The following is a 57,671-nucleotide window of genomic DNA, read 5'->3' as shown; positions in this document are numbered from 1 at the left end:
TTTTTGGTATTTTTGTTATATGATGTTCAATTGGTTATCCCTTGTGACGGGATTATTCTATATCGTTTTGGGAATTGTAGTTATTATTTACAAATTCTTTTTTACAATTCTGGAACCTGCGGTTGCCTATGCATTAGGTGCATTGCTTATTCTTTATGGAGTTTTCAGAATCTATAGAGCTGTTTCAAAAATTAAAAATTCAGGAAATGAGAAATAGTATTAAGCTGATAATGCTATTTTTCCTTAGTATTATTGTTATTAATTGTAAGCAGGAAGATAAATCTCCTTCTTATCATAAAGGGGAACTTACCATTCTTACCGATGAATCTTTTAAGAGTGTAACAGAAGCGTTAGCAGAAGGTTATATGATTAATTATCCTGAAACAAAGATTAAAGTTGTTACTAAAAAGGAAGATTTGGGCTTTTTAGATCTTTTAAATGATAAAGCTAGGATTGCAGTAATGTCAAAAGAGCTTACTCCGAAAGAAGTAAAAGCTTATGAAGAACAGGTAGATCTAAAAATTTTACCTGCGAGATTTGCAGCTGATGCTGTAGTTTTTGTAGTTCCAAAAAACTCTCCAAAAAATTCTATTACTATAGATGAAATCAAGGACGGATTATTGTCAGAAAACAAAGAATTTATTTTTGATGGCACAAATTCAAGCAATTTAAATTTCGTTGCTCAAAAATTTGGAAAAGAACCCAAAGATTTGAAGTTCTCTGTAATTCCCGGAAGTAAAAATATTATTGAAGAGCTTGGAAAATATCCTGATAAGATTGGTGTTATAGGGCTTAATACATTTAGCAGGCCGTATGATAAGGAATCTGAAAAGTTAAGAGAAATGGTAAAAATATTACCGGTCGAAAGTAACGGTAAACTATTTAATTCCGATTCTGAAAATTTACGTAAAATGACTTACCCGTTTACCAGGGTTCTTTATTTTTTAACTAACGAGGGAAATTTTAACATAGCAAACGGATTTATAAGATATTCCTGCACTCAGCTAGGGCAAATGATTGTACAAAAAGAGGGGCTACAACCCTATAATCTATATAAAAGAGAAGTACAAATGCGTTAAAAAATATTAAATTAACTCTTTACCCCAAATAAATACACTATTTTGGTCTAAAAATTGTGTATTGTATAAACTCAATTTAGAAAAATATAAAATGAAAGATATAATGAATATGAATGTAAAAAAGATTGCTTTTGGAGCAGCTGTGGTATTTTTTGCCAATTTTGCCTCTGCGCAGACACTACAAGATGGTATTAACAGTATTGATAGTGATAAATTTGCTCAGGCAAAAACTAATTTTACTAACATGATTTCTACGGCACCTACAGCTGAAAATTATTTCTATTTAGGAAACACATTTTTAAGACAAGGGGAGCCGGATTTTGCAAAAGCCACAGAAAGCTTCAATAAAGGTCTTGCTGCAGATGCTAAAAGTAACCTTAATAAAATTGGTCTAGCTGCTGTAAAGCTAGGAAAAGGAGATAAATCAGCTATCGCTGAAATTCAGAAAGTAGTAACTGATTCTAAAGAAAAAGATGCTGAAGTACTTTTTAGAGCTGCTGAAGCCTTAACTTTATTTGAAAAAAATAACTCTCCTGATCTTGCAATTCAATACTTGAATAAAGCTATTGAAAGAGCTGCTAAGAAAGAAGTTCCTGCATATTATTATTATACTCTGGGTGATGCTTACAGATTAAAAAGAGTTCCTGGGGATGCAATGTCTGCTTATGACAAAGCTTTGCCTTTAGCTAAAAATAAAGCTTCTGTTTATACAAGAATCGGGACTTTGTGGATGGCTGCACAACAATGGCAACAAGCTAAAACAAGCATAGATAAAGCAATTGCTACAGACCCAACTTATGCTCCTGCATATAAGGCTTTAGCTGCTTACGATATTAAATATCAGCAAAATGCTAAGGCAACTGAAGATTTGATCAACTATACAAAATACGCTGATGAAGATCCATATACACAATTAGAAATTGCCAAACTTTATTTCACCAATGAAGATTATGCAAACTCTAAAACTGTGTTAGATAAAATCTTTGATAAAGTAGATGATCCTATTAAGTTTAAATTAAGAGCATACCAATTATATGCAGACGGAAAGTATGCTGAAGCTAAACAAAATATGGATACTTTTGTTTCCCAGGCAGATAAATCGAGAGTACAGCCTGCTGATCAAGGTTTGCAGGGACTTATTGTTGCTGGTATTGCAAAAACCGAAACAGATGCGGCTAAAAAATCTGCTTTGATGGCAGAATCTCAGCAAAAGATTGCAATTGCAAAAGCTGCAAAAGATGAAACAATGAAGTGGGATATGGAATTGGCAAATATTGCAGGAGGCGGTGGTGCTTCTCAATCTGCTGCTGATTCAGGACCTACAAATCCTACTATCGAAGCATTGAAAAAGCAAGTTGCAGCAAATGCTCAGGATTCTGATGCTTTATATAAATTGGCGACTGCCTATCAGGATGCTAAAAACTGGAATGGAGCAATTCTTACTTGGCAGAAAATGATAAATGTTCTTCCTGACTGGGCTCCGGCTTATTACAGTCAAGGATACGCTTATCAACAAGCTGCCAATAATGATGCTGCAAAAGTTGCTTATGAAAAATATATCAGCACTGTAAAACCCGAAGAAGTTGAAGCTAACAAACAAACGTTGGCATATGCTTATTTTGCGGTAGCTTTTTTATCTAAAGATTCTGACCTTGCGAAAGCTAAAGATTATGTAGCTAAATCTTTACAGTTAGATCCTACTTATCAGGATGCTGTAAAATTAAATGCAGAAATCAACAAATAATTTGAAACTTAAATTACAGATATAAAAACTTCCCATTCGTATGTTTGGGAAGTTTTTGTTTTAATGATTATATTTGGGAGTATGAAAACAGATATACTTGCTTTTGGAGCTCATCCTGATGATGTAGAGCTGGGATGTGGAGGTACAATCGCCAAATTGGTTTCCGAAGGAAAAACGTGCGTAATCATTGACCTTACAAAAGGTGAATTGGGAACAAGAGGTACAGACGAAACAAGAAAGGTTGAAGCCGGAAATGCTGCAAAAATTCTAGGCGTTTCTGCAAGAGAGAATCTTGGGATGAAAGATGGCTTTTTGGAAAATTCTGAAGAATATCAAATGAGAATTGTAAAAATGATTCGCAAATACAGGCCGGAAATCATCTTAGCTAATGCGATTGATGATAGACATCCAGATCATGCAAAAGGAGCGAAATTAGTATCGGATGCGTGCTTTTTGTCCGGATTGAGAAAAATAGAAACAGTTCTGGAGGGTGAAAATCAAGAGGTCTGGAGACCGAAACAGATTTTCAATTATATTCAATGGAAAGATATAAAGCCGGAATTTGTAATTGATATATCAAAACATCTTGATAGGAAGATCGAAGCTTGCATGGCTTTTAAAACTCAGTTTTATGACCCTGCTTCCAAAGAGCCAGAAACGCCTATTACTTCAAAAGACTTTTATGAGAGTCTGACCTATCGCGCCCAAGATCTAGGCAGGCTATCGGGAGTGACTTATGCTGAGGGATTTACGTCTGAGAAGTTAATTGCGATGAAAAATTTTGACGGAATTGTTTGGTAATTAAAAAATCTTTCCTATATTTGCACTCACAAAACGGTGATTGTAGCTCAGTTGGTTAGAGCGTCGGATTGTGGTTCCGAAGGTCGGGGGTTCGAGACCCCTCATTCACCCTAACAGACACACTTTTCTCTTGGAAAGTGTGTTTTTATTTATTCACTTTCAAAAATAAATTTCATCTGAATTTTCGTTAATTTTTAGATATAAAAAAAGCATCATTTTTCAGATGCTTGTGTTTTTAGATATTTTTTGGCTTAAACTTCGTCGTCAGAATCTATTGTGAAAGATTTGCTTTTAAAGTCTTTGTCATGTTTTTCTGATATTACATCCTCACCCTTCTCGTTAATGATGAAATCTGTGGATTCATTAAACATCTCCTGAAAACTTTTAAAATCTTCTTTGTAAAGATAAATTTTGTGCTTCTCGAATGTAGCCTCTCCATTCTCTCCGAAGTTTTTCTTGCTCTCGGTAATTGTAAGATAATAATCTCCTGCTTTCGTCTCGCGCACATCAAAGAAATAAGTTCTTCTCCCTGCTTTTAACACCTTCGTGAAAATTTCATTTTCATGGCGTTCCTTGTATTCACTCATTGTTAGATATTTTTTAATCTTGTTAAGAACAAATATAAAAGTTTTCTTTTAATCACAAAATTTTTTTTATGATTTATTTAACAATTGAGAACGAAACGGCTAAGCAGTTACGGAATTGGTAATTTCGTTTAGGTTGATAATTTTATCAGCCCTTTGAGCGCTAGACTCTCTGTGTGTGATGATTATGGACGTTGCGTTACGTATTTTTTTGTCTATATTTTCAAGAATATTCTGTTCAGTTTCAGTGTCTAAGGCAGACAGTGAATCATCAAAAATAATGATATTCGGGTCTTTAATTAGGGCTCTTGCGATACAAATTCTTTGTTTTTGACCCCCTGAAAGCATCACGCCACGTTCGCCTACTAGTGTTTTATACTGCTCTTTAAACTCTATGATGTTTTTATCGACGTCGGCAATTTTAGAATATTCAACCACTTTTTCATGGGAAGGATTGTCAATAGCGAAACCGATATTATTTTCGATTGAATCTGAGAACAGATAACTTTCCTGAGGGATATACCCGATAAAATTTCTGTAATTATCCAAATTATGATCCTTGAGATTTTTGCCATCTATTAAAATTTCACCTTCGGTTGGATCAATTAATCGACACAAAAGCAGTGCGATTGTAGATTTTCCGCTTCCGGTTTTACCCATAATGGCTAAAGATTCTCCGGCATTGATTTTAAAGCTTAAGTTTTCTAATGCTTTGATTCCTGTATTGGGATATACGTAAGAAACGTTTTTAAACTCAATATCACCTTGAATAGGGTAATTTTCAAAGTTTTTATTAATGATTGCAGACTTTTTGTCCATAAATTCATTAATTCTTTGCATAGACGCCTCAGCTCTCTGGTTTACTGAAGTTACCCAGCCTACCATTGAGAAAGGGAAAATCAATGTGTTGATATACATGAAAAAATCGGCAATTTTACCGATGCTCAATTCTCCGTCAATATATTTTTGGCCGCCTATTAAAATGATAGCAACATTCAGTAACCCAATTACAAATAAAATAATAGTAAAGAAATAGGCTTCTGTTTTAGCTAAATCTAAAGCTTTATCCTGGTAATCGGTAACCTTTATACTGTAATTTTTTTTGATATAATTTTCTCGTGCGAAAAATTTTACTACTCTGATTCCGGAGAAACTGTCTTGTACGAAAGTTGAAATGGCAGACTGGCTCTTCTGCATCACTTTCGATTTTTTATTGATAACAGAGCTTACCTTAAATATTAAATATGATAAAATAGGAAGAGGCAGCAAAGTCCAAAGTGTCATTGAGGCGTCCGTTTTTATCATATAAATACTTGTAATAATGACAAGTACAATTAAGTTTACAACATACATCACCCCAGGTCCCAAATACATCCTTACAGCAACAACATCTTCACTCAATCGGTTCATTAAATCTCCGATCGTTGTTTTTTTATAGTCAGTAAGTGATAGTTCCTGGTAGTGTCTGTAGATTTTATTTTTTAATTCGTACTCAATTCTTCTGGAAGCTACTATGATTGTCTGTCTCATCATAAAGGTGAAAAATCCTGTAAGTAATGAACACCCCACAATGATCCCGACATAGAAGAGCACCTGCTTATTAAATCCCAATTGACCGCCTTTTGTGAGCTCGTCAACAGATTTTCCTACAAACTGAACTTTATATGTATTAAAAAAATTGCTGGCAATGATGAATAGTAACCCCCAAAATAATAATATTTTGTGTTTCCAAAAATAAGGGTTTAAGGTTTTTAGCGCTTTCATAAAGTTTTACAAAATTACAAAAATACCATAAGACTACGAATTTCATAAATTTTAATTTTTGTATCTTTGCACCCATAAAAAGCTCTTTGAATGTTAGGAAGACGACAAATCCGTGAAAAAGTGGTACAAAGTGTGTACTCATACTACCAAAATCCTGTAAAGTTTGATGTTTTAGAGAAAAACATGTTTGCCGGAATAGAGAAAATCTATTATCTCTATATCTATCAGCTTAATTTTTTGGTTTCTTTGAAAGAATTGGCAGAACACCAAATCGAAATCGGGAAAAATAAGTACATTAAAACTGACGCTAATGTTAACCCTAATCAAAAATTTATCAACAATCAAGTACTAATTAAACTTGAGGAAAATCCTGAAAGATTATTTTTTACCGGTCAACATAAACAGTTGAAGTGGGATTTGCATGATGATTTATTGGTGAAAACTTTCCAGAGAATGACGGCAGGAAAGCGTTATCAGGATTTCATGAAAGAAGAAGGATATTCTTTTGAAGATGATCAGAAATTTATTGGTAAATTATTTTTAAGATATATTGCTGAAAATGAAGATTTCCATGATTATCTGGGAGATAAGGAACTTTCTTGGTATGATGATATTCACATTGCGAACTCAATGGTTCAAAAAACTATTGGTTTCCTGAAAGAAGGTGAGGAAAGCAGAACTTTAATCAAAATGGTTAAAGATGAAGAAGACAAAACTTTTGCCATGAAACTGTTGAGAAATACACTAGACAGCTGGGAAAATAATGAAAAGAAATTATCGGAAAGACTGGAAAACTGGGATTTGGAAAGAGTTTCTTTAATGGATAAAGTGATTTTATCTACAGCAATTTCAGAGCTTGACAATTTTCCTTTTACACCTTCAAGAGTTATTATTAATGAATATATCGAGATTGCAAAAGTATTTGCGACAGACCGTTCGAATATTTTCATTAACGGAATTTTAGATAAATATTGTAAAGATCAAAATAGAATTTAACATGAAAAAGACGTTATCAATTATCGCTTTGTCTATTATAGGCTTTGGTTTAGTTTCTTGCAAAAAAGAAAACAAAGAAACTCAGAGTGCTGATGCTGTAGTAGCTGACTCTACTGCTGCAACTGTAACTCCTGCTGATTCTACTATAGCTCCAGCTGCGCCAATTTCAGGTGCTGAAACTGCGGCTCCGGCTCAGTCTAACCAGCCAACAACATCTATCGCTTTATCTGAAAGCAACTTTGATTTTGGGAAAATCAAAAAAGGGGAAAAAGTAGAACACGTGTATGAAGTTACAAATACAGGAAATAACCCATTAGTGATTTCTGAAGTAAAACCCGGATGTGGATGTACAGTTCCCGATTTTACAAAAGAACCAATTTTACCGGGTAAAAAAGGTAAAATCACGTTACACTTTGATTCCTCAAACTTCGATGGAAACGTAAGCAAATTTGCAGATGTTTTTGCTAATGTAGAGAAAACTCCTATTAAATTAACATTCACTGCAAATATTCAACCATAATTAAATGAACACGTTAACAATTTTTTTACAGGCACAGCCACAAGGTTCTTCATCAATGATGCTAATCATGATGGGTGTGATGTTCGTAGGTTTTTATTTCTTAATGATAAGACCTCAACAAAAAAAACAAAAGCAGGAGAAAAATTTTCAGGAAACGTTAAAAGTAGGAACTAGAGTAGTGCTTACTTCAGGACTTCACGGAAGAATTGCTCAGGTTCAGGATGATGGATTTGTAATCGAAACATTATCAGGAAAGTTAAAATTCGAGAAAGCAGCTGTTTCTAGAGAATTTACAGAAAACCGTTTTGGAGATAAAGCTAAAACTGCAGAAAAAACAGATAAAAAAGAGATTGAATCTGAAAGTAAATAGTTTTTAGGTTCTAAAATATTACGTTTCGGCGCGGTGAGCAAAGCTCACCGCGCCGAACTTTTTTATATATCGTCAGCACCAAAACTATGTATGACAATGCCACTCTAAACGAAGCAAAACAGAATAAAGATCTATTAGAGATTATATTTTCCTTCTTCGAAATGACTATACAATCGCAACACTATAAAATCCGTATAAAGATTTGTGTTCTTTAGGGTTTAATATATCTTTGCCTTATGAATCAAAACACAAACAAAACTGTTCTTATTTTAGGGGCTAATTCCGACGTTGCAAAACAATGTATTATTCAGTATATTGAAAAAGATTTCTCAGTTATTGCAGCTTCCAGAAACATAAAATCATTAGAAGAATTTGTTCAGAAAAATAATTTTAGCTCAAAAGTTATTGTTTTAAGTTTTGATGCTGTAAATTTTGATTCACACCAAAAGTTTTATGATGAGCTCCCTGTAAAGCCTAATATTGTTGTTTATGCGGCTGGTTTTTTAGTTGATAATGAAAAAGCGTTAAGAGATTTTAAAAGTACTCAGCAAATGATGCTGACTAATTATATGGGAGCAGTTTCTATTCTGAATATTATTGCGACAGATGAAAGCAATAAAAATTTAGAAAGGATAATCGGATTATCTTCTCTTTCAGGGGTGAGGGGGCGAAAAAGCAATTTCGTTTACGGAAGTACAAAAGCTGCTTTTACACAATATTTAGCCGGTTTACGACAGGAACTGGCTTCAAGAAATGTTAAAGTAAATGCCTTAATTATCGGTTATATCCGTACAAAAATAAATGAGGGATTACAATTGAATGAATCTTTAATTATGGAACCTGATTACGTCGCTAAATTCATCGTTAATGCCGGAAATTCTTTTACCATTGTCCCGAACTTTAAATGGAAAATTATTTATTTAATTCTGAAAGTATTGCCGGAAAGCTTGGTGGCGAAACTTCCATAATTTAAATTATTCATCTCCTTGCAACAATTCCAATGCCTTGATCATATCAATTCCCTTACCTAAAACCGGTTTAAACAAATCTCCTTTCTCTTTAATTCTTTCCAATGCATTATGAATATTAAAATCAGTCGGTTTCAGACCTGATTTTAATTCTTCCCATTCCAAAGGCATTGAAACAGAAGCACCTTCTTTTGGGCGTAAACTATAGGCACTTGCCAAAGTCTGTCCGGTTCTGTTTTGTAAATAATCCAGATAAATTTTCTTGTCATCGCGTTTCTGTAAGCTTCTTTCTAAAGTTGTTATTGTCGGAAGCTTTTCATTAACTTGTTTCATCAGAATATGAGCAAAATCTTTCACCTGGTCAAAATCATATTTTCCACTCATTGGTATATAAATGTGAATTCCCGTACTTCCGGAAGTTTTACAATAGCCTTTAATTTTAATTGAATTTATAACTTCATTTACCTGTAAAGCTGTTTCTATTACCTCATTAAATGTGTTTTTCTTTGAAGGATCGAGATCTAAAACCAAATAATCTGGATGTTCCAAATCAGGAAGCGAGCTGTTCCACGGATTCATATCGATACAGCCTAAATTGTTAAGGTACGCCAAAGTTGCCTTGTCGTTACAGTAAATATAATCAATGTATTTATCGTTTGATTCCGAATAAACCTGTGTCGTTTTTATCCAGTCAGGAATGTTGTCACTCGCATCTTTTTGATAAAAACTTTGTTCTTCAATCCCATTCGGAAAACGATTTAAAGAAAGAGGGCGGTTTTTTAAATAGGGTAAAATATATTCGGCAACAGACTGATAATATTCTATCACATCACCTTTTGTTACATCATCTTTAGGAAAATAAATTTTATCTTGATTGGTCAGTTTTACGGTATGTTTATTCAAAGTAATTTCCTTTTCTTTTTCAGAAGATTTTATATTCTTTTGTTGAGAAGTTTTAGCTTTCATTTCTTTAGGGTTTTCGTTAATATCTTGGGGATTTTTATCTTCACGGATTGCTACAAAAACAGGATGACGAAAGATTCCGTCTTTGGTAATTTCAGAATATTTAATTTCGCAGACAAGTTCAGGTTTTGTCCATGTTACAGGCATATTGGTTTTCGGAACGGTTTCAAACGGAGACGTTTTTATCACCAGTTTTTTCAGTCTTTCATGAAGCTGATTTATCGATTCTTTATTAAAGCCGGTTCCTGTATGTCCGGCATAAACCAGTTTCCCGTCAATATATTTTCCTAAAATCAATGCTCCGAAACCTTCTCTTGAGCCACGAGGTTCTGTAAAACCACAAATTATCACTTCTTCAGTATTTGTAAATTTTATTTTTAACCAGTCTGAACTTCTATGATTTTCAATATAAAGGCTGTCAGATTTTTTTGCAATCATTCCTTCCAGTTTCATTTTTTTCATCTGATTAAAAAATTCGATGCCATTTTCCGGAATGTGATCGCAATATTTAATCACATCAGTTTCAATTAAAGCTTCTTTCAAAAGTTCTTTTCTTTGAATTAAGGGAATTTCTTCAGTAGAATGGCCATTAAGCCAAAGTATATCAAAAACCTGATACACTAAAGCTAAATTGGGATTGTCTCCAATTTGCTGTAATAATTGAAAATTAGGTCGCCCATTTTCGTCATAAGCTACAATTTCACCATCCAGAATCATTTTATGTTTCTGATATTCGAAGTCTTGGGAAACTTTTTCAAATTTTGATAAAAAAGAAATTCCGTTTCGGGAATAGAAGAGAGGTTCGTCTTTGCTAAGATCTGCAACAGCGCGATAGCCGTCCCATTTTATTTCAAAAATCCAGTCTTCATCATCGAATGCTTTTTCAAATGGTTTTGCAAGCATTGGCTTAATGAAGTTTTTTAATTTTTTTTCGTCAACTAAGGAATTGAATCGTTGAAATTTAGGTGTTGTTTCCGAAGTTATGATTTCTTTTTGCTGCTTTTTAGGCTTTTTTTTTCCTCTAAAAATTTGGTGACTTGAGAGCTTTTAGAAGTATTTTCTTCGGCATCATAATGTTCTTCTGCGAATTTATCGTGGTGTTTAATAAGAAGCCAGGCATTATTTTCTGCATTTTTCATCTTAACTAATGCAAATTCACCTTTAAGCTTTTTGCCGTGCAGAATGAATTTTAATGAGCCTGCTTTTAGTTCTTTCAACAATTCTTTCTCATCCGAAAGCTTACTTGTTTCATCTAAAGGTTCATAAGTTCCGCTGTCCCACACTTCCACCTGTCCTGCTCCATAATTGCCCTCGGGAATATTGCCTTCAAAATCTTTGTAATCGTAAGGGTGGTCCTCTACCATCATTGCCAGGCGTTTGTCTTTCGGATCTAAGGACGGACCTTTCGGCACTGCCCAACTTTTCAAAACGCCTTCCATTTCTAGCCTGAAGTCATAATGGAGTCGTGACGCGGCATGCCGTTGAATTACAAAAATCAGTTTGTCTTTACTTTTTTTTGTTTTTCCTTTTGGTTCACTGGTTTCGTCGAATTTTCGTTTTTCGTTATAATCTTTAAGAGCCATTATGATGCGTTTTTAGATTTTGGACTTTGTAAACTGGCTTTTAATTGTGCCATCAAATCAATCACTTTGCCTTCTTTTGCAGGCTCGGCTTTTTTAGCTTTTATTCCTTTCCCTTTAGCTTTTTGTTTAATTATTTTCATTAAAGCTTCGGCATACGTATCTTTATAAACAGTTGGGTCAAATTCTTCTGAAAGTTGTTTAATAAGGCTGATCGCCATTTTGAGTTCGGCTGGTTTAGGAGGTTTTTTAGCAGGGATTTTTAGGTCTTTATAATCTCTGATTTCCTGAGCAAATCGTAACCTGTTTAAAACTAAAACTTCATCATTATATGGACGAATCATTCCGATGGCTTCACTTTCACGGAGTACAAAAGTCCCTACACCTACCATTTTGGTATCTGATAATGCTTTTAGTAACAGGCTGTAAGCGTTTTCTCCATTTTTTTGAGGTTCGAGAAAATAAGGATTTTCAAAGTAAACACTATCTACTTCCACTTCTTTCACAAAATGCTCAATAGAAAGTATCTTTGATTTTTCGGGACTTGCAGCTTCATAATCTTCCTCATCCAAAACGATATATTTATCATCCATGAGATAACCTTTCACGATGTTTTCCCATTTTACCTCTTTACCCGTTTTTTCGTTAACTCTTTTGAATTTAATATTTGAAAAATCGGATTTGTCAAGCATATCCAAATCTAATTTACTGGTTTCTGTAGCAGAATAAATCTTTACAGGGATATTGACCAAACCAAAGCCAATGGCACCGTTCCAAATTGCTTTCATTGTCTTATGTTTTATAGGTATGAACTTGCAATGATTGTGCCGAGCGAAAAATATTTATTAAATGTGGTATTTTAATTGATATTTAACAGTCAAGATTAACGAATTGACTAAATTATTTATCAAACAAAATGATAGCTAATAAGCTTATTATTTGTAATTTGTCCTCCAATAAATATAATTAAATGAAGACAATTTTTACTTTTTTGTTTATACTTGGAATAAACATTTTTCTTTCGGCACAGAAAGTTGATTATAAAAATAATATCATTGCTGTAGATGGTAATAAAATTGGCAAAGTCGAAGTACAGAAACAAAATTTCGGGCTTACTAAAAATTTTAACCTCTACTCTATGAATGGCGAAAAATTGGTAATTGCTGTTTTAAGTACAGAATTTGAAGGTGATAAAAATGACAATACAAGTATGTATTACCGGTTCACATTTTTACCGACGAATCAGGTTGGAATTTTTAAATTATCAACTTTGGGTATGGAAAAAGGTTTTGTTAACTTAATCGGTAAAGGTGGAGTCATTGATGGAAATAATCTGAATGCAGATAAAGTGACAGAATTGATCGCCTCAAAAGGAGTGTCGCCAAGAACTGCTGTAAATTATACATTGGTATCTCGCAACAAAAATTGGCCAATTGAGCTAAAAGAAAATAAATCTATCGAACAGGGAGCAGAAAAAATTGGTTTCTTTACTTCCACCGGAAATGTTGGAGGTCAAGATTCTTACGAGTTTTTTATTCCTGACGGTGTTATGGTTGCTAAAGTAAGTTTTGCAGGAGGAAATAATGCTCAGAATTTCGAATTATTTACGGCTAAGGATAAAGTTAGAAAAATTATTCAGATTCCGCAGAAAGATAAAGTAAGTTTTTCTTCTTCAGTAGTTGATCCTAACTCGCTTACTCTTAAAAGAATTACCGCATGGTTGGTAGAGAATAATTATTTGTAAAATTAATTTTAATTAAAAGTATAAAATAAAAAGCGGAGATTTTTCTCCGCTTTTTATTTTATACTTTTAAATTTAATTGTAATTCCAATTCATCAAGCTGGTCATCGGCAATTGCAGCAGGTGCATCAATCATTACATCACGCCCTGAATTATTTTTAGGGAATGCAATATAATCTCTGATCACTTCGTTTCCGTCAAGAATTGCCACCAAACGGTCAAACCCGAAAGCTAAGCCACCGTGAGGCGGAGCTCCGTACTTGAAGGCGTTCATAAGGAATCCAAACTGAGCTTCTGCTTCTTCTTTCGTGAATCCTAATAAATCAAACATTTTTGACTGTAATTCTTTATCAAAGATTCTGATAGAACCTCCACCGATTTCGTTTCCGTTCAAAACCATATCGTAAGCGTTTGCTCTTGCTTTTCCCGGATCGGTTTCCAATAAATGAATATCTTCCGGTTTTGGAGAAGTAAAGGGGTGGTGCATTGCATGATAACGTCCGCTTTCTTCATCAAATTCCAATAACGGAAAGTCGATTACCCAAAGCGGTGCAAATACGTCTCCTTTTCTTAATCCTAAACGGTTTCCAAGCTCCATTCTCAGTGCCGAAAGCTGAGTCCTTACCTTGTGCTCGTTTCCTGAAAGAATCAGCATTAAATCGCCTTCTTTTGCTCCGAATTTTCCGGTGATTTTCATTAAATCTTCTTCATTATAGAATTTATTTACAGAAGAAGTTTTCACACCGTCATGCTGGAATTTAATCCAAACCATTCCTGAAGCTCCGATTTGTGGTCTTTTTACCCAATCAACAAGCTCATCGATTTGTTTTCTTGTATATTCTGCGCAACCTTCAACATTGATTCCGACAACCAATTCAGCATCATCAAATATTTTAAAATCTTTTCCTTTAACTAAATCATTTAATTCTACAAACTCCATTCCGAAACGGATATCCGGCTTGTCGTTTCCGTATTTCTGCATCGCATCAGCAAAAGTCATTCTTGGGAAGGCTCCAAATTCCTGACCCGTAATATCCTTAATAAGAGTTTTTGTCATTCCTTCAAAAACATTCATCACGTCTTCCTGCTCTACGAAAGCCATCTCACAGTCGATTTGTGTAAATTCCGGTTGTCTGTCAGCCCTTAAATCCTCATCACGGAAACATTTTACAATCTGGAAATATTTATCCATTCCACCGACCATCAAGAGTTGTTTGAAAGTTTGCGGAGATTGCGGCAATGCATAAAACTGTCCCGGATTCATTCTGCTCGGTACAACGAAGTCTCTTGCTCCTTCCGGTGTAGATTTGATTAAAACAGGAGTTTCGACCTCAATAAATCCTTCATCTGAAAGATAATTTCTAACCTTTTGCGCCATTTTGTGACGGAAAATTAGTTTATCTTTCACAGGATTTCTTCTGATATCCAGATAACGGTATTTCATTCTTAATTCTTCACCACCATCTGTTTCATCTTCAATCGTGAAAGGAGGAAGCTGAGATTCATTAAGAACTGTCAGTCTTTCAACTAAAATTTCAATTTCTCCAGTTGGAATATTGGGGTTTTTGCTTACTCTTTCGATTACTTTTCCTGTAACCTGGATCACGAATTCGCGTCCCAGTTTTTTTGCTTCTTCCAGTAATTGAGCCGAAGAACGGTCTTGGTCGAAAACCAATTGAGTAATTCCGTAACGATCTCGTAAATCTATCCAAATCATAAATCCTTTATCACGGATAGTTTGTACCCATCCTGACAGTGTAACTTCTTCATTAAGATTTTTCAGAGATAATTCTCCGTTTGTGTGTGATCGAAACATAATTATTTGTTTAAAGTTCAATGTTTAAGGTCTTCTATTTAAAACCTTTAATTTTCGTGTGCAAAGATAAGATTTTTGAAGATTTAGACATAAAAAACTTCCTTAGTTATTACAAAGGAAGTTCTTATTATATATTTTAATCATACTATTGTTTTATAAATTTAGATTTTAAAATTGTTCCGTTATCGTTTAATGCTTCAAACATATAAGTACCAATTGCCAAACCTGATATATTATAATGGTTATTTCCGTTTTTATTAATTTTAATCATTCTTCCTGCAGTATTGTAAACCTTGATTTCTTTTACGCCTGTTTTTCCTACAAATACAAGGTTGTCTCCATTCACCGTAAAGCCAAGTTTGGAATTGTTTCTAGTATCATTTACAGCCAGGTTCGATATTCCATAAGTAATATTGTCAAGTCTGGTGGATGCATGGTTATTTAAGCCTACAAATTTAAATGCAATGTATTGTTGCGTAGATGCAGGAACATTATAAGTAAAAGTTTGTGGTGTTGTAGTTTGCAAAGTCACTGCTGCACCAAGCGAAGTGAAGGAATCCATATCCGTTGGGCTTGAAACCAAACCTGCTTCGATGGTTCCCATAAATCCTGACTGTGTAAATTTTGAAGCTTCGAAACTCAATGTTTTAGTTCCGTCCGGAGCTATGATTTGAGGAGATATTAGATAATGGGGTTTATTAACCTGAGTAAAAGCGTATCCCTGAACGAATTTATTCGTTCCTTCCTCGTTTACGACAACCATATAGTTTTCAAAACCCGCAGGTGTACTGCTGGTCCAGCTATTTTGGGGAAATGACGGTGTTATATTGGCAACAAAAGAATCAAAATTTTCATTAATTGTTGCTAATTGCGCATTTGACAAAGAAAAAAATCCTATCAATGCCATAAGGTGTAAAGTTCTTTTCATTTAGAATAATTTTAGAGTAACAAATGTAAGATTTTTATTTTTAATTATTCTAAATAATAATTATGTAATACGTGATAAAAGTCAGCTTTTCAGTAATATACCTGTGAACTATATTGTAATTCCGTGAAAATCTAATAGCGTTTGCATTTAAGGCATGTAAGAAATATTGTTTTAGAAAATTTGATTTTATAAAAATTTTAACGGCTAATGCTTGGGAATTAGGAACAACTTCGTTAAATTCGTACTAATCAACAAAATACTTTATTACTATGGGAAAAGGAGACAAAAAATCAAGAAGAGGAAAAATCAATAATGGAAGCTATGGCAAAAGAAGGCCTAGAAAAGCTTCGAAATCGCTTGTCACGTCAGAAGACAAAAAGAAATAACTGAAAATAAAAAAGACCGAAGATTTCTCCTCGGTCTTTTTTTATATACAAATTAAATTATTTTCCCCCTAAAAGGTTTCCAAGGATACTTCCTAATCCGCCACCGCTTTGCTGTTGTTGGTTTCCGCCGCCAAGAAAGCTTCCTAAGATATCATTCAAAGGATTTCCGGAAGATTGGGATTGCCCGCCGCCAAGAACACTTCCTAAAATATCATTTAAAGGATTTGATTGTTGGGCTTGAGCCTGATTCGAAGCATTTCCCAGGATTCCTCCTAACAAATCTCCTAGACCTCCTGCACCAACACTATTTTGTTGTTTTTCTTTTCCAATATATCCCATAACTACGGGAGCTAACATTGCCAAAATAGGACCGATTTTATCAATTGAAATTCCGGTATTTTGAGAAAGCTGATTTTCTACGTTTTGCTTTTCTCCCCCAAAAATATGGTTAAGAATTGATCCTCCTTCTGCCTGCCTTGCTTCCAGTTGGGAAGAATCGTTCAGGATGCTTCCGTCATGATCTTTGTCAAGAGCATTATTTAATGCTTCAGCTTCGCTGGAATCTTGTGATTTTTTTCTAAGATAGGAAATAATTAATGGTGCAGCTACGGCTAATAAAGCTAGAACTTGATTTCTGCTGATGCCGAATTTATTTTCAGCCTGCTGTGCAACTTCGTTACCAGTGTTTCCTGTAAGTAAGTCGATTAAACTCATTGTTTTGTGTTTATTTATTGTTAAGCAGATCTAAGTTATCAAAAAATATTCCTGAATGATTCTTTTTAATCAGAAATTAGTGTTAAAGTTTTCGAATTTATTTAAGTCGTTGATTTTTAAATATTAATTTTTCAAAATAGGAACATTCGAACAAGCTTCGCCAAACATTAGAGACTTTACAATAGGTTTTAATTGCTCCACCAGTTCTATGTATGCATTTTCAGGAATTTCTTTGTCGGAACAGCCTTTTACCAAAACCCTTTTTCCTCTCATCTCATCAAAATCATGACTTTGAATGGCATTATGCATGAGGATCACTTCCAGATCTTCACGGTTGCCAAAAACTATTTTTTTAGTTACATCGGTAAGCCTGGCCGTGATTAAAAAATAAGCCCAAAGAGGAACGATAGCATCTGCGGAATTGTAAATATAGACATAAGCGTCTTGATATTCTTCTACGTTGATTGCAGCAACTTTTTCACGAAAATCTTTCTCTTTTAGAATCATTTCCATGAAAAGGAAGTCTTTCAAGTCGATGCCTTTTCTAGCTCCTTTCGGAATCAGAGTGGCAAGATCAAAATTTATCAAACCGCTCTCTGCAACTTTATTTTTGATTTCAAATTCTTCTGACATTTTTATCATTATCTTTGAACAAATTTACAAATTAAGATTCAACAATGGCTTAATTTGTTCTCTATCCTTATCATAGAAATGAAGTATTACATTATCGCAGGTGAGGCTTCCGGAGATTTGCACGGGAGCAATTTGATGAAATCTTTAAAACAGAAAGATCCGGACGCAGAGTTTAGATTCTGGGGTGGTGACTTGATGAAAGCTCAGGGAGGAAAGTTGGTGAAACATTACCGGGATTTGGCTTTTATGGGGTTTTTAGAGGTAGCTATGAACCTGAAAACAATTCTGAATAATATTAAGTTTTGTAAGGAAGATATTAAAAATCATAAACCTGATGTTTTAATCTTGATTGATTATCCGGGCTTTAATTTAAGGATTGCAAGATTTGCCAAAGAACTTGGGATAAAGGTGATTTACTATATTTCTCCTCAGCTTTGGGCATGGAAAGAAGGAAGAGTGGAAATCATCAAAAAATATGTTGATGAAATGATGGTGATTCTCCCGTTTGAAGAAGATTTTTATAAAAAACATGGTGTACACTCGCATTTCGTGGGACATCCTTTGCTTGATGCTATTTCAACTTTACAGGATATTGACATTGAAAATTTTAAATCAGAAAATAGTTTAAACGAAAAAGAAATTATTGCACTTTTACCGGGTTCCAGAAAACAGGAGGTTGAAAAAATGCTTGAAAAAATGCTGTCTGTGAGGCCTTATTTTAAGGAATATCAATTTGTAATCGCCGGTGCACCGAGTCTTCCTAAAGAATTTTATGAAAAATATGTGGACGACAACGTACATTTTGTTTCCAATAGAACGTATGATTTGCTGAGATGTTCAAAAGCAGCTTTGGTAACTTCAGGAACGGCGACTCTGGAAACGGCTTTATTAAATATTCCGGAAGTTGTCTGTTACCGGGGAAGTAAAATTTCCTATGCTATCGCTAAAAGACTGGTTAAAAATATCAACTATATCTCATTGGTCAATCTTATTATGGATAGAGAAGTGGTAAAAGAATTGATTCAAAGTGATCTTAATACGAATAACCTGGTTGAAGAGCTGAAAAAAATCATAGAAGGAGAAAAAAGAAATCAAGTTTTAAAAGACTATGAGCTTTTAAGGGAAAAACTTGGCGGAAGTGGGGCTAGTGATAATGCAGCTGAGGTTATTTTAAAAATTTAAATAAAAATTCAGTTTTTCTAGTAAAAAATCAGGCGCTTTATTCACATTTCTGATTCAATAACATATTGAATTTTGTAAAATCTGTATTAGAGAATTGTCAAATTAATTAATATTTTGACAGCATAAAAATACAATTGAGCAAACAGCCATTACTTATTCTTGTTTTATGTTTTATTCTTGGGATTTTCTTTCAGGATTATTTTTCTTTGGATGAAAATTTTATTTATTCAATTGTTATTTTTTGCTTAATATTTTTAATTTCAACATTTTTCAAGTCTTATTTTCTGCATAGATTAAAACCATATCTGTTAGGTTTGATGTTTTTCGGTACCGGAATAGCTCTGCATTTTTTTAATTGTTTTTCTTCTCAAAGTTTTTCGTTTTCCAATAATGAAACTATTGTTTTTAAAATTTCCAGAAAGCTTAATTCAAACCGGAAAAATAGAAAATATGAAGCTGTTGCTCAGATTGGGAAGGAAGTTTTCAATACAATTTTATATGTCCCGAGAAAGGAAGATGAATTAGATTTTGATCACTACTATAAATCAAACACTTATATCACAAAGCCAAAACCTCCTCAATATGATTTTCAATTTAATTACGCAACCTATTTGAAGCGGAAGCATATTGAATATCAATCTTATATAAATGATAAAATTTTTTCTGCAGAAAGAAATGATTTAAGTTTAACTGAAAAATTTTCACAGAAAAGGCTGGAAGTCCTTCAAAATATTGACAAGACTAAATTATCTCCAAAAGCAAGAGAATTTTTAAAAGGAATTATTCTTGCAGACCGTACAGAAATCGATTCTCAAACTGTCCAGGATTTCAATAAATCAGGATTGGTACATTTTCTCGCGATTTCAGGGACACATATTGTTGTGATTTTTGGATTGTTCTATTTTTTACTGATGAATATTTTGTCATTAAAATTTAGAAAATATGCAATTGTTTCGAGCTTGGTTTTTATTTGGCTTTTTACTGTATTCATCGGTTTTGGAAGTTCAGTTGTCCGTTCAAGTATTATGCTGAGTATTTACTTTATTTATGTTTTACTTCAAAGAAAGCCGGATTTGCTTCACTCTTTGTCTTTATCAGCTTTTATCATTTTAATTTTTGATACTCAACAGATTTTTGATATAGGTTTTCAATTGAGTTTTCTTGCTGTCCTGGGAATATTTTGGCTAAACCAACCGATTTTAAATTATTTACCAAAACAGGATAATTGGTTTAAAAAATTAATTTTTAATACCATTTCAATTTCTCTTTCTGCTCAATTGGCGACACTTCCATTGGTTTTATATTATTTTCATCAATTCTCTTTTGTATCAGTAATTGCCAATTTTTTTATTGTTCCGTTTTCGGAAATCATCATTGTGCTGTCATTTCTGATGACAACCTTTATAGCCTTTAAAATTGATTTGGGTCTCATCAACGTTGTTTACGATTTCACTATTCAGTTGTTATTGAAAATTATTCATTGGTTTGCGGATTTTGATGTATTGTATTTTGAAAACATTCCAATGAATTTGGTTGAGGTTTTTACTCTGTTTTTGATTGTATATCTGCTGAGGTTTGTAATTTTAAAATTAAACCTTAAAAATTCTGCAAGATTAATAATGTCGCTTTTTGCCTTTTTTATTTTGAGAATCGGCTTTGATTGTTATGAAAACCAGAAAACGGAAATTTTAGTTCATAATTTTAATAAAGGTAAAATATTCTCTTTTAAAGAAAGGGGACAGAGCTTGTTTCTGGATTAATAAAAATTCAGATAAACAGAAAGTTGAACAATTTATTATCAATCCTTACAGCTCTTCAAGAAGACTTGACCAGATTGAAATTAAAACTTTTCCTGAATCAACACAAGCGGTTGTTTATAATGGTAAAATTTATAATTTAGATTAAATGTTAAAATTTTAGTCTTTCCCTAATTTGTACATCTAAGATTCTTATTTAGAAAGATTACAAACTGACTAATTGTGAGATTTCTCACTTTTTGATCTTGTTAACATTTCTTAATTTTGTGGGAAATTCAAATTTAAACTTATATGGCAGGTTTAACGAGTTCTACGATAGGTAGAAAATATGCTATGGCATTATCAGCTATGTTTTTGCTGATTTTTCTTATACTGCATTTGACGACCAATTTGTTATCAGTTCTGAACCGTGATGCATTTAATACAGCATCTGATTTCATGGGCTATAATCCTTTTGTGCAGTTCTTAATGCAGCCTATTCTTGGTTTTGCGGTTCTTTTTCATTTTATTATGGGATTTGTGCTGGAAATTAAGAATAATAAAGCGCGTCCTATAAAGTACGCATCAAACAATCCTTCTGTGAATTCTTCATGGATGTCTAGAAATATGATTATTTCCGGAGCGGTTGTTTTGGCTTTCTTAGCGCTTCACTTTTATGATTTCTGGCTTCATGAAATTAATTACAAGTATGTGGAAGGGCTTGCTCCCGATGCAGAACGTTTTTGGCCGGAATTGCATGAGAAGTTTGCTGATATCTGGAGAGTGGCTTTGTATGTGATTGCTTTTGTTTTATTAGGATTACACTTGGCTCATGGTTTCCAGTCTTCTTTTCAGTCAATTGGGGCTAGACATCCAAAATACACTCCGGTAATCAAGGCCTTTGGAAAATGGTATTCTATCCTTATTCCGGCAGGTTTTATTTTTATCGCAATTTTTCACTTTGTAACTCAATCATAATATCAATTACTTATGAGTAAATTAGATTCAAAAATTCCAGCGGGTCCTTTAAAGGATAAATGGAAAAATCATAAAGACCATATGAACCTTGTTGCACCAAACAACAGAGATAAAATTGATATTATTGTTGTAGGTACAGGTTTGGCAGGTGGTTCTGCTGCAGCTACTTTGGCTGAGCAGGGATATAACGTAAAGGCATTCTGCTATCAGGATTCTCCAAGAAGGGCACACTCTATCGCGGCTCAGGGGGGTATCAATGCAGCTAAAAATTATCAGGGAGACGGGGACTCTACGTACAGATTATTCTATGACACTATAAAAGGTGGGGATTATAGAGCGAGAGAGGCAAACGTTTACAGATTAGCTGAAGTTTCTGCAAATATTATCGACCAATGTGTTTCTCAAGGAGTTCCTTTCGGAAGAGATTACGGCGGTCAGCTGGATAACCGTTCATTTGGTGGGGTTCAGGTAAAAAGAACTTTTTATGCAAAAGGACAAACTGGTCAACAGTTATTATTAGGTGCATATTCTGCAATGAGCCGTCAGATCGGTAAAGGTAGAATCAAAATGTATAACCGTCATGAGATGTTAGATCTTGTAATTGTTGACGGGAAAGCAAGAGGTATCATCGCGAGAAACCTTGTGACAGGGGAGATTGAAAGACATTCTGCTCACGCTGTTGTTATTGCTTCCGGAGGTTACGGAAATGTATATTTCCTTTCTACAAACGCAATGGGTTCAAATGTTTCTGCAGCTTGGAAAATCCACAAAAAAGGCGCATATTTTGCAAACCCTTGTTATGTACAAATTCACCCGACTTGTATTCCTGTTCACGGAACTCAGCAGTCTAAACTGACTTTGATGTCAGAATCATTAAGAAACTCAGGAAGAATCTGGGTTCCTAAGAAAATTGAAGATTCGGTGGCAATCAGAGAAGGTAAATTAAGACCTGAAAATATTAAAGAGGAAGATAGGGATTATTATTTGGAAAGAAGATATCCGGCATTCGGGAACTTAGTACCTAGAGACGTTGCGTCCAGAGCAGCTAAAGAAAGATGTGACGCTGGATACGGAATAGAAAATAATGATACGAAAGAAGGTGTTTACCTTGATTTCTCTACAGAAATTATGAAAAAAGGTAAAGAAGCCGCTATCGAGAAACATATTCATAATCCAACTGAGCAACAACTTTATGATTTAGGTAAAAGTTGGGTTGAGGAAAAATACGGTAACTTATTCGTAATGTATGAAAAGATTACAGCCGATGATCCTTACAAAACACCGATGAAGATTTATCCTGCAGTTCACTATACGATGGGAGGTGTTTGGGTTGATTATAATCTTCAGTCTACCATTCCCGGATGCTTCGTCATTGGTGAAGCCAACTTCTCGGATCACGGAGCCAACAGATTGGGAGCTTCTGCATTGATGCAGGGTCTTGCAGATGGATATTTCGTACTTCCTTATACTATTGCAGACTATCTTTCTGCAGATATCAGAACGGGGACAATTCCTACAAACTCCGGGGAATTTGACGAAGCTGAGAAAGGGATTAAAGAAAAAATAGATTTCTTCTTAAATAATAAAGGAACTCATTCCGTAGACCATTTCCATAAGCAATTAGGAAATATCATGTGGAATAAAGTAGGAATGGGAAGAACACCAGAAGGCTTAAGAGAAGCAATTAAAGAAATCGAAGAAGTAAGAAACGATTTCTGGAAAAATGTAAAAGTTCCTGGTGAAGGCGAAGGCATGAACACTGAGCTTGAAAAGGCGTTCAGAGTGGCAGACTTCTTAGAACTTGGACAATTAATGGCTATCGATGCATTACACAGAAATGAGTCTTGTGGAGGACATTTCCGTGAAGATCACTCAACTCCGGATGGAGAAGCGGAAAGAGATGACGTAAATTTCAAGTACGTCGGGGCTTGGGAATATCAGGGAAGCGATATCAACGCGGAAGTGTTGCATAAAGAAGACCTGATATATGACAACATCGAGGTTAAAACTAGAAGTTATAAATAATCTCCAATCTATAAATATAACATTATGAGTGCAAAAAAAGGCTTACATCTTACACTGAAAATTTGGAGACAAAAAAATAATAAATCTAAAGGTCAGTTTGAGACTTATAAAATATCGGATGTTTCTACAGATTCTTCATTCTTAGAAATGCTAGACATTCTGAACGAGAATATTATTAACGAAGGAAAAGAGCCGGTAGCTTTCGATCACGACTGTCGTGAAGGTATCTGCGGGATGTGTTCTCTTTACATCAATGGTAGAGCGCACGGTCCTGATACAGGGATTACTACCTGCCAGCTTCACATGAGAATGTTTAAAGACGGTGAAACTATCGTTATTGAACCTTGGAGAAGTGCTGCTTTCCCGGTTATTAAAGACTTAATGGTAGACAGAAGCGCATTCGACAGAGTAATGGCTGCTGGTGGCTTCATTTCAGTGAACACTTCCGGTAATACTTTGGATGCTAATGCAATCCCGGTTCCTAAAGAAGATGCGGACAAAGCTATGGATGCTGCAGCTTGTATCGGATGTGGAGCTTGTGTGGCTACATGTAAAAACGGATCTGCGATGCTTTTCGTAGGAGCTAAAGTTTCTCAGTATGCTCTTTTACCTCAAGGTAGAGTAGAAGCAAAAAGAAGAGTTCTAAACATGGTAAAAGCTATGGATGAGGAAGGATTCGGAAATTGCTCAAACACTGGCGCATGTGAAGTTGAATGCCCTAAAGGTATTTCTCTTGAAAACATTGCTAGAATGAACAGAGAATATATGGCGGCTCTTGCTGACAGAGGATAAAATTAATTAAGATACCACAAAAAAATCGTCTCCTTACCGGATGGCGATTTTTTTAGTTAAATCTTTCATAAAAGTAGTATTTAATTGCTTTTAGTTTATTGAAAAACTTATTTTTGCGTAATTATAAAATTCAAAATGAAAAAATATCTTTTATTGTTTATCATCGCAATTTTTGTGATGTCTTGCTCTAAAAAAGTAGAAGTAAAAGGAAAAATTACTGGAGGTTCTCCATTAGAGAGAATCGAATTTATTGAAGCTTCGGGTGTAGCTACATTACCTTTAACTAATATCGGTCTGAAAAATGACGGTACTTTCTCAGGAAGCTTCGAAGCTCCTAAAAGTGGGATGTACGTGGTTTCTTATGGCGGAAAACAAAATTTAATTTATTTAAAAGCTGGTCAAAACCTTGAAATCTCAGGAAACGGAGCAACATTCCCATCAGAATATGTGATTACAGGTGATGCAAAGAAGAACAATGATTTCTTCACTGCTACTCAAAAATATCTTGCAAATTATGCTCAGACCGTAAATATGAATGAGCTGATGACAAAAGATGAAGCTACTTTTGTAAAAGGTTTGCAAAAAGTTGAAACCGATGTTAACAAAAATATCGACGAAAACGCTAAAAAATTCAATCCTGATAATGAAGTAATCAAGTGGAAGAAAAATGATATTAAAGGAACATTGCTTTCTATCATGGGGCAGTACGAAATGATGAAAAAACAGATGTCTGGTAATCCATCATTCAAAGTGGCTAAAGCTTTTACAGATTATGAAGACAAACTTCAGGAAAATAAGGACGAGATGGTAAAGGAAAATCCTGCTTACAGAAGTTACCTTTTGTCAAAGATGAGTCCTGATTTCCAAAAATATGCTGAGGGAAAAAGCAAAGGAAAAACTGATATTACAACTTCAGAATTATTCAATGAATATTTAAAAGGCAAAAAAGAAATTTCTCAGTTGACTAAAGATTATCTTTTGGCTTTTGTAATGGCTCAGTCTGATATTCATCCCGGAACTCCGGCAAAGACTTCAGATAAGATTAAAAAAATTATTGATGAAGATATCAAAGATGTTACTATCAAAAAAGATTTAGTGCAGATTCAGTTAGCTGTAAACGGTTTGAAAATCGGAGAAATTGCCCCTGATGCATCATTAATCAAACAGGATGGAAAATCTTACAAACTTTCAGAGAATAAAGGAAAACCTTATATGATTGCTTTCTATGCATCTTGGAATCCTTACATTGGAGAAGCTACTGTTCCTATTTTGAAAGAAGTTGTAAACTTCTACAAATCTAAAATGAACTTTGTTTTTGTAAATGTAGATGATACTAAAGATCAGTTTATCAAAACAAGCAACTCTTTGTTAAAAGGAATTACAGGGACAAACGTTTATGCTGAAGGAGGATTAAATTCTGATATTGCTAAGAAATATGGAGTCTACGGATTCAAACTTCCGAATTTCGTAATCGTAGATAAAGATGGAAAAATTGCATCAAGATCTTATGTAAATCTTGGTGAGCAGGAATTGGTGGAAATCCTTGACAAGCAAACAGGCCTTTCAGCTCCAAGGGTAAATCCTAATGTTCAGTTACAGCCAGGTTTCGGTCCTGAGCAAGGTGCTCAACAAATGCCACAACAACCGGCTAATCCACAACCGGCTCAGACAAAATAACAAACTTTAACATGTATAGAAAACCTTGTCTTCGGATAAGGTTTTTTTTATTGTATTTTTGCAAAATAGAAAAAATAGAATTTGCTGAATGAAAAAGAAGAAAAATATTATTCTTGAAAATATAAGGCTGTTAACTGCCGGTGCTAAAGGAGTAGCGATAGGAAAGACAGAAGATGGAAAAACCGTTTTGGTTTCAGGAGGGATTCCGGGAGACGTAGTGAACGCAAGAGTAAAGAAATCAAAATCTAAATATTTTGAAGCTGAAACCATTGATATTTTAGAAAAATCTCCGTATAGAATTGAGCCAAAATGTATCCATTTCGGAACTTGTGGCGGTTGCAAATGGCAAAATATGAGTTATGAAAAGCAATTAGATTTTAAGCAGGAAGAAGTTTATAACAATATTAAAAGAATTGGCGGAATTGATAATTTTGAAACGATTTCTATTTTAGGTTCAGAAGAACAGTATTTTTACAGAAATAAAATGGAATTTTCTTTCTCAAATGCCCGTTGGCTTACTCAATATGAAATAAGCTCTGAAGAAAATTTTGGAAGTAAAGATGCTTTAGGCTTTCATATCCCTGGAATGTGGAGTAAGATTCTGGATCTTAAAGAATGTTTCCTTCAGGAAGATCCTTCTAATGCGATCCGTTTGGCAGTCAGGAATTTTGGTGTTGAAAACGGGTTAGATTTTTTTGATGTTAAAAATCAGGAAGGTTTCTTGAGAACTTTAATGATGAGACAGAATTCAAAGGGTGATTGGATGGTTTTATTCCAGCTTTATAGAGAGGAAAAAGAAAACCGGGAAAAACTTTTTGAATACTTATTAGAGAAGTTTCCACAAATTAAAACGCTGGTTTACGCTATTAATCCAAAGCCTAATGATTCAATCTATGATTTAGATGTTAATGTTTACTTCGGAGATGGTTTTTTAATGGAAGAGATGGACGGATTGAAGTTTAAAATTGGTCCGAAATCATTCTTTCAGACAAATTATAAACAAGCTTTAGAGCTTTACAGAAAAACTCTTGAATTTGCCGATTTAAAAGGAGATGAGGTCGTTTACGATTTATATACAGGAACAGGAACAATTGCTCAATATGTCGCAAGAAATGCTAAACAGGTAATTGGTATTGAATCTGTTCAGGAGGCTATCGATGCTGCAATAGAGCATGCCGAGCTTAATGGACTTACGAATACGACTTTCTATTGTGGAGATATGAAAGATATCTTTAATGATGAATTTTTAGCAAATCATCCAAAAGCAGATGTATTAATCACTGACCCGCCAAGAGACGGGATGCATCAGAAAGTTGTAGAGCAAATCTTAAAACTTTCTCCTGAAAAAATAGTGTATGTAAGTTGTAATTCGGCTACCCAGGCAAGAGATCTGGCTTTAATGAAAGAGCATTATACTTTGGTGAAAATTTTACCGGTAGATATGTTTCCACAAACTCATCATGTGGAAAACATAGCTTTGCTGATTAAAAAATAAATTAATTACATTTGAATTTCAAATATTAATATGAAATATTTTACATTTCTCATACTTACCGGTTTTCTAAGCATGCTTATGTCTTGCGGAGGGGATGATGATATTTGCGAAAGCGGTGAGGGAACACCGAGAATGAAGGTTTCCTTTAAAAATACGGACGGTAAAGAAACTGTTTTAGATTCGATATATGTTGCGGTAGATTACGGTTCCGGAAAGGTGCAATTAGGAGGAACTAATAATGCCACTTCCAGGTTAATCCCTTTAAGGGTAGATGATTCTCCTTCTACCGATGTGTATTTCAGACTTACGAATATGGGTCAGGAATCACATATTAAAATAAATTATACTACAAAATCTACTTATGTTTCCCCCGGATGCGGTGTGAAAAAAAATTACGAAAATCTAAGTTCAGAATTAATAACTCCTACTCCGGTTGTATCATTAGAACCAGGACAAAATTTTATAGATAATGAAGACAAGACTAGTCTATACCTTATTTTTCAGTCTTTGTAGCTTATTGAGTTTCGCTCAGGAAAGCAAAGAAGGCAATAAAAAAGAAAAATGGAAATATGAGCCGAATTTTATGGTTGGTGTTGATGTTCTTAATTTAGGATTATCTTTTTTTTCGGACAGGCAAATGTATCAGGGATTTATATCATCAAAAATAAATGGTAATATTCACGGAATTATTGAAGGTGGTTTTGAAAAAAATATTTATCAGAAAAACGGATATGATGCAAAAGTAAATGGGCCTTTCCTGAAACTAGGAACTTTTTATATGCTTGCTAAGGATGCTGAAAATGAATTTAACGGTTTTTATGCAGGGGGTAAAGTAGCAGGTTCATTTTATAGCCAGGAATACATGTCTGTTCCTGTACGTGGATATGGAGGAAGCAATTCTTCTGTTGCTTTTCCTTCTTCCTCACAATCATCTTACTGGATAGAAGGAGTAATTGGAGGAAGAGTCCAGCTTTTTGAATCCAATTTTTTTATAGATGTGAATCTTCAGCCTAAATATATGGTTTTCACTACAAAACAAGATGATATTCAACCTATGATCGTCCCGGGCTTCGGAAGAAGTTCTTCAAAGTTCAATATGGGATTTGCATGGAATATTGCTTATAAGTTTTAACGGCTACCAGCCTCAGGTTTCTTTTTAATAATCCCATTATTCAGTACATCATATAATGCCTCTAATTCTTTTGGAGGCATTCCTGCGTCAAAACTATTGGATGTATATTGTTTCCCATCAGATGTTATGATAATAGATGATGCTAATGCCATGTCTGAAAATCTATCTGTTGTTGGGGATTCATATGAAGATATTTTTGACAAATCAACTAAGTTTACCTGCACGGAAATATTCTGCCATTCTTCAGAAGACAAAGGAAATGTAGTATTTTCTCCGTTCAAAGAAACTATTTTTGAATTTGAAGTAAAGGTTATTATTCTGTTTGTGCCTCTTGTTTGTTCTGTTAATTGTATTTTTTCGATTTTGAATTGTTTTAAAGTAAATTTTGAATTATCCGGTTTTATTTCATTTTTGTTTTGCGAAGTACAATTTGAAGTAAAAGAAATGAAAAAAACGGAAACTAATAATATAAAGATTTTCATTTGTTGTATTTTAATTATTGTTAGTATTTTTAAGCAAGTTAATAATGTTTATTTTAAAAATACTGATATATTTGCAAAATTAATAAATTTAATAATATGCGAAAATCTACTACTTCAAAAGCTCTCTTTTTATTACCTATTTTATGTGCAGGTTTATTCCAAGCACAGACACATGGAAGTAGAAAGAAAGGTGATTTCACTCAAAAATCTGCTCAAGAGCTAGCTTTGTCTCATGGGTATGATAGATGTGCAACCACTGAGTATGAGGAATTTTTAAGAAAGAATTTTCCCGGAAGATTCACCACAGAACAGTTTGAAGCTTGGTTGAAACCTCTTGTTGAAAAAGCTAAAACAGACAAATCTCAAAATGGGAATATTATTAGAATTCCCGTAGTAGTACACGTTATTCATGGTGGACAAGCTTATGGGGCTGCACCAAATATTGTAGATGAACAAGTAATTTCACAAATTACAGTAATGAATCAGGATTACCGTAAATTGGCTGGAACTCCTGGATTTAACTCAAATGCTGTAGGTGCAGATGTGCAGATTGAATTTGCATTAGCTAAGGTAGATCCTAATGGGAATCCAACTAATGGGATTGATAGAGTTAAAATGTGTCAGTCTACATTTAAGAGAGATGCTATTGAAGCTTTTGTAAAACCTGAAACAATTTGGGATCCTACTCAATATATGAATATGTGGAGTGTAGCTTTTGCGTCGCCAAATACAAACCTTTTAGGATATGCTCAGTTTCCTGATGCATCAAACCTTCCTGGTTTAGATCCTCTGGGAGGGTATGATTTTACAGATGGGGTAGTCGCTAATTATGCAACATTTGGGAGTAGTGATTTTAATGTAGATAATACATTTATTCTTGGTGCACCTTATGATAAAGGAAGAACAATGACTCATGAAGTTGGTCACTTTTTAGGGCTGAGACATATTTGGGGGGATGCATCTTGTGGAACTGACTATTGTGCTGATACGCCAACTGCTCATACTGCTAATTATAACTGTCCTACAGTTGCAAGTTGTGATAATCCGGCTGTAAATGAAATGGTTGAAAACTATATGGATTACACTAATGATACTTGTATGAATATTTTCACAAATGATCAAAAAGCGAGAATTGTTGCTGTAATGAATAATTCTCCTAGAAGAGCATCATTAAAAGCTTCGACAAAAGATATTGCTATCCCGTTATTTGCAAATGATGCGGAAGTTAAATTAGAAAGAGCTTGTGGAGTTCCAAGTTGTTCTACACCTCAAAATTTACAAGTATCAATCTTTAATAGAGGAACTAGTCCTTTGACTACTGCTACAATTAATTATACAATAAACGGAAATGCACAGTCTTATAACTGGACAGGAAATTTAGCTCAGGATAAATCACAGCTTATTAATTTACCTGTTGCCGCTAATACAAATTCTGGACCTGTTACTGTTACTGTTGCTTCTGCAAATGGAGTTGCGGATCAAAGAGCATCTAACAATACTGTAACCGGAACCTACGTTGGTGCACCTACTCCGGTAGAAACAAACGTAGTGTTTAATCTTCAGTTAGATTATTATGGTTCTGAAACAAACTGGACTTTAAAGAATAGTGCAGGAGTTACAGTCTATAGTGGCAGTGGATATGCAGATGTTGCTGATCCAAATACAATGCCTATTCCGGCAGTTATCACTCAAAACTGGACATTAAACCCTAATGAGTGTTATACATTTACAATTAATGATACATATGGAGATGGGTTCTATTTATATGGAGGGTATTATAATATTAAATCTACATCAGGTGTAACTTTAGTTTCTGGTTCTAATTTCCCAGCTACTCAAAGCAGACTTATTAAAGCGCAAGTTTTGGCAACAAATGAAGCTACTAAAAAAGATGCATTCGGCATTTATCCAAATCCGGCAACAGATGTTTTAAATATTACTAAGGTTTCCAATAAGGCAACTTTTGAGATTCATAATACTGTAGGACAGATAGTGAAAAAAGGAACGATTGACAATAACAAAGTGAATGTGGCTGAATTATTAAGAGGTAATTATATTATTACTATAAAAGATAACAATATTTCTGAAAACTTCAAGTTCATTAAAAAATAATAGGTAGTAAAGATGCTCATTAATCCCCATGTTATTCATGGGGATTTTTTATTTTACCAATTTATTCCATAATATATGTCAACATTTAGGTTGAAGGCTATATTTTATTGTATTAATAGTAATTTGCTGTAATTTTTTTTAAAATACTTTTAATAGATTTTAGTGTTTTTCAGTTAAAATATCTTAGCCAAATTTTTATTTTTTTATATAAAATATAAAATAAGAACTATATTTTTTGTTGTTTAGAGAATGTATAGCTATTTTTGATAAATTAAAAATTGTTATTTCATATGAAAAAACTTATTACTGCTTTATTTTGTAGTTTAATAGGGGGCACGGCTTTTGCGCAGTGGTCGCCGACTACATTTTCGAGACAAAAAGAGAAACCTTCTCTTTCACGTCACTATTATAAGTTGGATCTTAATAAAATTAAGGAACAACTCAAAAATGCTCAGGAAACCGGACCAAATGCAAAGCCGGTAGAAATTTCTTTACCCACTTTAAATGGAAAAATTGAAAAGTTTGCTGTGTACAGTTTTCCTGTTGTTGTTAAAGATTTAGCACAACAATACCAATTAGGTTCATATGTTGGTGTTGGTCTGGATGATCCGGGTAAATACCTGAGATTCTCTGTAGCACCAAATGATTTTCAGTCAATGATTATCAAAAACGGAGAATATGAGTTTATAGAACCACAAAATGCTGATAAAACAGTATATGGGGTGCACCCTAAAACTAAAAAAACAGAAGGAAAAAGTTTTGTATGTAGTACTTCAGAAAATCCTGCTGCTATAAATGATATCAATGAGCTATATAACCAAGGCAGCTCTTTTACAAATCAGGCAGCAAATTTTGCAAAAACTTCAGACAAGAAGTACAGAACAATGAGATTGGTAGTATCTGTAACTGGAGAATACACTCAAAAGTTTGGTGGTACCGTGGCTGGGGCATTAGCTCAAATTAATGCAACTTTGACCAGAGTGAATGGAGTTTTTGAAAAAGATTTTGCTCTACACTTAAATCTGCAAAATTACCCTAATGTTATTTACACCGATGGAACTTCGGATCCATATTCTGCTCCGTCTGTGGGAACCGATCCGAACAATGCATCTAATGCTAACGGATGGAATGTCCAGCTTCAAAGAGCACTTAGCTTAAATGTCGGAAATGATAATTATGATATCGGACATTTATTTGGAGACAGTGGAGGCGGTGGAAATGCGGGATGTATAGGCTGTGTTTGCGTTAATCCTACCGGTACACCTGCGACTTCACTTTCTAAACAAAAAGGATCTGGATATACTTCTCCGGCAGATGGAATACCACAAGGGGATAATTTTGATATAGACTATGTTGCCCACGAAATGGGTCACCAGTTAGGAGCAAACCATACATTTTCTCATGCTCTTGAGACAGGAACAGGTGTGAATGTAGAACCAGGTTCAGGTACAACAATTATGGGATATGCAGGTATCACGGGTGCTAATACAGATGTGCAGCCTCATTCTGATGCCTATTTTCACCTTGCAAGCATTAAGCAGGTTCAAACAAATTTAATTAGTAAAACTTGCGATGTAGAAACTGTAATTACAAATAATCCTCCTGTAATTGAAGCTTTACCAACTTATAATATTCCTAAAGGAACTGCATTCGTTTTGACAGCTTCAGCTACAGATGCAGAAAATGATCCGCTTACATATACTTGGGAGCAAATGGATAATGCAAGTGTCACTATCAATAAAAACAACTTAGGAACTACCACATCCGGAGCCACATTTAGATCTATGGTTCCATCCACAAGTCCTACACGATATTTTCCTAAATTATCATCTGTACTTGATGGTGTGTTAAATAATTCTAATAATGAATGGGAATCGGTATCTATGGTGCCGAGAACAACACATTTTTCTGTAACAGTAAGAGACAACAATCCTGCACCTGATCAGAAGCAAACTCAATATGCAGATCAGACGATAGTAGTGGGAAATGATGGTCCGTTTAAAGTAAATACTCAGTATGCTAACGTAAACACTCCGGCAGCTATTGAATGGGATGTAGCAAACACTACTGCAGCACCATACAATGTTGCTAATGTAAAAATTGATTATACTACGGATAATGGAACTTCTTGGACTGTATTGGCAGCATCAACTCCGAATGATGGATCTGAAAGCTTTACTTTCCCGTCTTCAATGAACGGACAGGTTATTAAATTAAGAGTTTCTTCTATTAATAATATATTCTATGCTATTGGTAAAATCAATGTAGTAGCTTTTGCTCCATGTGACGGGACAGCACCTACAGGAGTGGTTACAAGTAATATCACTTTTAACAGTGCTACTGTTAGCTGGACACCGGTTGTCAATGCTACATATGTTATTCGTTATAGAAAAGTTGGTGAAACAAACTGGCAACAGACATCATCTACTTCACCTACAGTTTCGTTATCAGGTCTTAATGATGCAACAACTTATGAGGTACAGGTAGCGGCTGTATGTTCAGGAACTCCGGGAGCTTATTCTGCTTCAACAAACTTCTTGACTACTTCTGTAACTTATTGTACTGCTTCGTCGGCTACTGCTGCTATTCTTTATATCTCAAATGTTCAGGTTTCAAACGTTACCAACGCATCAGGTTCAAATACCTATACTAATTTTACAACAAACCCTGCTCTTCAGGTTAATCTTGTAAAAGGAAATTCTTATTCTCTAACTGTTACCGGATCGGTATCAGCCGCAAATTTTGGAATGGTATTTATAGACTACAATAGAGATGGTGTTTTTGATACTACTGAAAGAGTTCTGAACTTCCCGGTAGCTAACGCTTCTTCATTCACAGGTTCGTTTACCGTTCCGAATACAAGTACAGTTGTAGAAGGACAACCTTTAAGAATGAGAGTTATTGTTGGATATGCAGGAGCAAGTAATATTGGATTATCAGCACCGGCAGCATGGGTGTGCGGAACAGGCAATTTCAATGATGGGGAAGTTGAAGACTATAACGTTGTTGTAACTGCTACAGCTTTGGCAACAAATGAAGTGAAAGCGAAAGATAACTTCGGAATTTATCCAAACCCTGTAACAGATATCTTAAACGTTACAAAAGTTTCAAACAAAGCAACTTTTGAAATTCATAATGTTGTAGGTCAGATTGTGAAGAAAGGAACAATTGATAACAATAAAGTAAATGTGACAGAGTTATTAAAAGGAAACTATATTATCTCGATAAAAGATAACAATATTTCAGAAAGCTTTAAATTCATTAAGAAATAATAAATTAGCTTAAATGCTTATAGATCCTCAGGTTTTTCCTGAGGATTTTTTTATTGTCAAATCATAAAATGAAATATTGTGATATTTTCATAAAAAAAATATTTCAACTGATAAATCAATAACGAAAAATGATTAGATTTGTATTGTTAATATAATATATTGAGAAACTTATGAAGAAAATTTTTACTTCTTTCTTTCTCCTCTTTCTGTTTGCGATTTCCAGTGCACAATGGAGTCCTGCAACATTCAGTGGAGAAAAAATTAGAGGAAGTTCTGAAATTAAGAACTATTATTCTCTAGACATTTCCTTATTAAGGTCGCAATTGGCAAAAGCTCAAGAAACGGGCCCCAATGCAAAATCGGTTACGATTTCTTTGCCGACTTTAGAAGGGAAAATTGAAAAATTTGCAGTTTACAGCTTTCCTGTTGTAGTGAAAGAACTGGCAGATGAGTATCAACTCGGATCTTATGTAGGTGTAGGGATTGATGATCCCGGCAAGTATTTAAGATTCAGTGTAGCACCAAATGACTTTCAGTCAATGATAGTCAAAAATGGTAAGTCTGAATTTATAGAACCTGTTGACAAAGACAAAACGGTTTATGGTGTACATCCTAAAACAGATAAAAGCACTGAGGGCTTTTTGTGTTCTATGAATGAAAATCAGCTATCTAAACAAGAGATAGCGAAGCTTTATGAAAACGGAAAATCATTTGCAAATCAACCTACTAATTTTGCTAAATCTTCTGATAAGAAGTATAGAACAATGAGGTTGGCAATGTCTGTAACAGGTGAATATACTCAATACTTTGGGGGAACTGTTGCAGGAGCTTTGACGGCGATTAATGCTACTTTGACAAGAGTAAATGGTGTTTTCGAAAAAGATTTTGCATTACATCTTAACTTGCAAAATTATCCTGCAGTAATTTATACTAATGCCGCTACTGATCCCTATTCTCCAGCTGCTCAAATGGGCAACTGGAATTTGCAGTTGCAACAAACACTTACTGCAAACGTCGGAAATGCAAACTACGATATCGGTCACCTTTTCGGAGCTTCCGGAGGTGGAGGTAATGCGGGATGTATTGGTTGTGTTTGTGTAAATCCGGCTAATAATAACGATGAACAGAAAGGATCAGGATATACTTCTCCTGCGGATGGTATTCCTCAGGGAGACAATTTTGATATTGACTATGTTGCTCATGAAATGGGGCACCAGTTGGGGGCAAATCACACTTTTTCTCACGGTCTGGAAGGAACGGGTATGAACCAGGAGCCTGGCTCAGGATCTACAATTATGGGATATGCAGGTATTACGGGTGCTAATACTGATGTCCAGCCGCATTCTGATGCCTATTTTCATATTGCAAGTATCAGACAAGTGCAAACAAATTTAACAAATAAAACTTGTGATGTAGAAACTGCAATTACAAATAACCCTCCGGTAATTGCTGCTTTGCCTACTTATAATATTCCTAAAGGTACTGCGTTTGTACTGACAGCTTCTGCTACGGATGCTGAAAATGATCCAATGACGTATACTTGGGAAGAAGTTGATAATGCAAGTGTTACTGTTAATAAAAATAATTTAGGAAATACAACTTCGGGTGCTTCATTTAGGTCTTTATTGCCTACAACAAGTCCAACTAGATATTTTCCTAGATTATCATCTGTGTTATCTGGAGTTTTAAATAATTCAAACAACTTATGGGAAGCCGTTTCAACGGTTGCGAGAACTACAAAATTTGCTGTAACAGTAAGAGATAACAATCCTGTTGCCAATCAACAGCAAACTCAAACTGCTGAGCAGACAATTGTAGTTGGAAATAATGGTCCTTTTAAAGTAAATACGACTAGTGTATATAATAACGGACCAACTACTGTAGCTTGGGATGTTGTTAATACCACTGCAGCACCATATAATGTTGCCAACGTTAAAATAGATTATACAGCAGATAATGGAGTTACCTGGACTACGGTTTCTGCCAGTACTGCAAATGATGGTTCTGAAACAGTAGACTTTGGGGCTTTAGCTGTGGGTGCTACTATTAAAATCAGAGTGAGCGCGGTTGGAAATGTATTTTATGCTGTAAGCACTGCAACTGTTGCAACTTTAACGGCTTGTACAAGTGCTCCTCCTACGGGTATTGCAGTTTCCGGGATTACTCAGACACAGGCAACTGTTACCTGGGATGCTGTGGCAAATGCTACTTATGTTGTACAATATCGTCCAGTAGGAAGTACAACTTGGCAAACTGTTCCTGCTACAACAAATACTGTTACATTAAATGGTCTTTCTGATGGAATTCAGTATGAAGTTCAGGTAGCAAATGTTTGTTCAGGTACTCAGGGTAATTTCTCTGCTTCTGTAAACTTTACAACTCCGGGGCTTACTTATTGCCAAATGCAGTCTAGTAATTTTTCAGACGAGTACATATCTAATGTAACTGTAACTCCTGTTGGAGCTTCTGTTATGAGTAATAACTCAGCAGGCAGCACTTATACAGATTATTCAACAACTCCTAGTGCTTTGGTAAACTTGGTTATTGGCTCTGCTAATAATACTGTCTCAGTTTCTAAATTCTGGACGGGAACTGTTTATAGTGAAGCTGTAGGTGTGTGGATTGACTTTAACAGAAACGGAACTTTTGAAGCTTCTGAGCAGGTAATGACTTCGGCAGCAAGTACAACAACTCCTGTTACAGCTACCTTTGCGGTTCCTGCAGGTGCTTATAACGGTCCTGCTACTACAAGAATGAGAGTGGCATTGCAGTTCAGCAGCTCACCTGTAATGTGTACAAGCTATACTTACGGAGAAGTTGAAGATTATGCTGTAAAATTAATTCAGCCAATTCCATGTACAAGTAATGCGCCTTTAAACCTTACGGTGACCAATCTTACAGCTACTTCAGCTTATGTAATGTGGGATCCTGCTGCAGGTGCTACTTATGTGTTAGAATATAGAAAAGTAGGTGATCCTACATGGCAAAGTGTACCATTAACTACCAACGCTTATACAATCCAAAATTTAACTGAGCAGACTCAATATGAAGTACGCGTTGCTTATGTTTGTTCAGGTACTCAAGGAACATTTACGAATCCATATCAGTTTACTACACCGGCTGTAAATTATTGTACAGTTACAGGTACTAGTAGCAATGGGCATATTTCTAATGTTACTGTTACGCCAACGAATTCATATGTAATGAGTAATGATACGACTGGGAACGGTTATACAGATTACTCTGCAGATCCTACTAAATTAGTGACATTAGTACGTAGCTCAACAAATAACAGTATTTCAGTTTCTAAGTCTTGGACAGGAACCTCTACAAGTTTGGCAGTTGGTGCTTGGATCGATTTTAACAGAAATGGTATTTTTGAAACAGGAGAAAGAGTAGTAAATACTACGGCAAGTACGACGACTCCTATCACAGCAACATTTACTGTTCCTGCAACTTCATATAACGGACCTCTTACTCTTAGAATGAGAGTAATTGTTTCATCATCAACTGTTACTGATCCTTGTGTGAATATTGCAAATGGTGAAATTGAAGATTATGCTGTGAAAATTGTAGATTTACAAGGTTGTACTACAGCAGCTCCGTCTCCTATCGTCGTTTCAAACGTTACTGCGGCTACTGCTTTGGTTTCGTGGTTAAATTCTACAGGTGCAACCTACGCACTAAGATACAAAGCAACAGCTTCTCCAACTTGGATTACTGTGAACCCGGCAACGAACCCTTATACTATTAATAACCTAAATGCACAAACTCAATATGAAGTACAGGTAGCTACAATTTGTGGTGGCACACAAGGGCCTTGGTCCAGTTCTGTAATCTTTACTACACCTGCACTTACTTATTGTAATTCAGGTACGGCAACAGTCACAGAAGCTTGGATTAGTAATATTACAATGACTCCTACAAGTTCTTCTGTTATGAGTAACAACTCTGCAGCGAGTACTTATACGGATTATTCTAATGATGCTACTAAATTAATCACAATGGTACGTGGTACTGCTGGAAACGTACTTTCAGTAGGAAGAACATTTACCGGAACGGGTACATATTCTACGTATGCTTGGATTGATTTTAATGGTGACGGTATTTTTAATAACAATCCATATACTACGGCCGGAGGAGAAAGAATCATGAACTTGTCATATTCTCAGACATCTCCGGTTACAGCAACTTTCCCTGTTCCTGCTAATGCTTATTTAGGAAATAACAAAGTGAAGATGCGTGTAATTGTATATTACCTTACTCCTACAGATGCTTGTTCTGTACTTACGAGTAACGGTGAGGTAGAAGATTATGCAATTAAATTTGTAGATCTCCAACCGTGTAGTACAGCAGCTCCGTCTCCAATAGTTATTTCAAACATTACTGCAACTACAGCGAATGCTTCTTGGTTGGCAAGTACTGGTGCTACTTATATTTTAAGATATAGAAAAGTAGGTGATGCTGCTTGGATTAATACAATTAACCCGGTTCCGGCACCAGGAAACAGCTATAATATTACGGGGCTTACAGAGCAAACACAATATGAAGTACAGGTAGCTACGAAATGTGGTGCGAATACGGGAGGATTCTCACCTTCGACAACATTTACTACTACACCAATTACGTATTGTAACATGACAGGTACAGGAACGACTGATTACATCGCTAATGTAACAATGACTTCTGCAAACGCAGGTATTCCTCCAATGAGTAATACATCAGTTCAGACTAATTATATTAGTTATACAGCTCCTGCCACGTTAGTTAATTTGGAAATTGGATCTACAGGAAACCAGATTTCTGTTACTAAAGGATGGAGTGCAGCTACACAAAGTGATGCAGTAAGTGCCTGGATAGATTTCAACAGAAACGGAGTTTTCGAATCAAATGAACAAATTTTAGCATCTGCAGCAAGTACAACAGCTACAGTGAATAATACATTCAGTGTTCCTACAACAGCATACAACGGACCATTGACAACTACAATGAGAGTTGTGCTAAAACGTACGAGCGCACCTGTAATGTGTCAAAATGCTACAAATGGAGAAGTAGAAGATTATGCGGTAAGATTAAGACCGTGTGCTACCACCACACCTACAAACGTAACTATTAACCCAATTACTCACAATACAGCTACAATAAACTGGACAGCTGCTACGAATAATATTAGTTACGTGGTACAATACAGAGTTTTAGGTACTACAACTTGGACATCTGTAACAGTCTCTACGCTTATTGGAAATATTCCGCTTCAGTTGACAGGTCTTACACCTGCTACGACTTATGAAGTACAGGTTGCGGCTGTTTGTGGAGCTACACCGGGAACATTTACGCCAATTAAGACATTTACTACAAGATGTGATCCTACGCCACCTACTGTTACAATCAGTAACATTACTACAAACTCGGCATTAATTACCTGGACACCTCTTGCGGCGAGTTCTACATATATCATGAGATATAGAATCGTAGGAACTACTACATGGACTACAGTTAATTTACCCAACCCACCGGCGAATACTTATCCGCTTTCAGGCTTAGATCCTTATACAAGCTATGAAGTTCAGATAGCTAATCAGTGTGTTGGAGAGACTACTCCTAATCCATGGTCGAATCCAAAAGTATTTACAACAGAAAGAACTTGTGAATTGCCTCCACCAGGCTTAACGATTACTAACCTTACACCAACAACGGCTGTAGTGGTTTGGGATTCTTACCCTGGAGCTACTTATATCTTGAGATACAGAAAAGTAGGAATTCCGAGCTGGACCAATGTTCCTGTTTCTACCAATACTTATACGATTACGGGATTATTAGAATTAACGAAATATGAAATGCAGGTTGTGAATGTGTGTAACGGAACACCCGGGACATACACTCCTCCTTACTACTTTACGACCCCTACGGTTATTTACTGTCAGATGCAGTCTCAGAGCGGAGTGTCAGAATATATTTCGAACGTAACCGTAAAACCGAATGGTAAACCTGAGATGACTAATGATTCAAATTCGTCTAACTATTCAGATTACACAGGTAATCCGTTGAAATTCATTGAATTGATTCAGGGTTCTAAAAAATTTGACAGAAGCGGTACTTTTGATATCAATGAAAGAATCCTTGCAGTGGCCCCCAATCAGACCACACCTGTAAACGGCACGTTCAGTGTACCGGCAGATGCGTTTGTAAGCATGACAGACTACAAATATGTAGTCATGAGAGTTGCGTTGCAGAAAGGGTCTATACCGGTAAACTGTACAAGTTTTGCAGCAGGTGAAGTAGAGGATTATACGGTGAGAATCTCTAAGAATCCTGTAGTGAATACAGTGAATCAGACAGATATCATGATTTATCCTAACCCTGTAAGTACGATATTGTATGTTAAGAATATCAGCAAGAAAGCGAATTATAAGATTTATAATGCAGCAGGTCAGCTAGTTTCGAGCGGATTAATCTTAAACAACAATATTGATGTTAGGAAATTGGTAAGTGGCGTGTATGTGATTGACATCGATGATGTTCAGGGTAAAGCACAGAAGAAGTTTATCAAAGAATAATCATTAAATAAATAATGAATTCATTATTTACCTTATAGGAATAGGCTCTCAGAAATGAGAGCCTATTTTTTTTAGATGGCAACTTAAAAATTGTAAAAAGAAAAAAACTCGTCAGAACAATATCCAACGAGTCTGATTTTTTTATTCAATCTCAAAGATTATTTTTTCGGTTTGTTCTTTTAAATCTTCTAAATTGGTATTGTTGTAAATGATATAGTCAGCCAGTTTTATCTTGTCTTTTTCGGGCATTTGCTTCTCCATTACGGCTTCTACTTCGCGATAAGTTTTACCGTCTCTATCCATTACCCTTTTAGCTCTTATATTATCTTCTGCTGTTACCAAAAGAGATTTATAGCATTCTTTGTTTAGTCTTAATTCAAACAATAAAGCGGTTTCTTTAAAAACTAAATATTGAGTCTGTTTTTTCACCCAGTTTTCAAAATCAATTCGAACGGCAGGGTGAATGATTTCATTTAAGCTATGGAGTAAATCTTTATTATTAAAAACTTTTTCAGCCACAAATTTTCTATCATAAACACCATTTTCGGTATAGGCTTTTTCACCTATAAGTTCTTTGATTTTTATCTTTAAATCATCATTCTCATTGACAATTGTTTTTGCCCTGTCATCCGAATAATAGACCGGAAACCCGCATTCTTCAATGAATTTTGCAACGGTAGATTTTCCCGAACCTATTCCCCCTGTTAAACCAATAATTTTTGATGTTGATAATGGGTCTGGTTCTACTTTCTGAGTTTCTGAATGTAATTCTTCCATAATTTAATATCCAAAAACATCATTAAAGCTAAATGTCTCATCAAGTCTCACTCCTTTTTCTGTCATTTTAAGGCTTGCCAATTCATTATGGGCATCATGTTCAAAAAACAATAAATATTCATTATCCACACACTGTTTTAAGAATTTTCCTTTTTCTTCTAAAGTTAAAAGTGGTCTGGTATCATACCCCATTACATACACCTGATTGATATGTCCAACTGTAGGAATCAAATCTGCAGCAAAAACAACCGTTTTATCCTGATATTGAAGGACAGGTAACATCTGTTTCTCTGTATGACCGTCAACAAAAATTACGTCCATTTTCAAATCCGGGGCAAAACTATAGTTTCCGGTAGTAGGAAGTGGTAAAAAATTCAGTTGTCCGCTTTCCTGAATCGGAATGATATTTTCTTTTAAAAAGCTTGCTTTTTCTCTTGCATTAGGTTCTGTTGCCCATTGCCAGTGATTTTCATTTGTCCAAAACTGTGCGTTTTTGAACGCTGGTCTGTAACCTGTTTTGTCATCGTTCCATTCAATAGCCCCACCACAATGGTCGAAGTGAAGATGAGTCAGGAAAACATCCGTTATATCTTCCCTCACAAAACCATATTTTTTCAGGTTTTTGTCTAAATTATCATCACCCCAAAGCGAATAGTGACCGAAGAATTTGTCGTCCTGTTTGTTCCCAAGGCCGCAATCAATCAAGATTAATTTCTTTCCGTCTTCTACAAGAAGGGAACGGGTTCCTAGTTCTATTAAGTTTTTTTCGTCTGCAGGGTTAGTTTTTTCCCACAGACTCTTTGGGACGACTCCAAACATGGCACCGCCATCTAATTTAAATTTTCCACATTGTATTGGATATAGTTTCATATAATATTAAGTTTTATAATGTATTATTTAATCAATAATTTCATTTTCTCAGCAATTTTCTTTCCATTTTCGTCGCCATTTTCAAGATTTGAAATGATATTTTGGAAATCATGTGCTTTCCTGTTCTGAGAAAGTTTTTGTTTAATAAAAATCTCTGTAGGAATAATTTTTAAACCAAAAGCACCTTTCATTTCTTTCTCCACAAATTCTTTTCCCATATCTTTCACCATCATCGGGCATTGCTGAAATTTTTCGTATTTGGAAGTCAATTTATCTAAATGTTTGTACAATTCTTCCTGATTCATCAATTCAACTTTTCCATAAATCTGCACGGCTTCATAATTCCAGGTTGAAACATTGATATGGTCATACCAACTGCTCGAAATATAAGTATGCACTCCCAAAAAGTCACAAAGAACGTCATCTCCGTTTTTCAAGATTTTTGCCTGCGGATTTGCTCTCGAAATATGACTTTCAATATAAATATTTTCTGTATCATCTTCATTCAGCATCATCATAGAATGTGTTGCTCTGATTTTATCAACAGAAGAAATTAATAAAGCAAAAGAATTTTCTCTGATGATTTCTTTCATCAGGTTATAATCTTCACTTTTATATAATTTAGGAATAAACATGATTTAAAATAATTCTCCTGGATTTCTGGGTATGGCAATATTCAAATGTTTGTATGCTTTTTCGGTGACTTCTCTGCCTCTCGGAGTTCTGATAATAAACCCTTCCTGAATTAAAAACGGTTCATAAACTTCTTCCAGTGTTTCAGGATTTTCTGCAATGGATGTTGCCAAAGCCGAAATTCCGACAGGTTTTCCTTTGAAATTTTCAATCATAACACGCATGATTTTATTATCCATTTCATCTAACCCGAATTCATCTACATTTAATGAATTTAAAGCATATTTGGTAATATTAATTTCAATTTCACCGTTTCCTTTTATTTCGGCAAAATCTCGGACTCTTCTCAAAAGAGCATTCGCGATTCTTGGGGTTCCACGGCTTCTTCTTGCAATTTCAATCGCTGCATCTTCATAAATTTTCACCCCCAAAACTCTTGAGCTTCTTTGAATGATCATTGATAAAAGCTCAACGGTATAATATTCCAGTCTGCTTTGAATACCAAATCTTGCCAGCATTGGTTTTGTAAGCATTCCGCTTCGGGTAGTGGCACCAACTAATGTAAAAGGATTCAGCCCAATCTGAACGCTTCTGGCATTCGGACCGGTTTCAAGCATGATATCTATTTTATAATCTTCCATCGCTGAATACAAATATTCTTCCACGATAGGTGAAAGTCGGTGAATTTCATCAATGAAAAGAACATCGTTTTCTTCCAGATTGGTTAATAAGCCGGCCAAACTTCCGGGTTTATCCAATACGGGACCTGAAGTGATTTTACAGTTTACGCCAAGTTCGTTGGCAATAATATTTGCTAAAGTTGTTTTGCCCAGACCTGGAGGGCCGTGCAATAGAACATGATCAAGCGCTCCGCCACGTTTTTTGGCAGCAGTGACAAAAACTTCGAGGTTTTCCAAAGTTTTTCTTTGTCCTGCAAAATCCTTAAAGCTCTGAGGACGAATTTGATCTTCCTGTATGAGCTCTTCGCGGGAATAATTTTCTTTATCTGGGTGTAAGAAATCTGGCATTAATTCAATTTCATTTACTTCAAAGATAGGAAATTTAGGTTAAGGTTTATAGCTGAAATTAAGATTTGAGAAGAAGAGATATTTTAAGTATTTTTGAGAGAAGAAATTTTTATAAAAAACAGACTTTTAGTCTTAATAATACATAATGAAACTTATAGGTCCATTTAAGCAAGTTATAACACTTGCCAATCTTCCGTTAAGAGGAAAGCTGTCTGACGAACAACTTGAAATCATTGTTGATGGAGGAATTTTAGTTGATAATAAAAAAATCCAAAGAATAGGAAATTTTGAAACCCTGAAATCTGAAAATCAAAATATAGAGATTGAAATGATCGAAGAAGAACACATCGTTCTTCCTGCTTTTGTTGATTCTCACACACATATTTGTTTTGGAGGAAATCGCGCAAATGATTTTGCTATGCGTAATGCCGGGAAGACTTATCTTGAAATTGCTGAAAGCGGGGGAGGAATCTGGAGCTCTGTTCAGCATACAAGAGACGCTTCGGAGGAAGAATTATTAAAAACTTTATTAGAAAGAATTGACTTTTTAATTTCTCTGGGTATTACAACTATTGAAATAAAAAGCGGGTATGGTTTAGATGTAGAAAATGAGTTGAAAATGCTTCGAATGATAAAAAAAGCTCAGGAAAGAACAAAGGCAACCTTAGTTCCGACTTGTCTTTCGGCACATCTGAAGCCAAGAGATTTTGCTGGTAATAACGAAGAATATTTAAATTATATTTTAACTGAAATTTTACCAACAGTAAAAGGGGAAGATCTGGCAAAGCGTGTGGATATTTTCATTGAAAAATCAGCATTTCAGCCTGAAGAAAGTAGAGATTTCTTACTTAAAACTAAAAGCTTAGGTTTTGAAATTACAGTACATGCAGACCAATTTACGCCTGGAAGCTCAAGAATTGCAGTAGAAGTTGGTGCAAAATCTGCAGATCATCTGGAAGCTACGATTGATGAAGATATAAAGTTTTTAGCCCAATCCAATACAGTTGCAACAGCTCTTCCGGGTGCAAGTTTAGGATTAGGTGAAAAATTTACCCCGGCTAGAAAATTATTGGATGCAGGAGCAATTCTGGCGATTGCAAGCGATTGGAACCCGGGTTCAGCACCAATGGGAAATTTAATTACCCAAGCCTCCGTTTTAGCAACATTTGAGAAGTTGACCACTGCAGAGGTTTTGGCGGGAATTACATTTCGTTCAGCATTTGCACTTGGTTTGGAAGACAGAGGAAAATTAGAAGAAGGATGGAAAGCAGATTTTATAACTTTTAAAACAAACAATTTTCAGAATATCCTTTATAACCAGGGAAGTCTGAAAGCTGAAAGTATATATATTGACGGAAATAGAATTTAAAATAACTCTTAATTTAGGACTTATATAGCCCGTATGCTCTCAGCATGACAATTAAAACACATATACACAAAATCAATTAATGATGAACAATATTTGGCAAGGCAGATTAGATGGGGAAGAACTTCTTTACCACAGAATATTTCAAAGAGTGAAAATAGAAAGCGATTACGATATGATTTCAACTAATAATTTCGTTTTACACGGATTTGCTGTGGATGAAGGTGTTCGTAGAAATAAAGGAAGACAGGGCGCAAAAGATGCTCCGGATATTATCCGAAAAAATATGGCCAATTTTCCGGTGATATTTCCTGATTTTTCATTGCTTGATTTTGGAAATATTACCTGTGATGATGGTAATTTGGAAAATACTCAAAATAATCTTGCCAAAAATGTTTCTAAAGTTCTATTAAAAGGAGGAAAGTCACTTGTTTTAAGTGGAGGGCATGAAGTAACCTATGCCCATTATCTAGGCGTAAAAACGGCTTTTCCTGAGCAGAAAATCGGGATTATTAATATTGATGCCCATTTTGATAACAGACAGCCTGAAGATGGAATAGGAGTGAGCTCAGGAACCGGATTCTGGCAAATTGCCCAGGAAGGCGAAATCAATTCTCTACATATTGGAATTCAGAGAAATTCAAACACATTGAAGTTGTTTGATACAGCTCATCAATATGGAATGAAATACATTCTTGCAGATGAGTTATTTTTTGAAAATCTTCCTTCAGTTTACCAAAGAATTGATGAATTGCTGGATAATGTTGATTATGCTTATCTCACAATTTGTATGGATGTTTTTAATGCTTCTATTGCACCGGGAGTTTCAGCTTCTGCTTATAATGGAATTTTTGCAGACACTACATTTATGCATTTTTACAGACATATTTTACAAAATAAAAAACTGTTGGCTTTAGATGTAGCGGAAGTCAATCCTATTTATGATATTCAGGACAGAACAGCGAGACTGGCGGCATGTCTTATAAATGAATGGTTTATGATTTAGGCTAGAAAATTATATTCAATTGATAGAAAAAATCATTATTTTATTTAAATGGAAGGAACAAAATTTGTTGCTTTCATGATGCTTTTAAAATAAAGGCATTAATAAATTCATTATTTGAATTTGAAAACAGGAATTATATTATGGAACAATTAATTGAAAATAAACTTATCAAAGCAGATAAGGCATTTTCAGAATGGAAAAAAATACCATTCGAAGACAGACAGAAATTAATTGCAAAGGCGGCTGAAATTTTGAAGAATAATTCAGAAAAATTTGGTATAATCATTACAAAGGAAATGAATAAACCAATTTCACAGTCGATTGCTGAGGTAGAAAAGTGTGCTTTAATGATGAATTATTATGCAGATGCTGAAAATATATTAAAGCCGGAAAAAATTGATTCTGAATATAATTATTCTGAGGTTCATTATACTCCAAAAGGAACTATTTTAGGGATAATGCCGTGGAATTTTCCTTTCTGGCAAGTATTGAGATTTGCAACACCTGCTATTTTGGCAGGAAATACAGTGGTTCTGAAACATGCTTCTATCTGTTTCGGGAGCGGAAATGCTATCGAAGAAGTTCTTTTAGAGGCGGGATTCCCTGAAGGGGTGTTCCAAAATCTTGAGGTTGGGCACAAAGAGGTGAAAGAAATTCTTGAACACGATGCAGTAAAAGGTGTAAGTCTGACGGGTAGTGGAAAAGCAGGAGGAGAAGTTGCTGCAACGGCAGGCTTAAACATAAAAAAATCTTTACTTGAATTAGGAGGTAGTGATGCTTTCATCGTGTTGGATGATGCTGATTTGGATGAAGCTGCAAAAGTAGGAGCAAAAGCAAGACTTCAAAATTGCGGACAGACTTGTGTTGCTGCAAAAAGATTTATCATTGACCGTAAAATTGAAAGTGAATTTTTACCAAAATTCATTGAAGAATACCAAAAATTTGTTCCGGATGATCCTATGAATAAAGAAACACAAATTGCAGGAATGGCAAGGCCTGATTTGGCAGATGATTTGGAAAATCAGTTTAAAAAAGCATTGGAAAATGGTGCTGAAATCATTATTCCATTAGAAAGAATTTCAGATAATGAATTTAAGCCGGGATTGATCAGGGTGAAAGAAGGAAATCCTATTCTGCAGGAAGAATTATTCGGGCCACTAGGAATGGTAATGACTGCTGAGAGTGACAAAGAAGCATTGGAAATGGCAAATAATATTCCTTTCGGACTTTCAAATTCGGTTTGGACTAAAAACAAAGATCGTCAGTTATTCTTTATCGAAAACCTTGAATCAGGAACCGTAAATATCAATAGGATGACGAGCTCAGATCCGCGTTTCCCATTCGGTGGAACAAAGGCTTCCGGATACGGGACAGAGCTTTCTTTACTGGCTTTAAAAGAATTTGTAACTGCAAAGACAATTGTCGGAAACTGATGACTTTTAAAGACTCTGTTTACACATAAAAAAACTCCCGAAATTTTCGGGAGTTTTTATTTTTATTAAAGAGCTAATTTATTTTAGCTCATTGGGTTTTAATTAATTAAACCGTAGTTAATCTTAACGTATTTGTTTTTCCTCCCTCGTAAGATGGAGTAGCATTGATGTTGATGACGAAATCTCCGGATTCAATATAACCATGATTGTGTGTCAGCATATTAACCTGAATGATTGTTTCATCAGTAGATTTCTTCATATCATAATAATATGCATGAACTCCCCAAAGTAGGTTCAGCATAGTAATAACTCTCTTATTTCCGCTATAAACAATGATATGAGAATCTGGCCTGTGAGCTGCCAGTTGAAAAGCTGTATAACCAGAATGCGTTAATGTAACGATTGCTGCAACATTTGTAGTTTTTGCGATTCTTACCGCTGCAAGACATACTCTGTTTGTGATGAATCTCTCATCAATACAATTATAATCTTTTTCGATCGGTTCGTTTTTGTGCTGGTAAAAATGTGTCATTTCAATGTTTTTCACAATTTTAGCCATATTTTCAACTACCTGTACAGGATATCTACCAACAGAAGTCTCCCCTGAAAGCATCACCGCATCAGCACCATCCAATACAGAGTTTGCCACGTCATTTACTTCCGCTCTTGTTGGTGTTAAGCTGTTAATCATCGTTTCCATCATTTGAGTAGCGATAATTACAGGTTTAGAATAAAATCTTGCTTTTTCAACTAAAGTTTTCTGAATGGCAGGAACTTCTTCCATAGGAACTTCAACGCCTAAGTCTCCACGCGCAACCATCAGTCCGTCACATTCTAAAAGGATTTCATCTATATTCTTTACGCCTTCAGGTTTTTCGATCTTAGCAATAATCGGAGTTTTCATTTTTCCATTCGGATGCTTATCAATTAATTCTTTTAAATCAATAATATCCTGAGCATGACGTACAAAAGAAAGAGCAATCCAGTCAACTTCCTGATCTAGCATAAAGTTGGCATCCTGAATATCTTTCTCTGTCAAAGCAGGAAGAGATACATTCGTATTGGGCAGGTTTACCCCTTTCTTAGAGCTTAGAGGCCCCCCTTGAATTGTTTTAGCTTTTACCGTATCTTTTTCATTAGTTTCAGTTACTTCCAAAACTAACTTTCCGTCATCAATAAGAATTCTTTCACCAACTTTTACGTCCTGAGGAAATTGTTGATAAGTCATATAAACTTTTGTAGAATCTCCTTCTATTTTCTCATTGGTAAATGTAAGAATATCTCCAGGGTTAAGATAAGAACCTTCTTTTACAACACCTACTCTCAGCTTAGGACCTTGAAGATCCCCTAAAATACCTACCGAAAAGCCATACTCTTTATTAAGCTCTCTGATAATATCAATATTTGTTCGAACTAAGTCGTAATCTGCGTGCGAAAAATTTATTCTAAAAATGTCAACACCCGCTTTCATTAATCCTAACATTACTTCCTTCGACGATGAAGCCGGCCCAAGTGTTGCGATAATTTTTGTCTTCTTTAAATACTTATTCATAATACTGGATAATTTGATAAAGTTCTTCTTCAGAACCTAATGTATAATCTTGAATTGGAAACACAAGATTTTCAGGGAGCAAAATTACGGAAAAATCAGGAAACTGTTCCGAACTATGCAAAATATATTGCACTTCTACCTGATTATTTAATAAAAATTTAATGTTATCTTCTTCTGAGAAGAGTTCAGTTTGTAGTTTTTTTTGTTTACTTTCTGTAGATTTATTCGAAATAAAAGTAAAACAGGTCTTTGTAAACTTATGGTAAGCCTCAAACCTTGGAAAAAAATAATCATAATAATCTCCATGCAACACTAAATCTTGTTTTCTGGAAAATTTAAGATTGTTATTGTGATTTATTTTAAAAAAAAACTCATGATCAGGTATATTTTTAGCTAATCTCACCAATCCTATGGTAATATCTTCAAATTCTATATCGTCTAAATCATAAAGTTTTTGGATTTCCAAGTATATTTTCTTTTTTGTTTAAAATATAAAATGCCCGCTGTGCTGCCTTTTCTTCTGCTTTTTTCTTGGAAGTCTCTGTGGCGTTGGCGATTTTTTCTTCCCCGAGCCAAACATGGCAACGAAATACTATCGCCTTATTTCCCTGAATTTCTTCGCAAGTTTCGTACTTTATATTTACTTTTTTCTTCTGGCTCCATTCCAGCAGAAGACCTTTGTAGCTTACAATTTTATTTTCAAGTTTGTTAATTTCGGTTGGTGTCAGTAATCTTTCCAAAATAATTTTCTTACAAAAATCATATTGAAAATCTAGGTAAACCGCACCGATGAGTGCCTCGAATAAATTTCCGGAGATATTTTCACCTAAAGCTACAGAGTTTTGCTTTTGCAAAAGGCTTGTGAGTTTTAAATCTTCTCCTAATTTATTAAGATTTTTCCTATTAACAATTTTAGATTTCATTTGTGTCAAATATCCTTCATTGGCATGAGGATAGGCCTGGAATAAATGACAAGAAATAATTGTACCCAAAACAGAATCTCCCAAAAACTCAAGTCTTTCGTAATTACTGTTGTCTTGATTTTTAGAAGAGTTTTTTAAAGAAAAAGCTTCACGATAAAGCGCGACATTCTGTACCTCGGTGCCCAACATTTTATTTAGTTCGGTACTAAGGAAATAGTCTCTCTCCGTTAATTTTCTTTTTCTTTGTTTGAGAAGGAATTTAGAAAAGTATTTCTGTAACTCCATTCAGTAAATTTAGATTTTCGTAAATAGAACGCAAGCGTTATGACCACCAAACCCAAAAGTATTACTCATGGCTACTTTCACATCTTTCTTCACAGCATCATTGAATGTAAAATTCAGCCTGCTGTCAATATTTTCATCATCAGTAAAATGGTTGATGGTAGGAGGAACAATACCATGAATAATAGTTCCCAACGCAGCAATAGCTTCAATAACCCCGGCAGCACCCAAAAGGTGACCAGTCATTGATTTTGTAGAATTAATCTGAATGTCAAAAGCGTGCTCTCCTAATAATCTTGAAATCGCATTAGATTCTGCAATGTCTCCTAATGGAGTAGATGTACCATGCATATTGATGTGATCTACTTCATCAGCAGTTAAGCCTGCATCTTCCAAGCAATTTTTCATTACAAGGTAAGCTCCTAAACCTTCAGGATGAGGTGCTGTCATATGGTGTGCATCTGCACTCATACCTCCACCTTTTAATTCTGCATAAATTGTTGCACCACGTTTTACCGCATGCTCATATTCTTCAAGAATGATAGTTCCTGCTCCTTCACCAAGTACAAAACCATCTCTGTCTTTGTCAAAAGGTCTTGAAGCTGTTTTTGGATCATCATTTCTTGTAGAAAGTGCCATCATTGCATTGAAACCACCGACACCACTTGCTGTAACGGCTGCCTCTGAGCCTCCACATACAATCACGTCTGCCTTTCCTAGTTGGATAAGCATTTTGGAATCAATTAAAGCGTTTGCTGAAGACGCACATGCAGAAACAGTTGTATAATTGGGACCATGGAAACCATACTCTATAGAGATATGTCCAGGGGTGATATCCGCAATCATTTTAGGAATAAAGAAAGGGTTGAATCTAGGAATGTCTGTATTTGCCCACCCTAAAACTTCAGTTTCAAAAGTCTCTAAACCTCCGATTCCCGATCCCCAAATTACCCCGACTCTGTTTTTATCTACATTGTCTTCAATAATTCTTGAGTGTGATACTGCTTCTCTGGCAGCAACAAGCCCAAGCTGAGTATTTCTATCCATTTTTTTAGCCTCTTTCTTATCGAAATGATCTAATGGATTGAAACCTTTTACTTCGCAAGCGAACTTAGTCTTGAAGTTTGTGGCATCAAAAAGAGTAATCGGAGCAGCACCGCTCTCACCTTTAAGAAGATTTTCCCAGTATTCTTTTGCATTATTTCCAATCGGTGTTATTGCGCCAAAACCGGTTACAACTACTCTTTTTAATTCCATAAACTTTCTTTAATTTCTTTTTTGTTGAAGAATATTATTTATTTACTACTTCTTCGATATAAGCGATAGCGTGCCCTACAGTAGTAATTTTTTCAGCCTGATCATCAGGGATTTGAATATTGAATTCTTTTTCAAATTCCATGATAAGTTCAACTGTATCCAAAGAATCTGCTCCTAAATCGTTTGTGAAGCTAGCCTCTGGAGTTACTTCTGTTTCTTCAACGTCAAGCTTATCAGCGATGATAGCTTTTACTCTTGATGCAATGTCTGACATAGTAAATTATTTTTTTAATTGTTAGATGGTGCAAATATATAAAATTCTTTACGATAAAACATTTTTTTACTCTTTTTTGTGGTTTGGCGATGCTTATTTTATATTGTGGAAGTTTAGTGTTTTAGTTTTCAATTGGTTATATTCAGTGTAGTGGTTTCCAAATATTTCAAATTGAGAAAATGAAAAGTTGTTTGGCTGAAATGAAGTATTGATGAATTGTAGTATTAATACTGAGTATTAGTTAGATTAATGTAAAATAACGATAAAACTAAACGGAATTAAATTTTATTGATTTTAATAAAATTTTAATTATTAAGAGAATACTTTATCTGTCTATATACTATTATAACGTGTAGTTGTATTCTTGTATTACATTGAGCTTTTTAACAAAACAAAATTGAGCTTTTTAACAAAATGCATATGTTGTGATTGACGGAACTTTGTCTCAATAAAAAATCAGTAAAAATGAAAAAAGTTTGGTTTATCACAGGAAGTTCGAAAGGACTGGGGAGAAGTCTTGCAGAAGCAGTTTTGTTAAAAGGGGATAACGTGGCGGCAACTGCAAGGAATCCTCAACAGTTAAATGATTTAGCTGAAAAGTATCCGGAACAGTTGATTGCATTAGAATTGGATGTTCAAAATAAAGAACAGATTTATTCTGCTGTTGAAGAAACAATTGAACATTTTGGAAGAATTGATGTTTTGGTAAATAATGCAGGTTTCGGAATTACTGGAGCGGCTGAAGCGTTTACAAATGAACAGGTAAGAAATCAATTGGAGGTTAATTTATATGCGCCGATTGAGGTGACGAGAGCGGTTTTACCTTATATGAGAAAACAACGTTCGGGAAATATTCTGCAAATAAGCTCAATTGGCGGCAGAGTAGGGAATGCAGGTCTTTCAATTTATCAGGCAGCAAAATTTGGTCTTGTTGGTTTCTCTGAGTCACTAAGTAAAGAAATTGCAACGTTGGGAATTAAATTAACCTGTATTGAACCGGGTGGTTTCCGTACAGAATGGGTGGGGTCTTCAATGAGTTTTGCGAAAGATATCGAAGGGTACGAAACAACAGTTGGGGGGATAAAAGCACATTTAACTTCCGGTAAATTTCTTCCAATGGGTGATCCTGGTAAAGCTGCAAAAGTAATGATAAAAGTTGTTGAAGATGAAAATCCTCCTTTGCATTTGGTTTTGGGAAGTGAAGCAGCTGCTATTTTGAGAGTTACCGACGAAAAGCGAAAAGAAGAATTTGAAAAATGGTTAGATGTCACGGTCTCAACTGATCACGATGATGCTGTCAATATTTTTGAAACAGAATATGGAAAGCAATATTTGTCTCATAAAGGAATTAGTTTGGAATAAAAGCAACGATGAGACTGTAATAATTGCAGTCTCATTTCTTATATTTGTATGAAATGAAATCTAAAAGAGAAGATTTTGGAAATATTGTCTATTCCTGTTATACACAACTGAGCAGACAGGGAGAGCATTTTGTTGCAGATCATGTTTTGAGCTATCAGATTTCCGGAGATTTGATTTTGAATGATGGTTTTAATGATTATTCGGCGAGAGACGGTTCTATTCGTTTTTTGAGACGAAATCAGTTGCTCAAATTTATGAAACAGCCGCCACCAAATGGAGATTTTAAATCATTATCAATTTATCTGGATCAACAGATTTTAAAGGATTTTAGTCTTGAATATGATTTAATTTCAGAAAAAAAAGAATTTAATAAACCTTTGATATTGTTAAATGACAGTCTGGAATTGAAAAGCTATATGGATTCATTATTGCTATATCAAAATTCCGGGAAACTTTCAGACTCTCGCTTGGTTGATTTAAAAATAAAAGAAGCCTTGATTTTATTAATTCAGGAAGAACCGGATTTGAAGAATATTTTATTTGATTTTGAAGAACCCGGAAAAATGAATATTGAGGCTTTTATGAATAAGAATTATCATTTTAATGTTAATTTAGACCGCTTCGCATATCTTACAGGAAGGAGTCTGGCGACTTTCAAACGTGATTTTGAAAAGATATTCGGAACTACGCCCGGGAAATGGCTTCTTCAAAAGAGGTTACAGGAAGCTCATTATCTTTTAGAAAAAGGGAAGATGGCTTCTGATATTTATTTAGATTTGGGTTTTGAAGATCTTTCTCATTTTTCATTTGCCTTTAAAAAATATTACGGTGAATCACCAAGTAAAATAGTATAGTATTTATATAATGAAGTTGAAATTTTGTAGTTTGATTTTATTTTTCAGTTTTAATTTATTCTTTTGTCAGACTAAAGCTAAAGTTATTAAAATCAAAGATGGTGATACGGTTGTTGTTTTATTAGGAAATAATCATCAGGAAACTTTGAGGTTAGCAGAAGTTGATTGCCCTGAAAATGGACAGGCCTTTGGTAAAAAAGCAAAACAATTTACAAGTTCTCAAGTTTTTGGAAAGACAGTTATTTTTTACAGAATAAGCAAAGACAGATACAAACGAACTGTTGCTAAGATCTTTTATGATGATAAATATTTATCCGCTGAGATTATAAAAGCAGGTTTAGGATGGTGGTATTTTAAAGCGTCAAAGGATTTTGAATTAAAAAATTACGAAATTGAAGCTAAAAAAACAAAGCTAGGGCTATGGTCAGATAAAAATGCTGTCTCGCCATGGGATTTCAGAAAGACTAAAAGAAATAAAAATAAAAAAGAGGTTTTATGATGAACAAAACCTCTTTTTTCAGCATTTATAATCTTGATGTTATCTAAAGTTACATTTTAAACTAAAACAAGCGATTTCTTTCTAATTTTTCTATTTTTTTAAAATTATTACACATAACCAAAAACAAATTAGAAATAGCTTCTATATCATCCAAATCGTAATTTTCATTTGTTTTTAATTTTTTTCTTAATATCATAAGGTCATAGCTTATAATACCTTTTTTAACTTTTATTGTTGGTCTTTCCTCATCTTCCCTTTTATTATGCTCCAGTTTTCAAAAGGTATTTTATAATAAAGACCTCTTTCATTAATATGAATTTCAGAATCAATAATTTCAATTAATTGTGTTGAAAGCTTACTTAAAATTTCTTTTATTTCTATGAAATTATACGTTCCACGCACATTATTTTCGTAGTCAATTCTAGAATTAAATAAATCATTTTCCTCAAAATAATACATTTTAATAAAGTCAACCACATCTTGTTCTTTATTAAATTCTTTCCAAAATTCACCAGATCCTGGCCCAGGAGCCCATATTCACTTATCCATCTTTCTATTTTAATTCCTGCATTCTCGGCAAAAGTTTTATTAATATTGCCTCCTCCTTTCTGCAGTTTTTTTCTTTCAGAATTACTTTCTCAATATCTTATCCTCTACTAAATCATCAGCTCTAGAACCATTTTTTGCTCCGGTCAAAAGTTCCTCTATAAATTTAATATAACCTTTGAAACTTTGGAACAGGCTTTGGTAAAAAACAAAACCACTTTTAAGAAAAAGTGGTTTTGTATGAAAGTTAAATTAATCCTCTATCGGGAAAACCTGTCTTATAAACTTTAAAAGTTCTTCAATGGTTTTGAATTCTTTTGCTGTTGAAATCTGACCAATGGCATACTTAATAGTCAATGTTTTACCTTGAATTTCAATAGAAAATCCCTTTTGGTAAGTTCCAAATCCTAAACCTTCCTCAAACTTATAATTCTGTCCAACATATAGTTCGTTATTTTTAATTGTACAATAATACCCTTCTTCTTCTATTGTGCTTTTTATTTCATTTAAATACATAATCTAATATTTTTATTGTTTTATTCTTACAAAAAACTGACCTCCTTTTTCCCATTGAGTAATAAAATCTTCTAACTCAATAGTAGCTCTGACACCACTCCCTTTACCAATACCTTCTATTGGCCAAGGGTCTCTGATATGTAACTTACCATCTACTATTCTATCAATTATTATTGCGTGCCTTTCTCCTGTAATAGGCTTAATAGTAGCTATCCAAGAATTTTCCTTTGATAAAATTTTTACAATTTCAGAACTTGAAAGCTCTCCTGCACTAGCGTGACCACCTTGAATTTTACCTTTTCCAAAAATATGTTCCATTGTAGGAACTATATTATCATACATTGTCCCCATTTCTTCTGTAGTTCCAGCTAGCTTTCTTATGGCCGCTTCCGTCATCTCAATACCATTATCTTTTGCCAATTGCCTGATACAGGCTGCCGCACAGGACATATTATGCTCTTGGGCGACCATATCTCTGGAAAGAACTTCAAGATATTTTAGTACTCCTCCTGTACCAGTCCTTATTTTAGGTTTCAGAATTTTATTCCAGAAAGAATTTACTTCTTTGAAATCTCCTTTGAAGATAGGTTTTTCTTTCCATTTCAGCAGATAACCATCAGCTTTAGCCAGAATTTCAATGCCAAGCTTTTTAAATCCTATTCTTGCACTGGCAAGGATGTTGAAAATGCTCTGTGCTTTCTTTCCTTGTAATACAATTTCTTCAATTTCCTCTGCTGTCATGGCTAAATCCTCAGCCTTAGCACCATTCTTAGCACCCTGTAACAAATCCTCAATGAACCTGATAAATCCTTTAAACCCCTTAGCACAAGCTTTTCCAAATCTAACAATAAATCTTGAAAGAAAAGCCAGTAAATCTGTAATTCCTAATGTGGCTACAGAAACAGTTTCCTTTGCAAGAACCTTTAATAAGCTTGCTGCTTTTTGTACATAAGTAGCTCCTTTTACAACATTTCCTGCTCCTTCTGTAAAAATAAGTAGCAAAATATTAATCAGTAACTCAAAGGCAAAAATACCTACATAAAAAGCTACTGTATATCTTGAAACATCACCAAAATACTCATTCATCTTATCTAGTATTCCCTGCATATCAGATTGAGAAATACCTCCACTGGCTTTGAATAGGTCTTTAACTCCCTGTAAGAACTTAGATACATTCTCTGTTACCCAATCTAGTACATCCTCAGCTTTTTCCATCAAGTCTCTTCTTTCAAGATACTGCTGATAAGAAAAAGCTGTTGTAGGCTGTAAAAGAAACTCTAAAATATAAAGTAGACATTGGATGAGGCTGATAAGCCCACTGTTAATACCACAATAGAAAGCATTAGCTAATTTAAGAACTTCTATTCCTTGTTTTACCATTTCACTAAGATCATCTGCTATATTGGTAAGAAAGGATTTAATATCATTAATGACACCTGTAATCTTATTGACCAGCTTTTTAAAGG

At 34.7% G+C, this 57,671-nt stretch carries 50 protein-coding genes and 1 tRNA gene (1 of these 51 only partly in view); 29 read left to right on the top strand and 22 right to left on the bottom strand.

Going from position 1 to position 57,671, the window contains the following annotated elements; genetic code table 11:
* The first annotated feature begins 19 nt into the window (after positions 1 to 19).
* The 5 genes from ACM39_RS15280 (at position 20) to ACM39_RS15260 (ending at position 3,735) form a co-directional block, all read left to right on the top strand.
* On the top strand, positions 20 to 217 hold the full coding sequence (locus tag ACM39_RS15280; protein ID WP_185097467.1) for a DUF308 domain-containing protein: 198 nt from the start codon (positions 20 to 22) through the stop codon (positions 215 to 217).
* Positions 207 to 1,079, top strand: coding sequence for a PstS family phosphate ABC transporter substrate-binding protein (locus tag ACM39_RS15275; RefSeq protein ID WP_048511905.1), 873 nt, complete (start codon positions 207 to 209; stop codon positions 1,077 to 1,079). Before ACM39_RS15280 ends, ACM39_RS15275 begins: the two co-directional genes overlap by 11 nt.
* 91 nt (positions 1,080 to 1,170) lie before the next feature.
* A complete protein-coding gene (locus ACM39_RS15270) occupies positions 1,171 to 2,823 on the top strand; it encodes a tetratricopeptide repeat protein (protein ID WP_048511904.1) in 1,653 nt (550 codons plus the stop codon).
* Between the two features lie 81 nt (positions 2,824 to 2,904).
* Entirely contained in the window at positions 2,905 to 3,624 is a 720-nt protein-coding gene (bshB1, locus tag ACM39_RS15265; RefSeq protein ID WP_048511903.1) for a bacillithiol biosynthesis deacetylase BshB1, read from the top strand.
* Between the two features lie 35 nt (positions 3,625 to 3,659).
* A tRNA-His gene (locus ACM39_RS15260) sits at positions 3,660 to 3,735 on the top strand.
* 140 nt (positions 3,736 to 3,875) lie between these two features.
* On the opposite strand, the gene ACM39_RS15255 is transcribed toward ACM39_RS15260, so the two are convergent.
* Both ACM39_RS15255 and ACM39_RS15250 read right to left on the bottom strand, forming a co-directional pair.
* Positions 3,876 to 4,211 carry a DUF3276 family protein gene (locus ACM39_RS15255; protein WP_034701927.1) on the bottom strand — a complete coding sequence of 112 codons (336 nt, stop codon included), beginning with the start codon at positions 4,209 to 4,211 and terminating at the stop codon, positions 3,876 to 3,878.
* A gap of 99 nt (positions 4,212 to 4,310) precedes the next feature.
* Positions 4,311 to 5,972, bottom strand: a complete 1,662-nt coding sequence (locus ACM39_RS15250) for an ABC transporter ATP-binding protein (RefSeq protein WP_048511902.1) — start codon at positions 5,970 to 5,972, stop codon at positions 4,311 to 4,313.
* A 90-nt stretch (positions 5,973 to 6,062) separates the two neighbouring features.
* On the opposite strand from ACM39_RS15250, the gene ACM39_RS15245 reads away from it, so the two are divergent.
* The 4 genes from ACM39_RS15245 to ACM39_RS15230 all read left to right on the top strand — a co-directional run bounded on the left by ACM39_RS15245 (position 6,063) and on the right by ACM39_RS15230 (position 8,826).
* Positions 6,063 to 6,968 carry a transcription antitermination protein NusB gene (locus tag ACM39_RS15245; protein ID WP_048511901.1) on the top strand — a complete coding sequence of 302 codons (906 nt, stop codon included), beginning with the start codon at positions 6,063 to 6,065 and terminating at the stop codon, positions 6,966 to 6,968.
* Between the two features lies 1 nt (position 6,969).
* Positions 6,970 to 7,488: a DUF1573 domain-containing protein gene (locus ACM39_RS15240; protein ID WP_048511900.1), complete on the top strand. Its 519-nt coding sequence runs from the start codon at positions 6,970 to 6,972 to the stop codon at positions 7,486 to 7,488.
* A gap of 4 nt (positions 7,489 to 7,492) precedes the next feature.
* Positions 7,493 to 7,858, top strand: coding sequence for a preprotein translocase subunit YajC (yajC, locus tag ACM39_RS15235; RefSeq protein WP_048511899.1), 366 nt, complete (start codon positions 7,493 to 7,495; stop codon positions 7,856 to 7,858).
* Between the two features lie 236 nt (positions 7,859 to 8,094).
* Positions 8,095 to 8,826 (top strand): SDR family NAD(P)-dependent oxidoreductase, encoded by a 732-nt coding sequence (locus tag ACM39_RS15230; protein WP_048511898.1) that lies wholly within the window; start codon positions 8,095 to 8,097, stop codon positions 8,824 to 8,826.
* 6 nt (positions 8,827 to 8,832) lie between these two features.
* Here the strand turns inward: ACM39_RS15230 and ligD are convergent, their stop codons facing one another.
* The 3 genes from ligD to ACM39_RS15215 all read right to left on the bottom strand — a co-directional run bounded on the left by ligD (position 8,833) and on the right by ACM39_RS15215 (position 12,157).
* A complete protein-coding gene (gene ligD, locus ACM39_RS15225; protein WP_048511897.1) occupies positions 8,833 to 10,692 on the bottom strand; it encodes a DNA ligase D in 1,860 nt (619 codons plus the stop codon).
* Between the two features lie 77 nt (positions 10,693 to 10,769).
* Positions 10,770 to 11,372: a DNA polymerase ligase N-terminal domain-containing protein gene (locus ACM39_RS15220; protein ID WP_048511896.1), complete on the bottom strand. Its 603-nt coding sequence runs from the start codon at positions 11,370 to 11,372 to the stop codon at positions 10,770 to 10,772.
* Positions 11,372 to 12,157 carry a Ku protein gene (locus tag ACM39_RS15215; RefSeq protein WP_048511895.1) on the bottom strand — a complete coding sequence of 262 codons (786 nt, stop codon included), beginning with the start codon at positions 12,155 to 12,157 and terminating at the stop codon, positions 11,372 to 11,374. Before ACM39_RS15215 ends, ACM39_RS15220 begins: the two co-directional genes overlap by 1 nt.
* Before the next feature lie 182 nt (positions 12,158 to 12,339).
* Here ACM39_RS15215 and ACM39_RS15210 point away from each other — a divergent pair, with 182 nt between their 5' ends.
* Entirely contained in the window at positions 12,340 to 13,113 is a 774-nt protein-coding gene (locus ACM39_RS15210) for a hypothetical protein (protein ID WP_048511894.1), read from the top strand.
* 58 nt (positions 13,114 to 13,171) lie between these two features.
* Here ACM39_RS15210 and aspS read toward each other — a convergent pair whose 3' ends face one another.
* The gene (aspS, locus tag ACM39_RS15205; RefSeq protein WP_048511893.1) at positions 13,172 to 14,926 is read right to left on the bottom strand and encodes an aspartate--tRNA ligase; all 1,755 of its coding nucleotides are present in this window, start codon (positions 14,924 to 14,926) and stop codon (positions 13,172 to 13,174) included.
* Between the two features lie 145 nt (positions 14,927 to 15,071).
* A complete protein-coding gene (locus ACM39_RS15200; protein WP_048511892.1) occupies positions 15,072 to 15,854 on the bottom strand; it encodes a T9SS type A sorting domain-containing protein in 783 nt (260 codons plus the stop codon).
* Positions 15,855 to 16,123: 269 nt separating this feature from the next.
* Between ACM39_RS15200 and ACM39_RS18920 the strand changes: the two genes are divergently transcribed.
* Positions 16,124 to 16,240: a 30S ribosomal protein THX gene (locus ACM39_RS18920; protein WP_082140619.1), complete on the top strand. Its 117-nt coding sequence runs from the start codon at positions 16,124 to 16,126 to the stop codon at positions 16,238 to 16,240.
* 57 nt (positions 16,241 to 16,297) lie between these two features.
* Here ACM39_RS18920 and ACM39_RS15195 read toward each other — a convergent pair whose 3' ends face one another.
* Entirely contained in the window at positions 16,298 to 16,954 is a 657-nt protein-coding gene (locus tag ACM39_RS15195) for a DUF937 domain-containing protein (protein ID WP_048511891.1), read from the bottom strand.
* 123 nt (positions 16,955 to 17,077) lie between these two features.
* Positions 17,078 to 17,587: a DUF2480 family protein gene (locus ACM39_RS15190; protein ID WP_048511890.1), complete on the bottom strand. Its 510-nt coding sequence runs from the start codon at positions 17,585 to 17,587 to the stop codon at positions 17,078 to 17,080.
* 78 nt (positions 17,588 to 17,665) lie between these two features.
* Here ACM39_RS15190 and lpxB point away from each other — a divergent pair, with 78 nt between their 5' ends.
* The 9 genes from lpxB to ACM39_RS15145 all read left to right on the top strand — a co-directional run bounded on the left by lpxB (position 17,666) and on the right by ACM39_RS15145 (position 28,604).
* The gene (gene lpxB, locus ACM39_RS15185; protein WP_048511889.1) at positions 17,666 to 18,769 is read left to right on the top strand and encodes a lipid-A-disaccharide synthase; all 1,104 of its coding nucleotides are present in this window, start codon (positions 17,666 to 17,668) and stop codon (positions 18,767 to 18,769) included.
* 317 nt (positions 18,770 to 19,086) lie between these two features.
* On the top strand, positions 19,087 to 20,529 hold the full coding sequence (locus ACM39_RS15180) for a ComEC/Rec2 family competence protein (protein ID WP_228377128.1): 1,443 nt from the start codon (positions 19,087 to 19,089) through the stop codon (positions 20,527 to 20,529).
* A gap of 288 nt (positions 20,530 to 20,817) precedes the next feature.
* A complete protein-coding gene (locus ACM39_RS15175) occupies positions 20,818 to 21,483 on the top strand; it encodes a succinate dehydrogenase cytochrome b subunit (protein WP_048511888.1) in 666 nt (221 codons plus the stop codon).
* 12 nt (positions 21,484 to 21,495) lie between these two features.
* Entirely contained in the window at positions 21,496 to 23,508 is a 2,013-nt protein-coding gene (locus ACM39_RS15170) for a fumarate reductase/succinate dehydrogenase flavoprotein subunit (protein ID WP_048511887.1), read from the top strand.
* A gap of 24 nt (positions 23,509 to 23,532) precedes the next feature.
* Positions 23,533 to 24,300 (top strand): succinate dehydrogenase/fumarate reductase iron-sulfur subunit, encoded by a 768-nt coding sequence (locus ACM39_RS15165; RefSeq protein WP_048511886.1) that lies wholly within the window; start codon positions 23,533 to 23,535, stop codon positions 24,298 to 24,300.
* Positions 24,301 to 24,435: 135 nt separating this feature from the next.
* Positions 24,436 to 25,977 (top strand): TlpA family protein disulfide reductase, encoded by a 1,542-nt coding sequence (locus ACM39_RS15160; RefSeq protein WP_048511885.1) that lies wholly within the window; start codon positions 24,436 to 24,438, stop codon positions 25,975 to 25,977.
* Positions 25,978 to 26,065: 88 nt separating this feature from the next.
* Complete coding sequence (rlmD, locus tag ACM39_RS15155; protein ID WP_048511884.1) at positions 26,066 to 27,472, top strand: 23S rRNA (uracil(1939)-C(5))-methyltransferase RlmD; 1,407 nt, start codon at positions 26,066 to 26,068, stop codon at positions 27,470 to 27,472.
* 30 nt (positions 27,473 to 27,502) lie between these two features.
* A complete protein-coding gene (locus ACM39_RS15150) occupies positions 27,503 to 27,985 on the top strand; it encodes a hypothetical protein (RefSeq protein WP_048511883.1) in 483 nt (160 codons plus the stop codon).
* A complete protein-coding gene (locus ACM39_RS15145) occupies positions 27,942 to 28,604 on the top strand; it encodes a DUF6048 family protein (RefSeq protein WP_048511882.1) in 663 nt (220 codons plus the stop codon). The genes ACM39_RS15150 and ACM39_RS15145 overlap by 44 nt, the downstream gene beginning before the upstream one ends.
* Here ACM39_RS15145 and ACM39_RS15140 read toward each other — a convergent pair.
* Positions 28,601 to 29,086, bottom strand: a complete 486-nt coding sequence (locus tag ACM39_RS15140) for a hypothetical protein (protein ID WP_048511881.1) — start codon at positions 29,084 to 29,086, stop codon at positions 28,601 to 28,603. The two genes, ACM39_RS15145 and ACM39_RS15140, sit on opposite strands and share 4 nt — an antisense overlap.
* 96 nt (positions 29,087 to 29,182) lie before the next feature.
* Here ACM39_RS15140 and ACM39_RS18750 point away from each other — a divergent pair, with 96 nt between their 5' ends.
* The 3 genes from ACM39_RS18750 (at position 29,183) to ACM39_RS18745 (ending at position 41,027) form a co-directional block, all read left to right on the top strand.
* A complete protein-coding gene (locus ACM39_RS18750; protein WP_053073338.1) occupies positions 29,183 to 31,198 on the top strand; it encodes a M43 family zinc metalloprotease in 2,016 nt (671 codons plus the stop codon).
* Positions 31,199 to 31,488: 290 nt separating this feature from the next.
* Positions 31,489 to 34,470: a reprolysin-like metallopeptidase gene (locus ACM39_RS15130; RefSeq protein ID WP_048511880.1), complete on the top strand. Its 2,982-nt coding sequence runs from the start codon at positions 31,489 to 31,491 to the stop codon at positions 34,468 to 34,470.
* 170 nt (positions 34,471 to 34,640) lie between these two features.
* Positions 34,641 to 41,027: a GEVED domain-containing protein gene (locus ACM39_RS18745; RefSeq protein ID WP_053073337.1), complete on the top strand. Its 6,387-nt coding sequence runs from the start codon at positions 34,641 to 34,643 to the stop codon at positions 41,025 to 41,027.
* Between the two features lie 141 nt (positions 41,028 to 41,168).
* Here ACM39_RS18745 and coaE read toward each other — a convergent pair whose 3' ends face one another.
* From coaE to ruvB, 4 genes are read right to left on the bottom strand one after another with little or no spacing between them, the layout of a single operon-like run.
* Positions 41,169 to 41,804 (bottom strand): dephospho-CoA kinase, encoded by a 636-nt coding sequence (coaE, locus tag ACM39_RS15120; RefSeq protein ID WP_048511879.1) that lies wholly within the window; start codon positions 41,802 to 41,804, stop codon positions 41,169 to 41,171.
* A gap of 3 nt (positions 41,805 to 41,807) precedes the next feature.
* The gene (locus ACM39_RS15115) at positions 41,808 to 42,674 is read right to left on the bottom strand and encodes an MBL fold metallo-hydrolase (RefSeq protein ID WP_048511878.1); all 867 of its coding nucleotides are present in this window, start codon (positions 42,672 to 42,674) and stop codon (positions 41,808 to 41,810) included.
* Positions 42,675 to 42,697: 23 nt separating this feature from the next.
* Positions 42,698 to 43,309, bottom strand: a complete 612-nt coding sequence (locus ACM39_RS15110; RefSeq protein WP_048511877.1) for an FMN-binding negative transcriptional regulator — start codon at positions 43,307 to 43,309, stop codon at positions 42,698 to 42,700.
* Between the two features lie 3 nt (positions 43,310 to 43,312).
* Positions 43,313 to 44,335 carry a Holliday junction branch migration DNA helicase RuvB gene (gene ruvB / locus ACM39_RS15105; RefSeq protein ID WP_048511876.1) on the bottom strand — a complete coding sequence of 341 codons (1,023 nt, stop codon included), beginning with the start codon at positions 44,333 to 44,335 and terminating at the stop codon, positions 43,313 to 43,315.
* A gap of 145 nt (positions 44,336 to 44,480) precedes the next feature.
* On the opposite strand from ruvB, the gene hutI reads away from it, so the two are divergent.
* The 3 genes from hutI to ACM39_RS15090 all read left to right on the top strand — a co-directional run bounded on the left by hutI (position 44,481) and on the right by ACM39_RS15090 (position 48,140).
* On the top strand, positions 44,481 to 45,704 hold the full coding sequence (hutI, locus tag ACM39_RS15100; RefSeq protein WP_048511875.1) for an imidazolonepropionase: 1,224 nt from the start codon (positions 44,481 to 44,483) through the stop codon (positions 45,702 to 45,704).
* 82 nt (positions 45,705 to 45,786) lie between these two features.
* Positions 45,787 to 46,707, top strand: a complete 921-nt coding sequence (hutG, locus tag ACM39_RS15095) for a formimidoylglutamase (protein WP_048511990.1) — start codon at positions 45,787 to 45,789, stop codon at positions 46,705 to 46,707.
* 140 nt (positions 46,708 to 46,847) lie between these two features.
* Positions 46,848 to 48,140, top strand: coding sequence for an aldehyde dehydrogenase family protein (locus ACM39_RS15090; protein WP_048511874.1), 1,293 nt, complete (start codon positions 46,848 to 46,850; stop codon positions 48,138 to 48,140).
* Positions 48,141 to 48,246: 106 nt separating this feature from the next.
* Here the strand turns inward: ACM39_RS15090 and pyk are convergent, their stop codons facing one another.
* Genes pyk through ACM39_RS15065 form a run of 5 tightly spaced genes read right to left on the bottom strand, consistent with a single transcriptional unit; the run spans position 48,247 to position 52,428 of the window.
* Positions 48,247 to 49,692: a pyruvate kinase gene (gene pyk / locus ACM39_RS15085; protein WP_048511873.1), complete on the bottom strand. Its 1,446-nt coding sequence runs from the start codon at positions 49,690 to 49,692 to the stop codon at positions 48,247 to 48,249.
* A complete protein-coding gene (locus ACM39_RS15080) occupies positions 49,685 to 50,158 on the bottom strand; it encodes an IPExxxVDY family protein (RefSeq protein WP_048511872.1) in 474 nt (157 codons plus the stop codon). The genes pyk and ACM39_RS15080 overlap by 8 nt, the downstream gene beginning before the upstream one ends.
* Positions 50,136 to 50,900 carry a ribonuclease III gene (gene rnc, locus ACM39_RS15075; RefSeq protein ID WP_048511871.1) on the bottom strand — a complete coding sequence of 255 codons (765 nt, stop codon included), beginning with the start codon at positions 50,898 to 50,900 and terminating at the stop codon, positions 50,136 to 50,138. Before rnc ends, ACM39_RS15080 begins: the two co-directional genes overlap by 23 nt.
* A gap of 9 nt (positions 50,901 to 50,909) precedes the next feature.
* Positions 50,910 to 52,154, bottom strand: a complete 1,245-nt coding sequence (fabF, locus tag ACM39_RS15070) for a beta-ketoacyl-ACP synthase II (protein WP_048511870.1) — start codon at positions 52,152 to 52,154, stop codon at positions 50,910 to 50,912.
* Positions 52,155 to 52,188: 34 nt separating this feature from the next.
* Positions 52,189 to 52,428 (bottom strand): acyl carrier protein, encoded by a 240-nt coding sequence (locus ACM39_RS15065; RefSeq protein ID WP_002976354.1) that lies wholly within the window; start codon positions 52,426 to 52,428, stop codon positions 52,189 to 52,191.
* Positions 52,429 to 52,893: 465 nt separating this feature from the next.
* On the opposite strand from ACM39_RS15065, the gene ACM39_RS15060 reads away from it, so the two are divergent.
* Genes ACM39_RS15060 through ACM39_RS15050 form a run of 3 tightly spaced genes read left to right on the top strand, consistent with a single transcriptional unit; the run spans position 52,894 to position 55,143 of the window.
* Positions 52,894 to 53,790, top strand: a complete 897-nt coding sequence (locus ACM39_RS15060) for an oxidoreductase (RefSeq protein WP_048511869.1) — start codon at positions 52,894 to 52,896, stop codon at positions 53,788 to 53,790.
* 53 nt (positions 53,791 to 53,843) lie between these two features.
* On the top strand, positions 53,844 to 54,644 hold the full coding sequence (locus ACM39_RS15055; RefSeq protein ID WP_048511868.1) for a helix-turn-helix domain-containing protein: 801 nt from the start codon (positions 53,844 to 53,846) through the stop codon (positions 54,642 to 54,644).
* Positions 54,645 to 54,654: 10 nt separating this feature from the next.
* Entirely contained in the window at positions 54,655 to 55,143 is a 489-nt protein-coding gene (locus ACM39_RS15050; protein ID WP_048511867.1) for a thermonuclease family protein, read from the top strand.
* A gap of 228 nt (positions 55,144 to 55,371) precedes the next feature.
* Here ACM39_RS15050 and ACM39_RS15045 read toward each other — a convergent pair whose 3' ends face one another.
* The 3 genes from ACM39_RS15045 to ACM39_RS15035 form a co-directional block, all read right to left on the bottom strand.
* Positions 55,372 to 55,602: a hypothetical protein gene (locus ACM39_RS15045; protein WP_048511866.1), complete on the bottom strand. Its 231-nt coding sequence runs from the start codon at positions 55,600 to 55,602 to the stop codon at positions 55,372 to 55,374.
* 339 nt (positions 55,603 to 55,941) lie between these two features.
* Positions 55,942 to 56,205 (bottom strand): hypothetical protein, encoded by a 264-nt coding sequence (locus ACM39_RS15040; protein WP_048511865.1) that lies wholly within the window; start codon positions 56,203 to 56,205, stop codon positions 55,942 to 55,944.
* A 12-nt stretch (positions 56,206 to 56,217) separates the two neighbouring features.
* A protein-coding gene (locus tag ACM39_RS15035) for a cysteine peptidase family C39 domain-containing protein (RefSeq protein WP_048511864.1) crosses the window boundary here: on the bottom strand, positions 56,218 to 57,671 show its 3' portion. Its footprint extends 850 nt past the window's final position; 1,454 of the gene's 2,304 nt are visible here — the last part of the coding sequence; its start codon lies off the right edge, out of view; its stop codon occupies positions 56,218 to 56,220.

Origin of the sequence: Chryseobacterium sp. FH2 (assembly GCF_001045455.1) — a bacterium.
Classification (GTDB): domain Bacteria; phylum Bacteroidota; class Bacteroidia; order Flavobacteriales; family Weeksellaceae; genus Chryseobacterium.
The sequence above is the reverse complement of the archived record's forward strand: the minus strand, read 5'-3'. Positions and strand labels throughout refer to the sequence as shown.

What these genes read in the sequence shown, in the direction of transcription:
- ACM39_RS15280 (WP_185097467.1), top strand. Translation starts at nt 20, where the DNA reads ATGATGTTCAATTGGTTATCCCTTGTGACGGGATTATTCTATATCGTT.
- ACM39_RS15275 (WP_048511905.1), top strand. Translation starts at nt 207, where the DNA reads ATGAGAAATAGTATTAAGCTGATAATGCTATTTTTCCTTAGTATTATT.
- ACM39_RS15270 (WP_048511904.1), top strand. Translation starts at nt 1,171, where the DNA reads ATGAAAGATATAATGAATATGAATGTAAAAAAGATTGCTTTTGGAGCA.
- bshB1 (WP_048511903.1), top strand. Translation starts at nt 2,905, where the DNA reads ATGAAAACAGATATACTTGCTTTTGGAGCTCATCCTGATGATGTAGAG.
- ACM39_RS15255 (WP_034701927.1), bottom strand. Translation starts at nt 4,211, where the DNA reads ATGAGTGAATACAAGGAACGCCATGAAAATGAAATTTTCACGAAGGTG.
- ACM39_RS15250 (WP_048511902.1), bottom strand. Translation starts at nt 5,972, where the DNA reads ATGAAAGCGCTAAAAACCTTAAACCCTTATTTTTGGAAACACAAAATA.
- ACM39_RS15245 (WP_048511901.1), top strand. Translation starts at nt 6,063, where the DNA reads ATGTTAGGAAGACGACAAATCCGTGAAAAAGTGGTACAAAGTGTGTAC.
- ACM39_RS15240 (WP_048511900.1), top strand. Translation starts at nt 6,970, where the DNA reads ATGAAAAAGACGTTATCAATTATCGCTTTGTCTATTATAGGCTTTGGT.
- yajC (WP_048511899.1), top strand. Translation starts at nt 7,493, where the DNA reads ATGAACACGTTAACAATTTTTTTACAGGCACAGCCACAAGGTTCTTCA.
- ACM39_RS15230 (WP_048511898.1), top strand. Translation starts at nt 8,095, where the DNA reads ATGAATCAAAACACAAACAAAACTGTTCTTATTTTAGGGGCTAATTCC.
- ligD (WP_048511897.1), bottom strand. Translation starts at nt 10,692, where the DNA reads ATGCTTGCAAAACCATTTGAAAAAGCATTCGATGATGAAGACTGGATT.
- ACM39_RS15220 (WP_048511896.1), bottom strand. Translation starts at nt 11,372, where the DNA reads ATGGCTCTTAAAGATTATAACGAAAAACGAAAATTCGACGAAACCAGT.
- ACM39_RS15215 (WP_048511895.1), bottom strand. Translation starts at nt 12,157, where the DNA reads ATGAAAGCAATTTGGAACGGTGCCATTGGCTTTGGTTTGGTCAATATC.
- ACM39_RS15210 (WP_048511894.1), top strand. Translation starts at nt 12,340, where the DNA reads ATGAAGACAATTTTTACTTTTTTGTTTATACTTGGAATAAACATTTTT.
- aspS (WP_048511893.1), bottom strand. Translation starts at nt 14,926, where the DNA reads ATGTTTCGATCACACACAAACGGAGAATTATCTCTGAAAAATCTTAAT.
- ACM39_RS15200 (WP_048511892.1), bottom strand. Translation starts at nt 15,854, where the DNA reads ATGAAAAGAACTTTACACCTTATGGCATTGATAGGATTTTTTTCTTTG.
- ACM39_RS18920 (WP_082140619.1), top strand. Translation starts at nt 16,124, where the DNA reads ATGGGAAAAGGAGACAAAAAATCAAGAAGAGGAAAAATCAATAATGGA.
- ACM39_RS15195 (WP_048511891.1), bottom strand. Translation starts at nt 16,954, where the DNA reads ATGAGTTTAATCGACTTACTTACAGGAAACACTGGTAACGAAGTTGCA.
- ACM39_RS15190 (WP_048511890.1), bottom strand. Translation starts at nt 17,587, where the DNA reads ATGTCAGAAGAATTTGAAATCAAAAATAAAGTTGCAGAGAGCGGTTTG.
- lpxB (WP_048511889.1), top strand. Translation starts at nt 17,666, where the DNA reads ATGAAGTATTACATTATCGCAGGTGAGGCTTCCGGAGATTTGCACGGG.
- ACM39_RS15180 (WP_228377128.1), top strand. Translation starts at nt 19,087, where the DNA reads ATGTTTTTCGGTACCGGAATAGCTCTGCATTTTTTTAATTGTTTTTCT.
- ACM39_RS15175 (WP_048511888.1), top strand. Translation starts at nt 20,818, where the DNA reads ATGGCAGGTTTAACGAGTTCTACGATAGGTAGAAAATATGCTATGGCA.
- ACM39_RS15170 (WP_048511887.1), top strand. Translation starts at nt 21,496, where the DNA reads ATGAGTAAATTAGATTCAAAAATTCCAGCGGGTCCTTTAAAGGATAAA.
- ACM39_RS15165 (WP_048511886.1), top strand. Translation starts at nt 23,533, where the DNA reads ATGAGTGCAAAAAAAGGCTTACATCTTACACTGAAAATTTGGAGACAA.
- ACM39_RS15160 (WP_048511885.1), top strand. Translation starts at nt 24,436, where the DNA reads ATGAAAAAATATCTTTTATTGTTTATCATCGCAATTTTTGTGATGTCT.
- rlmD (WP_048511884.1), top strand. Translation starts at nt 26,066, where the DNA reads ATGAAAAAGAAGAAAAATATTATTCTTGAAAATATAAGGCTGTTAACT.
- ACM39_RS15150 (WP_048511883.1), top strand. Translation starts at nt 27,503, where the DNA reads ATGAAATATTTTACATTTCTCATACTTACCGGTTTTCTAAGCATGCTT.
- ACM39_RS15145 (WP_048511882.1), top strand. Translation starts at nt 27,942, where the DNA reads ATGAAGACAAGACTAGTCTATACCTTATTTTTCAGTCTTTGTAGCTTA.
- ACM39_RS15140 (WP_048511881.1), bottom strand. Translation starts at nt 29,086, where the DNA reads ATGAAAATCTTTATATTATTAGTTTCCGTTTTTTTCATTTCTTTTACT.
- ACM39_RS18750 (WP_053073338.1), top strand. Translation starts at nt 29,183, where the DNA reads ATGCGAAAATCTACTACTTCAAAAGCTCTCTTTTTATTACCTATTTTA.
- ACM39_RS15130 (WP_048511880.1), top strand. Translation starts at nt 31,489, where the DNA reads ATGAAAAAACTTATTACTGCTTTATTTTGTAGTTTAATAGGGGGCACG.
- ACM39_RS18745 (WP_053073337.1), top strand. Translation starts at nt 34,641, where the DNA reads ATGAAGAAAATTTTTACTTCTTTCTTTCTCCTCTTTCTGTTTGCGATT.
- coaE (WP_048511879.1), bottom strand. Translation starts at nt 41,804, where the DNA reads ATGGAAGAATTACATTCAGAAACTCAGAAAGTAGAACCAGACCCATTA.
- ACM39_RS15115 (WP_048511878.1), bottom strand. Translation starts at nt 42,674, where the DNA reads ATGAAACTATATCCAATACAATGTGGAAAATTTAAATTAGATGGCGGT.
- ACM39_RS15110 (WP_048511877.1), bottom strand. Translation starts at nt 43,309, where the DNA reads ATGTTTATTCCTAAATTATATAAAAGTGAAGATTATAACCTGATGAAA.
- ruvB (WP_048511876.1), bottom strand. Translation starts at nt 44,335, where the DNA reads ATGCCAGATTTCTTACACCCAGATAAAGAAAATTATTCCCGCGAAGAG.
- hutI (WP_048511875.1), top strand. Translation starts at nt 44,481, where the DNA reads ATGAAACTTATAGGTCCATTTAAGCAAGTTATAACACTTGCCAATCTT.
- hutG (WP_048511990.1), top strand. Translation starts at nt 45,787, where the DNA reads ATGAACAATATTTGGCAAGGCAGATTAGATGGGGAAGAACTTCTTTAC.
- ACM39_RS15090 (WP_048511874.1), top strand. Translation starts at nt 46,848, where the DNA reads ATGGAACAATTAATTGAAAATAAACTTATCAAAGCAGATAAGGCATTT.
- pyk (WP_048511873.1), bottom strand. Translation starts at nt 49,692, where the DNA reads ATGAATAAGTATTTAAAGAAGACAAAAATTATCGCAACACTTGGGCCG.
- rnc (WP_048511871.1), bottom strand. Translation starts at nt 50,900, where the DNA reads ATGGAGTTACAGAAATACTTTTCTAAATTCCTTCTCAAACAAAGAAAA.
- fabF (WP_048511870.1), bottom strand. Translation starts at nt 52,154, where the DNA reads ATGGAATTAAAAAGAGTAGTTGTAACCGGTTTTGGCGCAATAACACCG.
- ACM39_RS15065 (WP_002976354.1), bottom strand. Translation starts at nt 52,428, where the DNA reads ATGTCAGACATTGCATCAAGAGTAAAAGCTATCATCGCTGATAAGCTT.
- ACM39_RS15060 (WP_048511869.1), top strand. Translation starts at nt 52,894, where the DNA reads ATGAAAAAAGTTTGGTTTATCACAGGAAGTTCGAAAGGACTGGGGAGA.
- ACM39_RS15055 (WP_048511868.1), top strand. Translation starts at nt 53,844, where the DNA reads ATGAAATCTAAAAGAGAAGATTTTGGAAATATTGTCTATTCCTGTTAT.
- ACM39_RS15050 (WP_048511867.1), top strand. Translation starts at nt 54,655, where the DNA reads ATGAAGTTGAAATTTTGTAGTTTGATTTTATTTTTCAGTTTTAATTTA.
- ACM39_RS15045 (WP_048511866.1), bottom strand. Translation starts at nt 55,602, where the DNA reads ATGTATTATTTTGAGGAAAATGATTTATTTAATTCTAGAATTGACTAC.
- ACM39_RS15040 (WP_048511865.1), bottom strand. Translation starts at nt 56,205, where the DNA reads ATGTATTTAAATGAAATAAAAAGCACAATAGAAGAAGAAGGGTATTAT.